This window comes from Metamycoplasma auris 15026, from assembly GCF_000367765.1.
GTDB classification, from domain to species: domain Bacteria; phylum Bacillota_I; class Bacilli_A; order Mycoplasmatales; family Metamycoplasmataceae; genus Metamycoplasma; species Metamycoplasma auris_A.
The window spans coordinates 1-57,671 of the sequence record NZ_AORI01000012.1 but is presented as its reverse complement, the minus strand read 5'-3'; the positions used below and the strand labels follow the sequence as shown (position 1 = coordinate 57,671).

Sequence of the window (57,671 nt, the reverse complement as noted above, 5' to 3'; positions counted from 1 at the left end):
AAGGATAATAATACAAATTATTTTGGAACTATCAAACTTATTTTTAGTCTAGAAGAAAATGCTAAACCATTTAATCCAAATGGTAACACTGAAGATAGAAATGAAAAAGATAAAAATAATGCTGATAAAAATAGGCCTAAAAATAAAAAAACATTAAGAATTATCTTAGGAATTTTTGGGTCTTTATTAGTAATAAGTCTCATTTTAGTTATTGTATTTCTAGTCTTAAAATTAAAGAAAAAAACTAAGCAGTAAAAATTCTAAAAATTCATTAGATTTGTTTTGTTGTCTTAAAACAAGCAATATTTAAGGAAAAAAACAAAAAAGTGCCTTGTTGCACTTCTTAAATTAAAAAAATCAGGAATTTTTATGCTTGCATTTCAGCTTCAGCTTTTCTTGCTGCTCTTCTTTGGTCTCTAGCTTTTTCTTTAGCTAATTTATGTGCTCTTTTTTCAGCTTTAACTTTGTTAGCTAGTCTGACATCTTTTCTCATAGCTTTCCTTTCAAAAATTGTTTTTCATAACTTAAAAAAGACAAAAAAGATAATTATTAATTATAACTATTTTTTTGTAATTTGCTTGACTTTTTCTTCTATAGAATCAAGATCTAAATCTTCCATTGCTCTTAGTTTATTTTCTAAATTGTGTTCCATTAAATCTATTTTATTTGCAAAATTTTCTTCATTTTTATCTAAATCAAAAATACTGATTTTTTCATTAGATTTGAGGTTGGAAATTGCTGAATTTGATTTTAATTCATAAACATTTTCATCAATAAAATAATATCTTTGTAACATTGTTTCTTTAATATCAGAAACAAGCATTTTATTATCTTCAATTTTTTTAAGATAATAATTTTTTAGTTCATTTCTTTCTTTATCATCAGGATCATTTAATTGCTCAATTTTTAAATGTTGAATTAGGTATCCTGAATTATTGCTTTCAATGTAATTATTGGATAATTTATCAATTCTTTTATTGCTATTTTCAATGTTATTAAGATTAAATTCAGTAACTTCATTATTTTTATTTGTATAAAGAAATTCAAGATTATTAGTAATTACTTCAAGATTTTTAGGAATGCAATTGACATTCTTTAAAACATTGAATAAGAAAGTTCCTCTGTTACTACGATTTGTATAAGCTAAATCAGATGCATTTCAAATTTTCGTAAGTCCATCTTGAGTTAGCATTAAAATCTTGTTAAATTTTGAAACTGTAGCAAAAGCGGCTACATATGTTTTATTTAGTTTTGGAAGTAATTTAATTCCTTGGGCTTTTAGTGTTAGAGTTGAAGAAAATTCATTTTCATTAATTAAGAAATAAAGGCCATTGTTTAAAAGAATAAAAATATCTTTTTCATCATTGCCAATTTTTATATCAACTAATTCATCATCTTCATTTTTAAAGGAAATGCAACTTCTTTTACGATTATAAATTTTTGATTCTAGATCAGAAAATTTAATTTTTTTAGCATATCCTAATTTAGTAATCATAATTAAATTAAGATAATTATCAAAAGAAGAAACTTCCATAATTCGAATAACTTTTTCATTTATATCTAAATTAATATAAGAAGAAATATGAATACCTAATTCTTTTCAGATATTATCTTTTAGAATGTGCGCTTCTAAAATAAAGAAATTTCCTTTGTTTGTAAAAAATAGAATTTTTGAAAAAGAATTAATTTTATTGTAATAGAAAATTGCATCATCATTTTTTAGTTTGTATGAACTTAGGTCATTAGAATTAAAGATTTTTGGTGTAATTTTTTTAATGTAACCATCTTGGGAAAAAAAGAAATAAAAGTCTTCATTTTTAGTTAAGGATTTATAATCAACTTCTTTGTTTGCAATTTCATTAAGAATTGCAGTTCTTCTTTCTCTTCCAAATTCTTTCTTAATGTTATTTAGTTGTTTAATTAAATATTTATTAAATTCATTTTCATTGTCTAAAAGAAGTTTGCAATTTGCAATTAATTTTTCAAGCGATATTTTTTCATTTTGAAATTCAATTTGGTCTATTTTAGATAGTTTATATAATCTAAGTTCCGCTATAGCAGTTGCTTGAATTTCTGAAAAATTAAATTCAACCATTAGGGCATTAATTACACCTTTTTTTGAATTATCACTTTCTTTAATAAGTTTAATAACTTGGTCTGAAATTTCAGCGACTTTTATAAATCCTTCAATAATTTCATGACGCAGTTTGTATTTTTTTAAGTCATATTTAATGGCTTTAGTATTAATTAAACTTAGATGTTCTAAAAATGCATAGATTGCTTTATCTAATGAAAGAAGTGTCGGCGCACTTTTGTAGATTGCCATCATATTGTAATCATAATTAATCCGTAATTTTGTTTTATTCATTAGATATGTAATGATAGCTTCAGCGCTGCTATCTTCTTCAAGTTCAATATAGATAGATAGCCCATCTCGATCAGATTGGTCTCTTATTTCTTTAATGCCTGATATTGTTTTTGCAGCAATGATTGAATCAATTTCAAAAACTAATTTTGATTTAATTACACCAAAAGGAATTTCAGTAATTTCAATGCCTATAATCTTATCTTTTTTATTTTTAATAAAATCATATTTGGCTGAAAGACTAATTTTTCCTTTTCCGCTATTAAATGCATCTTCAATGCCTGATATTCCATAAATGACGCCGCCAGTTGGAAAATCTGGACCTTTTATATATTCCATTAACTGTTGCACACTAATATTTTTATTTTTAATCATTGCAATAGTGGCATCAATTAATTCATTTAAATTATGTGGCGGAATTTGTGTTGCAAATCCAGAAGCAATTCCAATTGCACCATTTAGAAGTAAATTAGGAAATAAAGTAGGAAGGACAGTGGGTTCATATTCTGAATCATCAAAATTAGGTATCATTGGTACAACTTTTTTTTCTAAATCCATAAGCATATATTCACTTATTTTTTCAAGTCTTGATTCAGTATAACGCATAGCTGCAGCTGGATCATCATCAATTGAACCTTTGTTTCCATGCATTTGCACAAGTGGATAGTTACTTTTTCATTCTTGTGCCATTCTTACCATAGCTTCATAGACTGAACTATCGCCATGAGGATGATATTTCCCTAAAACATCCCCAACGATTCTTGCTGACTTTTTGAATTGATCTTTGTTTCTTAATTTCAAATTTCACATTGAATAAAGAATTCTTCTTTGCACTGGCTTAAGTCCGTCTCTTGCATCAGGAATTGCTCTTTGTTGAATAACATATTTTGAAAAACGTGAAAAACTTGTATTCATGATATCAATCATGTTTTTTTCAATAATGTTTTCAATTGTTTCTTCGAATTCATTTTTTTTATCTTTTGCCATAGATTTTTTATCCTATTTTTGAATTTCAAATTCATCAATACTTGAAAAGTCAATGTTTTCATTAATTCATGTTTTTCTAGCTTCTGAATTATCACTCATAAAAGTAGTGATATTTCTTTCAGTCAAAGCTTGGTTATCAATGTTTACTTTAAGAATATTTCTTGTTTTGGGATTCATTGTTGTATCTCAGAGTTGATCTGCATTCATTTCACCTAACCCTTTGTAACGCTGAATTTCGTAATTTTGGTATTGGGAAGTTATTTCTCTTAAACCATCTTCATCTCATGCATAAAAACTTTTATTATTTGCGTTTTTAATTGTTATCTTATAAAGAGGAGGAAGAGCTATATATATCATTCCAGCTTCAATTAATTTCTTCATATATCTTCAAAAGAAAGTTAACAGTAGCATTTGAATGTGAGCGCCGTCAACGTCGGCATCAGTCATGATGATAATTTTTCCATATTGGGAATTTTTTAAATCAAAATCCTCACCAATACCAGCGCCAATTGTATTAATTATTGTAGCTAACTCTTCATTTGCTAAAATATCAATCAATTTTGCCTTGTCAGTGTTCATTACAACTCCTCTTAGAGGCAAAATTGCCTGCGTTTTCCGATCACGCCCCATTTTAGCCGAACCCCCAGCGGAGTCACCTTCAACTAAAAATAATTCTTTTTCAGAAGCAATTTTGGATTGTGCGGGAGTTAGTTTACCTGATAAAATTTTTTTTGTATCAAGTTTATTTTTTACTTTTCTTGCTTCGTTTCTTGCATTTCTTGCAGCAATTCTTCCTTCATAAGTGTGTTTAATTTTTTCTAGAATTTTATTTGCTTCTTGTTTGTTTTCATTTAGATAAAAATTAAACTTTTGTGAAAAGAAATCTTCCACTGCTTCACGAGCTTCTGGGGATCCTAATTTATCTTTGGTTTGACCAACAAACTCAAGAATATTTTCCGGAACTTTTAAAGAAACAACAGCAATGATTCCTTCCCTTACATCAAGACCATCAAAGCTTATTTTAGATTTTGAATTGGAATTTTTTGCATATCATTCATTAATTGTTTTTGTTAGAGCAGCCTTAAAGGCAGTTTCATGAGTGCCACCATCTCTTGTTTTGACATTATTAACAAATGAATAAATAGTTTCGCTATAACTTTCAGTATAAGCTAAAGAAATTTCAATCTCAATGTTATTTTTAGTAACTCCTGAAGCATAAAAAATACTGCTTATAAATTTTTTTCCTTCGCCAACAAAATTTATATATTCTTTAATGCCTTCATTAGTTTGAAAAACAATATTTTCGTTTGTTATTTCATTAATGTAATTGATTTTTAAATTGGAAATTAAAAAACTAGCCTCTCTTAATTTTTCTTTAATGATTTCTGAAGAAAATTTGGCTTTCTTAAAAATATCATAATTAGGTCAAAATTGGACTCTAGTTCCTTTTTTTAAACTAGGTCCAATTAAGGTTGTTTTGGTTGTAATTTCTTCTTGTCTAAAGGCTGTAAAATATTCTTTTTTATCTCGAAATACACTAACTTCTAATTTGGCACTTAAAGCATTAACAACAGAAGCCCCAACTCCATGAAGACCACCGCTTGTTTTATATGCACCATTGCCAAATTTACCTCCGGCATGCAGCTCAGTAAAAACTAACTCAACACCACTTTTTCCAGATTCATGCTTGGTAATAGGAATGCCTCTGCCATTATCTTCAATGATGATTGAATTATCTTTTTTTAGTGTAACTTTTATACTATCAGCAAATCCAGCAAGTGCTTCATCAATAGAATTATCAAAAATTTCTCAAATAAGATGATGCAGTCCATTTGAATCAGTTGAACCAATATACATTCCAGGTCTTTTTATTACTGCATCTAAGCCTTTTAGAACTTTTAAATCATTTGCTTCATAATTAGACATACTCATATTTTTTAAATTATATATATTTTGATTTAAATTAAAATAAATTAGAATTCTTATAAATATTAGATGACTGCTACTCTTTATTTGCGTTTTGAAAAAGGCGATTTTTAAAAATAAAAAACACTCTTTTTTTGGCTTAAATTAAGAGTATTTTTTAGATTTTAAATTTAATAATTTCAATCTCATTTAAAATTTCATTTTCTAATTTAATTAGGTCACTTAGTTCATTTTCAAGTTCCCTTGCAGTTTCACGATTTGGTTTAGTAACTGGGAATTTTGGGGCAAATAATTCGCATGTTTCACAAGCTTTAATGATTGAAATATCCATTGTTTTAATTTTTTTAGCAATGGCAATTGTTTCATTTTTATCAAAGCTAAGAAGCGGGCGCAAAATTGGTAAGCTGCAAACTTCTTGGATTGTATAAATGGATTCAAGTGTTTGGGAGGCCACCTGGGCTAGATTTTCACCATTTGAGATTGCTTTTATGTTGTATTTTTGCGCAATTTTTTGTGCAATCCGATAAAAACTACGGCGCATTAGACAAATCTTATATTTTTGGTTGGACACTAGTCCTATGTAGTTCATTATTTTTGTATAGTTAATTTGAAATAAGGTAGCTTCTCCTTGATATTTGGTTAGAAGGGAAACAATATCATTAATTTTATCTGTAGTTTTTTTATCAGTGTGTGGTGGAGTGATGAAATTTAAAAATGTAATATGTAGCCCTCTTTTTTGGAGTAAATTAGCAGCAACAGGTGAATCAATACCGCCACTAATTAAATGTAAACTTCTTCCTGAACAAGAAGTAGGAAGACCTCCTAAACCTTCAATGTAACTTGTAAAAATATAGCTAAATTTGTCGCGAATTTCAATATAAAAAATTAAATCTGGATTGGATAAGTCAACTTTTTTATTAGCAAAATTACTTAAAATATAGTGTCCAAAATGCATATTAAGTTGGGATGAAGTCATATGATAATTTTTATTATGTCTTCTTGCGTTAATTGCAAATGAAGAAAAATTACTTTCATTTGCAATTTTTTTTATAAGAATTTCAATATCTTCTAAATTAATGGAAGTTTTATAAACAACTGAATAAGAAGAGATACCAAAAATGTATTTTAGAGCTTCTAAATTAGAAGGCGAATACTTACAAAAAGCTCTATCATATTCCATTTTAATTTCATCTTTTTTAATATAAAACTCAAGGTTTTTTCTTAATTGTTTAATGAAATCTTTTTTATTTTCACCCTTTAATGTTAATTCACCATATCTAATTAAAATTTCTTTTTCAACTTGGCTTTCCATTTTTTTATCTCTCCAATTATTTTTTATATTATTTGCTTAATTTGAATACTTTTTTAAATTTAAATAAGCTTAATAAACTTATTTTTGTTAAATATTATATTACATTTCAAAGTCATTAAAAAATGATTTTTTTCTTAGATTTTAAGGTTAAAAATAAGCAAAAAAATCAATTATTTCTTTATCAAATGAACCTTAAAAATCTAGTTTATTAATCTATAAATCATTAGTTAATAAATAATGAAATTTCTTAAGTTTTATAGTTTATATGATAATAATAAAAAAACTATATAATTTAGTACTATGAAAAAACAAAAAAAAGTATCATTAGCATGCCAAGTTTGTTTACATAAAAACTATTCAATCAATAAAAGCAATGAAAAGCGTCTAGAAATTAAAAAATTCTGTAAATTTTGCAATTCTCAAACCTTGCATAAAGAGGAAAAATAAGTATGAATGAAAATAATAAGTTAACTAAAGAAGAACTACAAGCAAAAAAAGAGTATGACAAAAAATTAAAAAAGAAATTGAGAATGCAAAAAAAAGAATTAGCAAAAGAATCAAGACTTTATACTTTTCGAAATTGAATTAAAGAAATTAAAAGAGTTGTTTGACCTAGAAGTTCAAAAAGCTGAAAATGATTCGGAATCACAATTGCTTTTTTAGTTGTTATGGCTTTATTTTGTTTTTTAGTCTCACTAGCATTTACTAGTTTATGAAATGTTGTTGGAATTAAGGTTTAATTTTTTAATTTAAAGGGAGATAATTATAAAAAATATGGATTTTAAATGATATATGGTTTCAACTGTATCTGGCAAAGAAGATAATGTTATTGAAGCCTTAAGAAATAAAATTTCTTCACAAAAAATGGATGATTTTTTTAAAGATATAAGAATTTTTAAAATGCCACATCTTTCAAACAAAGAACTTGAAAAGAAAACTAAGGGCGAAGAATTCAAAGTTACTTATGTAAATATCTATAAAGGTTATATTTTTATTAATATGATTATGACTGATGAATCTTGATATTTAGTGCGTAACACTCAATATGTAACTGGATTAATCGGATCATCTGGTAAGGGAGCAAAACCAACACCAATTAGCAAACGTACATTTGATAAAATGGTTGAAAAAGAAAGATTTTTGATTGAGAAATTTGAAGCAGGAGATATTGAAACTGCATTCAAAGAAGGCACAATTGTAAGAATTAAAAGTGGTATTTACAAAGATGAAATCGGCGAAATTATTAAAAATAATGACCGTGAAGAAAAAGCCTTTGTTAACATTGAACAATTTGGTAGAAAAGTTCCAACTGAATTTTCTTATAGTGATTTAGAAATATGCGGCTAAGCATATTTTTTATATAAGTTTTTTTAGCATTTTCTAAGTTTCAAAAGTTAGCAGATATGCATAATTATTGTATAATTATGAATTATTCATTTTATTGAAGATTAAGATTTAAAGAGGTTTTAAGCTATGAAAAAATCAGCAAAAATTTTATTAGGATTAGGAAGCATTTCAACAGCAATTTTACCACTTCTTGCAATTTCTTGTTCAAATCAAAAATCCACATTAGCAAACGAAATTAAAAATGCCCAAGAAAGATTAGTGACTCTTGAATTTGATGAATTTAAAAAGGATCTAAAAGAAATAATTGAAAAAGCAACCCAAGTTTTAAACGACCCTAAATCCTCAAATAAACAATTTAATCCAATGATTGCTCAGCTAAAAAAAGTTATTGATGAAGTTACAAAGAAAACTGAAGATAAAAAGTCTTTACATGAAAAAAACAAAAATAATGTTTTAAAAGAAATTGACAAACTTAAACAATATAGCCATGAAAAATTAAGTGGATTAACTAAAGATTATTATAGTTTAAAGGCTGAATTGGTTAAGCAATATCAAGAAAAAGAAGAGATGCACAGCAAAATTAAGTCTATTGAATACGATGACAAAAAAACTAAAGAATACATTGCTGGGCTACAAAAGATTCTTACTGAAATTGAAAAGAAAAAGACTGAACTTGATAAGAAATACTTGCCTGATTTAGTTAAGGAAACAGAGTCTAAATTAAAATCCCTTAAATATGATGACTATAAAAGAAAATTAACTCAAGAAGAATTTAACAAAATTAAAGCTGATTTACAAAAACAATTTGATGAATCTTCAAAAGTTTCTAAAGAAATAAATAAAGCAAAGTCTGAAATTTTAGATAAAGCAATCTATGATTTGAAAAAAATTCTTAATGATCTTGATGAGAAAAAATCTTAATAAAAAATAAAAAGAAGAAGCGATTTTTAATCTCTAAATTTCTTCTTTTTTATTTTATTTAAATAAGAAAAATAAATTGAATTTGATTACTGAAATAAGAGTTTGAAATACTATGAAAAATAAATTTTATTTTAAAGAAAATGAACCACTAGATACGCTAGTTAATTACTTAGTTTCTTTTAAAAATTTAGAAGCTATTTTGTTAGATGGAGAACTTGGGGCTGGAAAAACAACTCTAACAGCAGCAATTGCTAAAAAGCTTGGCGAAGAAAAAACAATTGTTTCTCCCACTTTTAATACGATGCTTTGTTATGATAAATTAGTGCATATTGATGCATATAAACTTAAGGGTGATTTGTTTGCTTATGAAGAATATTTTGAAAATAAATTAGTCGTTATAGAATGATCCAAAAATATCACTAATAATTTTAGAAATTTCATTGCTATCAATGTTACACTTGAAACTATTGACAATGAAATTTACCATGTTTTTGAAATAACAAAAAAAACAATCAATAAAAGTCTTTTTATTGAAACATCACTAGAAGATTTCTTTGTTGCCATTATTGAAAATAACGAAGTAACTGATTACATAATAAAAGAAAAACTTGTTAAAAAAACTGATTTATTTTTTAGTGTAATTAACGAAGTACTTGCAAAAAATAATTTATTAATTGAATATTTTGATTCTATTTATACAACAAAAGGGCCAGGGAGTTTTACAGGATCAAGATTAGGTTTTACTTTTGCTTCAACAAATTGAATGCTGCACAATCATATTTTAAATAATCACCTAAAAATATTCCTAACTCCAACATATGATTTGTATTTTTATCAATTAAAAACAAATAAAATTTATATCAAAGCAAACAAATATAAAGCCTATGAAGTAAGTAAGGAAAATGAAAAAATTTCAATCAATCTAACTGATGAAATTGAAAAAATCAATCATTTTGATTACCAATTGTTTATTCAAGATACAAAAGGATATCTATCTTTATTTAAAGAATCTAAAGATGCTTTAGAAGAAGAATTAATTTATGCATCTGATCCACAAATTGGAGGTTTGTAATGAAAATTTTTGCCATTGAATCATCACATGATGACACTTCGTTTGCAATTTTGCAAGATAATAAACCTCTTTGAATGAAAACAATTACCCAAACTGAAATTCATAAAAAATACGGCGGAACAATTCCCGAATTGGCTTCTAGAATGCATGTAAAAAATATTCTTATATTAATTAAAGAATTAATTGAAACTAAAATTGATAACAAAGAAATTTGCAAGAATTTTGATTATATTGCTTATACAAAAGAACCTGGACTTATTGGCTCTTTACAAATTGGATATATAGTTGCTCAAACTATGGCAATGATATATAAAAAACCAATTTTAGGGCTTAATCATTTGGAGGGACATTTTTATTCAGCCTTTATTGAAAAAGAATTGCAATTTCCTACTCTTTGTTTGCTTATTTCAGGAGGGCATTCACAGTTAATGCTTTATTCAAAAAAAGATTCATTTGAAATTATTGGTGAAACTCTTGATGATGCAGTCGGAGAAGTTTATGACAAAATTGCTAGAAAACTTAATCTAGGTTTTCCAGGAGGCCCTATAATTGATAAAATTTGGCAAGAAAATAAAGATTTATATCCTAACCATTTTTCCATTCCAAAAACAGAAAATGAATTTGATTTTTCATTCAGTGGTATAAAAACTGCCGTTATTAATAGAGTTAATAGCTTAAACCAAAAAAATGAAGAAATAAACATTAACCAAATTGCTACTGAATTTCAAAATACAGTTATTTTATATTTAAAAAATACCCTAAAAAAAGCAATTAACAAATTCAATCCTAATTTGATTGTTTTAGCTGGGGGAGTTAGTGCTAATGTGGGAATTAGAAATATGTTTTTAACATTGCATAAAAATGTGTATTTACCTGAGATGAAATATACAACTGATAATGCTATGATGATTGCTAGAATGGCATATGAAAAAGTAAGGAAATAAGACAATGTGAAAATTTATAAAAAGCTCAACTTCACAAGAAAATTGAATGCTTGAAAATAATGAAGAAATTATTTTTTGAGGGCGTTCAAATGTTGGTAAATCTTCATTAATTAATGCATTATCAAAAACTAAGATTGCAAAAACTTCTTCAACGCCAGGACGCACTAGATTAATTAATTACTTTGAAACAACAAACAAAAAAATCATTGTGGATCTGCCAGGTTATGGTTATGCTAAAATGTCAAAAAAAGACCAACAAAAAATTGCTGGTATCATTGATTTTTATTTTCGAAATGCCAAAAGTAAGAAATTAGTTTGCTTTTTAATTGATGCAAAAATTGGTTTTAGTGCCATCGATCTGGAAATGATTGAATATATACAAAGTCTAAATATTCCTTTTGATATCATTGTCACAAAATTAGATAAGGCAAACCAATCACAACGTCATTTAGTAAAAAAACAAGCTCTAAGTTTTCAAAAAGAAATTAATATCTTTTTAGTCTCATCTTCAAAATCTATTGGTCTAAATGATATTATTGAACATTATAATTTATAGTTTTTTTAGTTTCCTTTTTCAAAATAACGCCTCTTAAAAATCTTTTTGAGACGCGTTATTTTTTTAATTAAAATTAAGGGATTTCTTAGGTTTCTAGTATTCCTTTTTTTAATGTATTTTTTGTATAATTTAAACTATGAAAACAAAAGAAGATAAAAAAAGATTAGCTATATTTGTTATTAAAATATTGGCATTCTTTATTATTCCTACAATTATCTTTTTTGCAGGTATTTTTGTGCTTCCTAGCAAATGAAGAATTCCCATTGTTGCAATATATTCATTTTTAATTGTAGCCTTAGGAATTTATAGTGCTTTCATTATTAAAAAGTTTCTAAAAGAATCTTTATTTATTAATAGGACACTAAGTCAATATATTCAAAATGAAATTAGTGAATCAGGAACTGGAATTTTTATTTTTTTAAATAGTGGAGAAATTATTTGAGCGACAACTTTTATTTTAAGTCGCTTTGGAAGTTCAATTATTGGGAAAAATATTAATGAAATTTTTAGCGTCAAAGATTGAAATGAATCAAACTATGATTTTGCATTTAAAAAAGAAAATTATGAATACTCAATTCATGTAAATTTTGAAAAAAATATTGTGATTGTTAAGGATGTTACATTTCAAACTAATTTATTAAATGATTACAAAAAACAATCCATAGTTTTAGGGGAATTGCATATTGATAATATCAATCTATATCAAGTATCTTTACCTCAAGAAGATTTATATAAAATTTATAGTAACTTAGCGCTTTTATTTGATGAGATATCCAAAAAATATAACATTGTTTATCACCAATATGAAAATGGACAATTTTTTATCATTACAAATAAAGAAACACTAGACCAATTTGAAAAAGATAATTTTGATGTTTTTAGAGATTTAAATGTTAAAAATCTAAGCAAGCAAATTTCAATTACTCTTTCTGGTGGTTTTGCTTATGGTATTTATAAATTTAGTGTTTTAGATGAATTAGCAAAAGAAGCGATTTTGCAATCTAAAACTCGTGGTGGAGACCAAATTACTGTTTTAACAAAAAATGAAAGTCCACGTTTTTATGGTTCAATATCAGAAATTGATGTGGATATGTCAAGAACAAATGTCTCTTACATTGCAAAAATCTTAATTAGTAAATTAAAATCAAAAAACATTACTAAAGTAATAGTATATGGACACAAAAACGCAGATTTAGATGCACTTGGTTCATCATGAGCTATCTATAAACTAGCTAAAGAATTTGGTAAAGATGCTTTCATTCAAAACAAAACTTTTGATGAAACAACCCAAAAATCATATAATGCCCTAAGTCCTATTGATAAGCAAGCTTTTATTAGTCCTTCAGAAGCAACATCTATGAATGATGCCCAAACACTTGTTGTTATTTGTGATACTTCTGTAGAAAATCGGATTGAAAATAAAAACGCTTTTAAAAACATTGAAAAAGAAAATATTATTATTCTTGATCACCACCGTCTAAGTACAAATCCTGATTTTATTTATAAAGAAAATTTATACATTGATTCCCTAGCATCCTCAGCTTCTGAAATTGTCACTGAGATTATTGCAATTACTAATAACAATGATAAAATAGATAATGAAACAGCACAACGTTTATTGGATGGTATCTACCTTGATACAAATAACTTTCAAAAACAAACTTCCTCAAAAACATTTTCAGCAGCAGCCTTATTAGAAAAATGGGGAGCAAAAATTTCTATTTCTGTCAATAACTTAAAAATAAATGAAGAAGTATTTAGCCAAGTTTTTGAGTTACTAGAAAATTTAGAAGAAGTCAAACCAGGATATTTTTTAGCATATAAAGATATCAAAGTTTCTCCTGATGTAATTTCTATTGCTGCAGAAGAAATCTTAAGAGTTAATGGTAGAAAAGCAGCGTTTGTAATTGGTGGGCTAGTTGGACAAAAGAAATACAAATTGTCAGCAAGAGGAATTAATACAAATGTGCAACTTATTGCTGAGGCAGTTAATGGCGGTGGGCATTTTAGTAGTGCGGCCGCTGAAAGTGACGAAAAAATTGAAGTCTTTGTTGACAATTTAAGACAAGCAATTGTGAGTGTGGGAAAATGAAAGTAATAATAATTAAAAAATATGACAAATATGAATTAAATCAAATCATTGAAGTTAATGATGGTTTTGCAAAAAACTTTTTAATCAAAAACGGTTATGCACAACCTGTAAATAAACAAACTCTAGCGAATTTAGAAAGAGTAAAACATAATATTGCAGAAGACTATCAAAACGAAGTTGAAAAAGCAAAAAGTTTAAAAGAAAAAATTGAAATGTTAACTCTAAATTTCCATTTAAAATCAAATGGAAATATCGTTCATGGTTCAATTACTAACAAAGCAATTGAAAGAGAACTTTTAAAAAATAACATTAAAATTGGTGCACATGCACTTGAAAAAGATTCATATAATACTTTTGGAAGACATTATATTAATGTGAAATTACACCCAGAAGTAACAGCAATTTTATTAATTGAAATTTTCGAAGAAAAATAAAAAATAAGAAAAAGCAGGAAAGATGCAAAATAATTCATTAAGTTCAAGAGAGATAGCAATAGCCAATAATGAAGTTGCATTATTGGGTCTTCTTTTAGTCAATCCTGATACTTATGTAAAAATTGGCATAATCATTCGTCCTGAAATGTTTCATTTTCCTAGCCATCGAATTTTATATGAGGCAATTGCAGAAGTTATCAATAATTCAAAAAACTTCGATTTGCCAATTTTAATTTCTTATTTAGAACAAAAAAAGCAATTTGACCAAGTAGCTTCCTTTATGATGAGCTCTTCAGAATACATTGCTTATTTAATGGAAAATCCAGGTTTTGATTCAGAAATTGAAATCTATGCAAAAAATATCATTGACCAATATAAGGTTGATTGTCTTACTAATTTACTAAATGAAGTAAGCGATACAATAGCAAACAAAACATTTGATGTTTCAGATTTGCTTTCACACATTCAACTTTCCCTTATTAATATTGATATTTCTGAAATTAATTCCACATATGAAAAAATTGGTGATACTGCTGAAAGTATTTTGCAACAAATTCTAAGAAAACTAGATAGTGATATCGGAGTGGGCTTGCAACTTGGTTTCCCTGAGTTAGATGAAGTTTTATTGGGACTTAACAAAGGGGATTTGATGATTTTAGCAGCACGTCCTGCTATGGGAAAGACTGCTTTTGCATTAAATATTGCTAACAATGTCGCAAAAAAAGGGAAAACAGTTTTATTTTTTAGTTTAGAGATGTCAAATCCCCAATTAGTTCAAAGAATGATGGCAATTGATTCTACTGTTTCAATTGCAAAACTAAAAACAAAAGAACTTGATATCCAAGACCAAAGAAATTTAATGCACACAGTTGAAGAGATGTCAAATTGAAAAATCTATATCAATGACCGCGCTACTTTAAGCATCTCAGATATATCCACTCTTTCCAAACGTTTTGCAAGAAATGCAAAAGTTGACCTTGTTATTGTTGATTATTTGCAATTAATAGGAGATTCATCAAAACGCTCGCAAGAAAATAGACAACTTGAAGTAGCAAAAATTTCACGTTCTCTAAAACAATTAGGAAGAGAATTAGAATGTCCAGTAATTGCTTTAAGTCAACTAAGTCGAAGTGTTGAAAAAAGAGAAGATAAAACACCTTTAATTTCAGATTTAAGAGAATCTGGGGCAATTGAACAAGATGCTGACCGTGTGGTCTTTTTACATCGGGATGACTATTATAAAAATAAAAAAACAGGTGAGCAAGAAAAAGATATTGTTGCATATGGCACTAAAGATAAAGTGCATGCATCTTTAACAAATGTAATTGTAGCCAAAAACCGTCATGGGGCAACTAAGACAATACAGCTTCTTTTTGTACCTGAATATAACCGCTTTATTTATGACAAAGAACCAAAAGATAAAATAAAATCACAACTTGATGGCATAAGAAGAATGAAAGAAGATTAATTAATGGAGAAAAAAACAAAAATATTAGATAAAAAAATTGCAAAAAAGAAACTAAGTCTTGAAGAAAAAAAACGTCTTAAGGAAGAAAGAATTGCTGCCCTTAATCCACTACAAGTTAATATTCTTAATATTTGAAAAAAATATCCAAAGAAAATCTTTTGAATGTTTGTCAGTGCATTTTTATATAACATTGCTTTAACTGTCTTCTTAAAGAAAGCTGCCACAATTGCTTCAGGAACTTCTTCACTATCACAAATTATTACATTTACAGCACCAACTACTGCCCAATATTATGGTTTGTTTTATGTTTTAGTTAATTTACCTTTAATGTTTGCATTCTGAAGACTTAATCCGCGGATGTTTATGGTTGTGACATATTACTGAATGATTTTCCAAGTAATTGTCCAAATTGTTTTTGTTGAATATGCAGGAAGAGGTTCTAATCCAATTGTTAATTTCATTAACCAAAAAATTTCACTTTATAATCCAATTGGGCAAGCTAAATACTATTGAGATCCATTTGGCCTAGACACACGCATTGTTACAAAAATGTATGCTGAAAGTGATAACCTAAAAAATATAATTAATGTTATTAAATCTAATAGTAATGAAGGAATTAATAACTTAAGTCTAGCTGGAAAAGAAATTGTTACTTATTTTAAAAATCAATTTAATCAAACTGATTTAAAAGCAGTTATATCTAATTTAGAAAATATATTAGATAGTTTAAAAGAAGGCCAAACAATTCATAGTATTCAAATTAATCAATTAATTCCATTGCTACTAAACGGAGAAACAAAAACTAAGTTTTATGGTGTTTATAATGGACAAAATTGACCTGTAATTGTGTATGCATTTTTAGGGGGAATTGCTGAAGGATTTGCTTCTATTGTTGCTTGAAGACAAAGAGGATCTATAGGAGGAGCTTCAGTAATTTCTAACTATATTGCCTACAAAAACAAAAAGCCAGTTGGTAATGCTTTCTTATTAGTTTCCATTTGTTTCTCAGCATTTTCAACAATTGTTGTAGGTTCATTAGAATACACTAAAAATATTACAGGCCACGTTTGGGATTCATCTTTATTTTTAATGAGAATCTTAGGAACAATAGCTTACTTATTTATCTTTACATTTTTAGTTAATAAATTCTATCCAAAATACAAAAAAGTTAAGATTGAAATTTATTCTAAATATCCAGAATTAATTGCTGAACAATTTAAGAAAATTAATTATGTTCACCCATTTAATATCTTTAATGGTGTAGGTGGTTTTAGTCATAATGAATTTGGTAAGATCGAAACAGTAGCACTATTTTTCGAAAGAGATATTATCTTAGAACAAGTTAAAAAAGTTGACAAGAGCGCTTGAATTACAATTTCTAATATTCATAATATATCAGGGGAATTTGATACTTCCTTTGTTGATTAAGGACTCAATAATGAGTTCCTTTTTTAATTCTTTTTTAAAAAGCAAAAAAATGGTTTTTAGGTGCTAAAAAAACTTTATAATTTATATATTTTTATAGGATAAAATATGGCAAAAAAAGTAATTTTAGGAATGAGCGGTGGGGTTGACTCAAGTGTTTGTGCATATTTACTTCAAGAGCAAGGATATGATGTTGAAGGTCTTTTTATGCGTAATTGGGATTCCATGCTAAATAATGATTTTTTAGGGAATGAAGATATTAGTAATGATATATGTCCTCAAGAGCAAGATTATTTAGATGCACAAGCAGTTGCAAAACAACTTAATATTAAGTTACACCGGATTGACTTTGTAAAAGAATATTGGGATAATGTATTCCAATATTTGATTGACGAATACAAAAAAGGAAGAACACCTAATCCTGATATTTTTTGCAATAAATATATTAAATTTAAAGCTTTTGCTGATTATGCTTTTGAAAAATTAAATGCTGACTATATTGCTATGGGACATTATGCAAAAACTAAGGATGGTTTTTTGTATAAAGCAAAAGATAACTCCAAAGACCAATCTTATTTTTTAGCACAACTTTCAAATAGTCAACTAGAAAAAACTCTTTTTCCTTTAGCAGATTATGAAAAAACTGAAGTTAGAGAAATAGCTAAAAAATTAAATTTAGCAGTGGCCTCAAAAAAAGACTCTACAGGAATTTGTTTTATAGGAGAAAGAAGATTCACACAATTCCTAGAAAACTACATTCCAGCAAAGCCCGGTGAAATTATTGATATTCATACTAAAAAAGTTGTTGGTAAACATAGGGGAGCTATGTATTATACAATTGGTCAAAGAAAAGGGCTTAATCTAGGTGGCTATGAAAAACCATATTTTGTAGTTGGTCATAATCTTGAAAAAAAAGTTATTTATGTTACTAATGAAGACCACAAAGAATATCTATTGTCTAACAAACTAATTGGCATTAATTGAAATCCATTAGCAAATGAATATAACAAGGATAATCTAAGCGCAAAATTTCGCTACCGTCAAGCTGATATTAAATGTCAAATAAGATTATTAGAAAATAATCAAATTGAAGTTATATATCAAGATACAGAAGCTGTCACTCCAGGTCAAGAAGTTGTTATTTATGAAGATAACAAAGTAATAGGCGCTGCTATCATCGACCAAATCTTTTATAATGGAATTAAAAAAGATTATTTATAAAATTAAATTAAAAATAAATTCATTTAAATTTAAAAAACAAGCGAGGTAATTTATGCTATCTTCCAAAGAAATAAGAAAAATGTGGTTGGATTTTTTTGCTTCTAAAAATCATCTAGTAGTAGAATCGAAATCACTAATTCCCCAAAATGACCCTTCGCTACTTTGAATTAATTCCGGAGTAGCAACATTAAAGGATTATTTTAGTGGCAAAAAAATCCCACCTGCAAAAAGGCTAACAAATTCCCAAGCCTCTATTAGAACTAATGATATTGAAAATGTTGGTGTGACTTCGAGACATCATACTTTTTTTGAAATGCTTGGAAATTTTTCAATTGGTGATTATTTTAAAAAAGAGGCAATTACTTACGCTTATGAATTTATTTTTAGTATTTTAAAATTAGAAAAAGAAAGAATCTACATAACATATTTTGAAGAAGATAAGGAAACTTATGATTGCTGAGTTTCACTTGGCATCAAAGAAGATCATCTAATTAAGGGAACAAAAGAACAAAATTTCTGAGACGTTGGACAAGGTCCTTGTGGACCTGATACGGAAATTTTTTATGACCGTGGAGATAAATATGACAGTCGCGGCATTGAACTTTTAAAAAATGATATTGAAAATGACCGTTATATTGAAATTTGAAATATTGTTTTTTCCCAATTTAATAATGATGGAGAAAATAATTACACTGAATTAATTACTAAGAATATTGATACAGGAGCTGGACTTGAAAGAATTGTATCAATATTGCAAGATGCACCAACCAACTTTGATACTGACTTATTTTTACCAATAATCAAAGAAATTGAAGCATTAACAAAATTTCATTATGATATAAATAACTATTTTACAAAAGACATAAAACAAACAAAAATTAACACCCTTTTTAAAATTATTGCTGATCATATTAGAGCAAGTGTTAATGCAATCAATGATGGAGTAAAACCTTCTAATGTTGGAAGAGGCTATATCATTAGACGTTTAATTCGTAGATCATATCGTGCAGGGTTATCCCTTGGTATTGAGAAAAAATCTTTCTTATATAAATTAGTTAAAACTGTTAAAGATACTCTAATTTATGATATTGATATAAAAAATGTTGAAAACATTATCAAAGAAGAAGAAGAGTTATTTGCCAAAACTATCAAAGATGGTGAAAAATTGTTAGAAAATGAACTACAAAAAAACAAAAAAATTGATGCCAATATTGCTTTTAAAATGTTTGATACATATGGTTTTCCAATTGAATTAACCCAAGAAATTTTAAAAGAAAAAAATATTGAAATTAATCTTGATGAATTTAATGCCAAACTAAAAGAACACCAAGAAAAATCTAAGTCAGCAGCTGTTGCTGGTATGCAAAAAGTAATTAATTCCTTAGCTTTAATTCCAAATAAAGTATCTGACTTTATTGGTTACGATTTCTTAGAATCCAAATCCAAAATTCTATATTTATTAGATGAAGAAAATGAAATAAAAAACACAAAAAACGATGAAGAAATTTCTTATGTAATTTTAGATAAGACTCCTTTTTATGCAACAAGTGGTGGACAAAATCATGATTTTGGATATATTCTACAAGATAATAACAAAATCATTGTTCTTGATGTTTTTAAAGATAAATTCTGAAATCATGTGCACATGGTTAAAGGAAAAATAGATAAAAATAAGGAAGTTTCTTGTTATGTTGATGCTAAAAAAAGAATTAATTATGCAAGAAATCACAGTTCAACACATATTATGTTTCATGCTTTAAGACAAACATATAAAAATGATGTTATTGAACAACTTGGAAGTAATATTAGCTTTGACCATTTTACATTTGACTTTGGACTTGATCATCGTCCAACAAAAGCTGAGCTTCGTAATATTGAAAAGATTATGAATCAATATATAACAATGGATGCTAAAAGAAATTACATTATTACTTCTGTTAAAAAAGCTCAAGAGCTAGGCGCATATATGACAATCGAAGAATCTGAATATCATGATGCAAACCAAGTTAGAGTTGTGGAATTTGAAGGGATTACAAAAGATTTGTGTGGGGGAACTCACGTTGCAAGTAGTGGTGTGATTGAGAACTTCAAAATTGTTTCTGTGGATTCCAAAGGAAGTGGCATATACCGTCTAAGAGTAATTACTTCTAAAGAACTTGTTAATGAATATTTAACTAATGAAATTAAAGAAAAACAAAATCTTTTATTTACTTTAATAAAAAATAACCAAGACTTAAAAGAAGATTATAAATTCGAATTTGATTTAAATATTCCTAACTGTGTTTTTGATAAAGAGGCTCTTTTAGATAAATATGAAGAAATTGAATGAGAAATTCGCAATGATTACAAAAAATTCCTAAAGCAAAAAAATAGCGAAGCAGTTGATATTTCCCAATATCAATCACAATTAATTAATAACAAGGAATTTTTCTTTGTAAGTAATAATGATATTAACCAATTAAGAAAGATAACAATTGCATTAAGAGAAAATAACCAAGATGCAATTGTTATAGGATTTTTACAAACCAAAGAAACAAATTACTTTTTACTTGTGACATCCAAAACACATGATTCTTCAGTAATTTTTAACAAAATTACAAAGGAATTCAATGGCAAAGGTGGTGGAAATCCTTTAGTTTCCCAAGGTTCAATTACAACAAATTTAAATGAAGAAGACTTAATTGCAAAACTTAAGGAAATAAATAATGCGTAAAATTGCCCTTGATTTAGGAGTTAAAACTTGTGGCTTTGCAATTAGTGATAAAGAAGCTAAAATTGCCTTTTTTCTTGAGAATTTCTTTTTTGAGCAGTGGCATTTTGTTGAGGTAATTAAGCGTCTTAAGCACTACTTATATGAGAGTCAGTATCAAAATGAAATTGATTGTATTGTTTTAGGATATCCTTTAAGAATGGATTTATCAAAAAGCAGTCGCACAGTTATGGTTGAAAAATTTCATGCAAGATTGCAAAAAGAAATTGATATACCAATTGTTTTACAAGACGAAAGAGAAAGCACAATAGCTGCCCAAAATATTCTTTTTGATTTAGGATATAATACAAAAAAAATGAAACCTCTAAAAGATGGTATTGCTGCACAAGTGATTTTGGAAGATTATTTAAAAAGGATAAATTAGTAATGATAAAAGAAACTAAAAAAAATAAAATCAACATTTTTTCAGCTGAAAGAGAAATTATTCTTGAAGATGATGAAAAAATTTATAGTGTTTTTGAAATAGAAGAAAATGGTAATATTTTTGCAGTTTTTGCAACACATGAAGCTTTAATTTTTGCTCAAAGAAAAGAGGACGAAATCATTGAAATTGAAGATGAAGCAATCATTGACATTTTATTTGATGTTCTAGAAAAATTCTTTGAAGAAAATGACCTAGTTGACAAAGAAGGTAATATTATTACGCATAATTACTTTAATGACGAAGCATTTGAAGAAACCAAATAAGAAGGTAAATTAGGGATGTTCCAACTAACTTATCAATCAGCAATTTTTGCAACCAAAAGCTCAAAATTATCACCAAATGTAAGATTAGGTTTGTTAATTTCGCTTTTTGTTGGTTTAAGCATTGCTATTATTGTTTTAATTCTAAGTTTCATCTATAAAAAAAGAATGACAAAAAAATATATCCTTCCTAACCAAGAAGAAGAGATTGCTAAACTAAAAGAAAGAAATCCTAACTATGGCATTGTTTTAGATGGCATTAAAAAATTTTATACGCATTCTATAGATGATTTTTTTACTTGTTTTCTTATTAATACTATTTATTTAAATAACTACCAAAACATCTATTTAGAAGATAAAAATAATTATTTAGCTCTTTCTTTAGCTAATCTTACAAAAAAAGAAATTCATTGAAATGGTATTATTGATTTGGAATTAAATAAAAAAATCCAACTTGAATTTCAAGAATTAGATTTTTTAGCAATTAAAAACACTAAAAAACTGAATTTTATTGCGCAGTTAATTATTCTTTTAAATAATAATAACGACACTTTAAATGAAAAAATTAAAAAGCACATTGACTTTTTAGCTTCTGATGGAATTTTAATTATTGAAAATAATCAAAATCTAAAAATTAAAAAGATAAAAGAAGTTGCTTTATCCTTTAATTTAAGATATGAAACATTAAAATTCAAAAATAAAAATGTTATACTTTTAGCAAAAAATAATATAAAAGAAATGCTTGAAGAAAAAGAAGGCGAAGTTTATGGAAGATAATAAACACTATTTAACAAAAGAAGGTCTTGAACAATATAAGAAAAGACTAATTTATTTGCAAGAAGAAGCAAGACCTGCAGTTATTGAAGAAATTAAGGAAGCAAGAAATCAAGGGGACTTATCTGAAAATGCTGAATATGATGCAGCACGTGATAAGCAAGCTGCTATTGAAAATGAAATTTTGCAAATTCAAAACATTTTAGAAAATGTTATTATCATTGATGAAGATAACTTAGGGACACATATTGTTAAAATTGGTTCAACTGTTAAATTGCTAGATTTAAAAACTAATAAAGTAATTAGTGTGACAATCGTTGGTGCACTTGATGCTGATCCATTTAATAATAAAATTTCTAATTCTTCGCCATTAGCAAGAGCAATTTTAAGTCATAAAGTTGACGAAGTTCTCGAAGTTGATGCACCAAAAAAATACAAAGTAAAAATTGAATCAATTATGTAATTTCTTTTAGTATTTAACTAATAAAATCTCACTAAAAATTTCTAAATTAGATTAATTGGAAAAAATTTGAAACTAACTAAAAAAATAGTTAGTTTTTTTATTAAAAAAATTATTTTAGTGTATTATTTTTAAAGGTTGTCACCCCTTTTTAAATAAAAGGTTGCAATTAAAAGTATTTTGCAGAATTTAAAAGCAAAAAAAATATTTATTTTTTTAAAAGTTTTTTATTTTTGTATATACTTATATCTATGCTAATTTAAAATAAATAGCATAGATTAAATTTTGAAATAGTTCTTTGAAAACTGGATACAAATACCATAACGTCAATTTATTTTTACAAAAAATAATTCAAAAAAAAAAAAAAAACACTAACCAAATCAAATTTAAGAGTTTGATCCTGGCTCAGGATGAACGCTGGCTGTGTGCCTAATACATGCATGTCGAGCGAGGTTTTTTAAACCTAGCGGCGAATGGGTGAGTAACACGTGCTTAATCTACCCTTTAGATTGGAATACCTAATGGAAACATTGGCTAATGCCGGATACGCATGAAATCGCATGATTTCGTTGTGAAAGAGGCCTTTAAAGCCCCACTAAAGGATGAGAGTGCGGAACATTAGTTAGTTGGTAGGGTAATGGCCTACCAAGACTATGATGTTTAGCCGGGTCGAGAGACTGAACGGCCACATTGGGACTGAGATACGGCCCAAACTCCTACGGGAGGCAGCAGTAGGGAATATTCCACAATGAGCGAAAGCTTGATGGAGCGACACAGCGTGCATGATGAAGGTCTTCGGATTGTAAAGTGCTGTTATAGGGAAAGAATACTTGGTTGAGGAAATGCTTCCAAGCTGACGGTACCCTGTCAGAAAGCGATGGCTAACTATGTGCCAGCAGCCGCGGTAATACATAGGTCGCAAGCGTTATCCGGAATTATTGGGCGTAAAGCGTTTGTAGGCGGTTTATTAAGTCTGGAGTCAAATCCCAGGGCTCAACCCTGGCTCGCTTTGGATACTGGTAAACTAGAGTTGGATAGAGGTAAGCGGAATTCCATGTGAAGCGGTGAAATGCGTAGATATATGGAAGAACACCAAAGGCGAAGGCAGCTTACTGGGTCTATACTGACGCTGAGGGACGAAAGCGTGGGGAGCAAACAGGATTAGATACCCTGGTAGTCCACGCCGTAAACGATGATCATTAGTCGGTGGAAAATTCACTGACGCAGCTAACGCATTAAATGATCCGCCTGAGTAGTATGCTCGCAAGAGTGAAACTTAAAGGAATTGACGGGGACCCGCACAAGCGGTGGAGCATGTGGTTTAATTTGAAGATACGCGGAGAACCTTACCCACTCTTGACATCCTTCGCAAAGCTATAGAGATATAGTGGAGGTTAACGGAGTGACAGATGGTGCATGGTTGTCGTCAGCTCGTGTCGTGAGATGTTTGGTCAAGTCCTGCAACGAGCGCAACCCCTATCTTTAGTTACTAACGAGTTATGTCGAGAACTCTAGAGATACTGCCTGGGTAACTGGGAGGAAGGTGGGGATGACGTCAAATCATCATGCCTCTTACGAGTGGGGCAACACACGTGCTACAATGGTCGGTACAAAGAGAAGCAATATGGCGACATGGAGCAAATCTCAAAAAGCCGATCTCAGTTCGGATTGGAGTCTGCAATTCGACTCCATGAAGTCGGAATCGCTAGTAATCGCAGATCAGCTACGCTGCGGTGAATACGTTCTCGGGTCTTGTACACACCGCCCGTCACACCATGGGAGCTGGTAATACCCGAAGTCGGTTAGCTAACCTCGGAGGCGACCGCCTAAGGTAGGACTGGTGACTGGGGTGAAGTCGTAACAAGGTATCCCTACGAGAACGTGGGGATGGATCACCTCCTTTCATACGGAGTACATCTTTGTTATGGAAACATTATTTGTATCCAGTTTTGAGAGAATTATCTCTCTTTTTGTTCTTTGAAAACTGAATATCGACATTGAAAAATTAAATTATTAATATTTCAAAGTTTAGATCAACCTATAGAATATATCATACAAAAAAGACAAACAATAGGTCTTATACTACTATTAAACAAGATAAGAGTTTTTGGTGGATGCCTTGGGTCTGGAAGTCGATGAAGGACGTGATTACCTGCGATAAGCCTCGGTTAGCTGGAAATAAGCTGTTATCCGGGGATTTCCGAATGGGGAAACCTAATTGAGCTAAAACCTCAATTATCATATCGATGAATCAATAGTCGAATGAAGAGACACGCTGTGAATTGAAACATCTCAGTAGCAGCAGGAAAAGAAAATAAAGAATGATTCCCTAAGTAGTGGCGAGCGAAAGGGGAAAAGCCCAAACCAGCATTCGTTGTTGGGGTTGTAGGACTACATTTTAGAGTTTAAAAAAATTTACACATAGCAGAATAAGTTGGAATGCTTAAACAAAGAGGGTGAAATTCCCGTAAGCGAAATGTGTAAATCTCTTTGTAGTATCCTGAGTAGGGCGGGGCACGTGAAACCCTGTCTGAATTTGCCAGGACCACCTGGTAAGGCTAAATACTAACCAGACACCGATAGTGAACTAGTACCGTGAGGGAAAGGTGAAAAGAACCCCGAGAGGGGAGTGAAATAGATCCTGAAACCAATTACTTACAGTTAGTCAGAGCCCGTTAATGGGTGATGGCGTACATCTTGCAGAATGGACCGGCGAGTTATGTCAACATGCAAGGTTAAGTGGATTAAAGCGTAGCCGTAGAGAAATCGAGTCTGAATAGGGCGTTAATTATAAGTATGTTGATATAGACCCGAAACCAGGTGATCTACCCATGAGCAGGTTGAAACTTAGGTAACACTAAGTGGAGGACCGAACCGTAGTACGCTAAAAAGTGCCCGGATGACTTGTGGGTAGGGGTGAAATTCCAATCGAACTTGGAGATAGCTGGTTCTCTCCGAAATAGCTTTAGGGCTAGCGTGTAGTGTTAAGTGATGGGGGTAGAGCACTGAATATGGAATGGCGGCGCCTAGCTGTACTGACTATAATCAAACTCCGAATACTATCATGAATTACTATGCAGTCGGTACATCGGTGATAACGTCGATGCACGCGAGGGGAACAACCCAGATCGTCAGCTAAGGTCCCAAAATTGTGTTAAGTGAGAAAGGTTGTGGAGTTTCTTAAACAGCTAGGATGTTGGCTTAGAAGCAGCCATCGTTTAAAGAGTGCGTAATAGCTCACTAGTCGAGAGACTCTGTGCCGATAATTCAACGGGACTAAAACACAATACCGAAGCTACGGGCATGAAAATGCGTTAGGAGAGCGTTGTAAGGGCATTGAAGCCAGACCGTGAGGACTGGTGGAGCGCTTACAAGTGAGAATGCCGGTATGAGTAACGATTCAGAGTGAGAATCTCTGACGCCTATTGGGGAAGGTTTCCTGGGCAAGGTTCGTCCACCCAGGGTTAGTCGGGTCCTAAGACGAGGCCGAAAGGCGTAGCCGATGGACAACAGGTTAATATTCCTGTACTTTTTATAAATGTGATGGAGTGACGGGGGAGGATAGTTTTACCACTTATTGGATTGTGGGGTAAGCAGTGACTGGGTTATGTAGGCAAATCCGCATAACTTAACTGGGAGCTGTGATGCATAGTAAAAGGGCGACCAAGTAACGAATTAAATGATTCCATACCTCTTAAAAAAGCTTCTAACGTTTAAGTTTATAAAAACCCGTACCAAGAACGGACACACGTCCCCAAGATGAGTATTCTAAGGCGAGCGAGAAAACCAATGTCAAGGAACTCTGCAAATTCATCCCGTAAGTTCGCAAGAAGGGATGCCCATTGTAACAAATGGGCCGCAGTGAATAGTAAGGGGGAACTGTTTATCAAAAACACAGCTCTATGCTAAGTCGTAAGACGATGTATATGGGGTGACTCCTGCCCAGTGCCCGAAGGTTAAGCAAAGGTGTTAGCAATTGCGAAGCATTGATGTGAAGCCCGGGTGAACGGCGGCCGTAACTATAACGGTCCTAAGGTAGCGAAATTCCTTGTCGGCTAAATACTGACCTGCACGAAAGGAGTAATTATCTCTTAACTGTCTCGACATTGGACTCGGTGAAATTATGGTTCCGGCGAAGACGCCGGATACCCGCATCTAGACGAAAAGACCCCGTGGAGCTTTACTATAACTTCATATTGGAGTTTGATTTAACTTGTGTAGGATAGGTGGGAGACTATGATGCTTAAACGCTAGTTTAAGAGGAGTCAACGTTGAAATACCACCCTTGTTAAATTGAGCTTCTAACTTGTTACCATTATCTGGTAAGAGGACAGTGTGTGGTGGGTAGTTTGACTGGGGCGGTCGCCTCCTAAAGGGTAACGGAGGCGTTCAAAGTTACACTCAATACGGTCAGAAACCGTATCAAAGAGCATAAAGGTAGAAGTGTGATTGACTGTGAGACCTACAAGTCGAGCAGGTGCGAAAGCAGGACTTAGTGATCCGGCGGTTCTTCGTGGAAAGGCCGTCGCTCAACGGATAAAAGCTACCCCGGGGATAACAGGCTTATCTTTCCCAAGAGATCACATCGACGGGAAGGTTTGGCACCTCGATGTCGGCTCATCGCATCCTGGAGCTGGAGTCGGTTCCAAGGGTTGGGCTGTTCGCCCATTAAAGCGGTACGCGAGCTGGGTTCAAAACGTCGTGAGACAGTTTGGTTCCTATCTGATGTGGGCGTTGGAATATTGATGAGAGCTACTCTTAGTACGAGAGGACCGGAGTGGACGTACCGATGGTGTTCCAGTTGTTTTGCCAAAAGCATAGCTGGGTAGCCAAGTACGGCAGGGATAACCGCTGAAAGCATCTAAGCGGGAAGCCCCCTCAAAGATGAGTATTCCCTATTAAATTCCTTATAGACTATGAGGTTGATAGGCTGGAGGTGTAAGTATAGCAATATATTCAGCTGACCAGTACTAATAAATTGATTGGTTTAATAGTAATTCTATAGAAGAAATCTAAAAATAAAAAAATCGATATTCAGTTTTCAGAGAACAAAAAAATCACTTGTAATCCATTTGGTTGCAAGTGATTTTTATTTCTTTTAGAAACTACTTTCTAGAATAGTGAATAGCAAGAAAAATAATAAGTACAATAACTGCAATAGGAATAACAATTATTAATTTAATAAGGTCATTTTTTGTATTCTTGCTAAGCTTCTTTTTGCTTTTAATATTTATATGAGGATTTTTTGGACTAGTCTTTTTTTGTATTGGAAAATTAATTTTAGATGTATTAATATAATTATTTTCTTTTTGTTTTAAATTGGTATCATCTAGATATCTTTTATTATTTGATTCATCAGAAACATTACTATCTTTAGTATCTATATAACCATCTTTTAGTCTGTTATAAACTAGCAGGTTAGTTTCATTAGTATTTCTATTAGAATATTTAATATTATTTGAATTTTTATTTTTTATTTTATTTAATATAAGGTTGATACTAAAATTTGTTTCAATATATTTATCAATGTCTCCTCTTTTTTTCTTTAATCTTTTATTTTGTATGAATGATTCAATATCTAACTCTAAAGCATACATGATTATTAATTCATCAATCGCATCAATTAGACCATTATGAGTTTCAAAATACTCATCATTTTTTGTGACAAGACGATATATTGATTCTGCTCCATAACCTCTTTTTAGAGCACCATTTCTAAAAGTTTCAAAATAATCTGGAATAAAATCATTGAAATTTTTGTTTTTAGCAACGATTGAAATATCATGATATTGAAAGATATTGCTTAATTTTGGAAGATGTCTATAATCAAAGGATGTGTATGAAAATCAATGTTTTACATTGTACTTATTTAAAAAATCAATCAATTTTTCAATTGCTAAGTCATATGTTTCAATATCATAACCGGTATAATGGTCATATCTGCATAGCGGTCCCAGTAGGCTTTTGCTATATATTGCAGGAAATTTTGAATTTTCCTTGATTATTCAATAGTTAGTATCAACTACTTTAAAATCATTGCTTTTTGCTATTACTACTCCAATTGAAATAACCTTATCAAAAAAGTTAGTTTCGACGTCAATAACAGCAAAATTGAATTCGTTTTCAATATTGCTGTTTGAGGTATCAATATCATTGAACTTAGTATATAAAGTTACAGTCTTACTATTATCAATTAAATCATTTGAATTTGAAGAATTTGATAATTCATTTTTAGTATCAAGCATTGAATCATTATTGTTTTCTAATTCAATATTCTTATCAATAAGATATCTATGTTTGGTAATTGTATATGCAATGTATTTTTTAAATTCATCCTTATTTTTGATTCTAATTTCAAAAAGCTGATTATTGCGAACATTTCATAGCATTCCTTTTTGCAAACCTAGTGCAAGCATATAAGCTGCAGTTTGCAAGAAATGTGTATTCTTTAATTCATTTACAAATTTAAGTTCATAAACGACATTATCCATAAGCACATCAGCTAAACCGATTGCAAATATTTCTAGATTATTTTTATCTTTTTCAAAAGCAATATGGCAGCTAACTTGCACATTTTCATCTTTAGTAAACAAAGTTTTTAGACGATTATTAATTGCTAGTTTTTCAAATTCATTAACAAATTCAATATTTGTTTGTTTGATATATCTTTGTTGTTTAGTTTGCAAGGCAATAAAAAACAAAATAAGTTCATTGATTGAACGATTGTTATTTGCATTAAATTTCTTGTAATAATCAATCCAATATTTTTCATTTTCAACTTCAAGATACTTATTTATTTCATTCTCAATTTTATATTGATTAAAATACAAAGCTTCTTGATATACACCAATACAAGGAGACAAATCAATTAAATCATCATTTGTTTTGATATCAATAATTAAATTATTTGCCGTTTCAACCTCTTTTATTTCTAAATAACTATATAGTTTTGTTAAATCTTCTTCATATTTATGATCAAACATTTCTGATATTAAATATGTATTTTGAGATTTCTTATCTTTATTATTGTTAGAAATCCTTAAAATTTCTTCAGTTAATGGGTTTTCAAATTGAGAATGTACAAAAATAATATGATTTTTTCCACGGCTAGCAGCGACACAAAAAACATTTCTTAAAATTTCATATTTGCTATCAAGATGATTCAAACGCAAATTTCAATATTGTTCGCTAAAATCAAAAACTAAACAAATTGGTTTTTCAAGTCCCTTAGCACTATCATATGTTGTAAAAATTGCTGTATCACTATTGGGTTTGACATTTTGGTCAACATCTTTAATGCTAGCATACACAGTTTTTTTATTTCATTTATGCGTTGCTACTTCTTCAAGAATATTTAAAACTCTAGTCATAAGACCATTTCTTGAACCTAAACAAAGAATTTCAGACGGATTTTGTTCAATTAGGAATTTAAGAGCTTGTGACGCATCTTTATATTCAATCTTGCATTCATCATTGATGCCATTAATTTCTTTATTTCAAATCCGCCCCAACATAGCCGCATGATTGTTAGAAATTCGATATGAAAATGTAAAAGATAATTTAATATGTGAATCTAAAAAGGAAGTAATAAATTCTTTAATATCTAAAGTAGTTTTATCAAAAATCTTTTGGTCCATATCCCCAACAGCAATAATTTGAATATTTGGATTTTGCTTTTTAATGCTTAGAAGTAAATTAGACATTTCAGTATCAATATCTTGATATTCATCAATGATTAACACATCGTATTTTAAGGGAATAATTTGATTTGCTAAATAAAGCTTAATTGCATTGTCATTAGAACTATTAATGCCATTTTGTTTTAACATATAATAAGCAAAACCATGAAATGAAAAAACAGAAGTATTGCTTGATTTGATTTTTTGCTTTGCATCAAATTTTAATAATTTGCTATATGTAAGATACAAAATTCTTTTTTCTTTAGAATACTTATCGCACAACATCTGAATTGAAGTAGTCTTACCACTACCAATGCAAGCATCAACTAAAATATTATTTCCTTCTAGGGCTAGCTTAATAAATTCTTCTTGTTCAAAGCTAAGATTAATTTCCATAATAAAAATAAAGTCTTATTAAAACCTTTCTATATTAAATTTTAAACTTAAGAGAATAAAAAATAAGAAGTTTTTTGTAAGCTTTTTAAGCTTTTAAAAAGCCTTAATTTTCTTAGTTATTTTCTTGAAATTTCTTTGTTAGTTTTCTTAGATTAAAGAAGGAAATAAAAAAATTAATATAATTAAAAATATGACTGAAATAAAAGAACTTTTGGAATTAAATTATGAGCAGTGTATTAGCTATTTGCGACATAAATATGGCGGTGTTTCAAAACCTATTTTAAGTTTTGATAATGAAGGTAATTTTAGAATGAATGACTTTTCTTTTATAAGAAATGAAGGTCTTTTTATTCATAATAAAAAAGAAATGAACATTGATTGATTAACAAGGGCAGATGTAAGTAGAAAATATCCTGAATATGATGATGAAAGTAACTTAGTTTATTGCAATCTTTTAGAGCATCTTGTGCTTCATATTAAAATCTGACAGGCTACAAATCGTAGCGGTGGATATTTATTTAGTCAACTAATTCCTGAACTTAATGATATTTATTCAGGAATAGTTTATAAAGAAGAATGAAAAAACAAAGCAGCTAGTTTAGTTAGAAATTATAAGGATGATTATTTATTTTGTTTGTCTAAATTAAAAGTTGATCTAAAAAATGAAGTTGATGCTCTTTTATTATCTTCCAAAGAAAATGAAAAAATTGGTTGATCGAAGCAAAAAAATGAGGCTTTTTTTAATGAAATGAAAGAGTATTTTAAATATGATAAGTTAGCTAGATGAAAATCACCTTATGTAAATTCTTTTGTTGATTATGAAACTGGTAATCGAAAAGATGACACTTGAAAAACAAGAATAAGAACCAAACTTTTTCTTATTGTTTTTGGCACAATTATTCTTAATGCAATATTCTGAGCCTTAATTGTTACATTTTTAATTAAAAAATAAGTCTTTAGGTACTAAATTATGGAGAAAAAAACTGAAACCAAAATCAATCCAAATGTCATATATAACTTACTAAATATGTCTTATTTTATGTATGTAAGTTATTTAAGAAAAAAGTATGGAGGAATTAAGGAATCATATGCTAGCATTTCTAATTTTGGGGATATTATAATCAATGAAAATATAAACAAAGAAAATGAAGGACTCTATATTCACCATGTTCATGAATATTACATTCCAAATTTAAATTCAAAATCAAATATTAATTTGTATCCTCAATATCAAGAAGGAAAAAGTTTAGTCTATTGTAATTTATTGGAATATCTACTTTTATTTATCAAAATAAAAAATGAAACCTCTACAAAAGTTGATAAGATGTATAAAATTATAATTCCAAAACTTAATGACATTTATTCAGGTATTAACTATACTAATAATAAAGATAAAGAAATCGCTTTATTAGTAAAAGATAAAAAGGAATTATATTTATCTTGTTTACTATCTTTAAATATAAGAAAAAAAGGGGACTGCGATAAGATTCTAACATCATCGCGGTCCAATAGAAAATATGGTTGATCGATTAAAAATAACGAAGAGTTTTTTAATGAAATTAAACGATATTTAAAATATGACAAAATGAAAGGCTTTTCTAACCAAGAAAAAATGCCAGATGGGCCGCTTAATTTTCTAGAAAAAATAAAAAAAGCAAAAGAAAGCGAAGAAACACTAGAAAAAAACTTTAAATTTCTTGATGTTAGAAAATTAGTAGGCATTGCTTTAGGTATTTTTATTGCTATTCTAATCATCATTGTAATAGCAATCGTTGCCACTAAAAAAGTATAAGGTTTCTTTATTATTAAAAAATCAACAAAATATTTCTTACTTAATTAAATAAAAAAGAAAAAACTAGACTCCGCGGATTCTAGTTTTAATTATTCATGGGAAATAAGCATATAGCTTTGGATAAGATATTAACTTGCGTTAATCCAATCAACTTATGATTGAATTAATAAAATTTTACTATAAATTTTTTTTATTATTTAAAAAAATGCTAAAATAGTTTCTGTATAAAGGAAAATGATGAACACAAATTTAGTTAGAAACAATCTAAAGTCTAATATGTTCTCAGCAAATATTGCTGCATTTTTCGCTATGTGAATTATTAATTTCAACAAGAATATGAATATGAATATTAAGATTAATAAGATTCTTGATGGAATTATTAAGCACATTTGTATGAATTAACATATAAATTTTTATAAGAAATTTAGTTTTAATTCAAGGTTCCTAAAAATAATAAAAATTAATAGAATAAATAGGCAAAAAATCCTAAATAATAGCAGCTATTACAATAAAAAATTCTAGGTATTTTTGTTAAAAAAATAATTCAAAATAAGCAAAAAAAGCACAAAAAAAGAAGACTTTTTAGATAAAAAATAAAACATTTTGCAATGCTTAAAACCATATGCTAAGTGAGTCTCAAAACATCTAAAAAAGATGAAAATAATTTATAATTATTTTTATATTTCATAAGTCATTTTCTAATATACAAAAATCTAAATACTTATGAAAGCAAAAATGGAGATTCAAAATGAAAAAGAAAAGTAAAATAAGCTTATTATCTGCCCTCGCAATGTCGGCAGCTACAATACCTCTGTTTGTAATTTCATGTACTACTCCAAGATTAAGGAGATTTGTTTTTGAGTATAGCTCCCCATATAATGCTCAAGCTTTTTCGCAGGATGCTTCTAGATCATATGGTGCATTCCAAGATAGCTCAGTTAGTCAACACACTTCTGTAGGTTTGTTGCGCTTTGAGTCATTGAATGAACCAGAAGTAAAACATGTCGACTTAAAGGATAACGGAGGAAGAATTTATGATATTAAAACATATCTAACAAAACCTTCCTTTGTAGTTAAAAGATTAGGGCTAGCTTCTGCAGTGATTCTTACAGATTCGCAAAATAAAATTCATGTTTTTGATCAAGATGATTATGACATGGATGAAACAAAAAGTAAAGAAGAATCTTTACCTGATGGTAAAAAAATTAAAGTTTACCAAAATCCATCTGTTTATTTGAAATCTAAAAATAAAAGATCAATCAATAGTGATGAATTCCAAGAGCAATTAAAGAAAGCAACTAAGATTCAATTTACTGTAAGAAAAGATATTCCTTGAGTTGGTGAAGATGGTGAACCTATTCTTAATAAAGAAGGCAAACCTTATGTAGCACAAGCTAAAGATTTCTATTATTCATGATTAAAGACTTTATCTATTAAAACAGAGTTTAGAGCTGATAATGGTGGAAGCGAAGAACTAGACAAAGAAGCCCAAAAAGCTCTATCCGATCCATCCTCAGTAATTCTAACTGAAAGACAAGAATATAGCAACGAATACATTTTTACATTGTTTGGAATTGACTACACTAAGTTTAGTAAGGAAAATGAGTTTATCCAAAGAGTTGCTGATGGACAATTTAAAGGTCAAGAAGCAGTTACTTTTGAAAAACTTGCAAGCGTTAAACAAGAAGAAACTGATTTCAATAAATTCCTAGTTTCTGCCATAATGAAAGATTACACTTTCCTACCTGCTCCTTCACAATATATTGATGCAACAAATGAAGCTGCTCAAAAGGGAGAAAAACTACCAGTTTATAGCTACATTGGCAAACAAACTAATGAAACAGAAGCTTTTGAGAAAAAAATAAGAAATCTAGACAAAAAGTCATTGATGTACATATCTGGTTCTTATTGATATGGAGTTAGTTTAAAAAATACTTTTTATATTGGTCCATACTACATTCTTCCACAAACAGGTCAAGAGCTTAAATTAAGAAAAAACAAATACTACTATGACAAAGAATGAGTAAAAAGAGAAGATACTGTTGATGAAATTATTCAAAAATACTACACTGATTCTGATCCAGATACATTTGCAAGAACTGGTTTTAACAATTACAAACAAGGAAGCGTTTCCCAAATTAGTTTCAGTCAGTTAAAACCAGCACAGCAATCTGAAATCTTGCAACGTAGTTCTTACTATGGACTTCGTTTCAGCAGAAGATTAAACAAGACAGATCCATTCTACAGAGTCTTCTTACAACCATTTATTAAATCTCTTCCAAAAGGTAACAAAGAAGATTTCTATGGATTTAATGATGCCTATGCAAAATTAATGTTTGGGGGAACTAGATCTGAATTAGCAAAAGGAACTAATGATCCGCAATCATACATTGCAGGAGATGGACTAATTTTTAGAACTCTTCTTAATGCTGCAATTAACTGAAATGAATTAGCATCCCAAGCTACAGGTGGAAGTGGAAAAGCTTGACTTGCTAAGATTGCTGATGGTTCAAGCATTGGTGGAAAAGACCAAGATAGCGCTAAAGAAAAAACACCTGGAGATGTTGAAGAACAAATTAACTCACTATTTGCCATTTCATCAGATGGAAATTCTAAGCTGAAATTTGGTGATAGTGAACAACTTCTTCCTTCAGTAAACGATAATAATGTAAAAAATATATCAAATAAAAATGATCGTTTGAAATCAGCTGGATTTAAGCAAATTCAAGACGAAATTAAAAAATTGTTTGAGAAGTTCGACAAAGAAAATCCAAATTTAAAAGGCCAAGACTTTGTATACGAATATCTATTCCCTTATATTAATATTCCAGCAACCTACAAAGAAGCATTTAATAATATTGAAAAAACATTTTCTGACTTGAACCCAAGAATTAAATTTAAAGTTTTCCAAACAGTTAACAAAGATGATCCTAAATTTGATGCATTTAGAACTGGTGGAGCTAATGGAACTAATTTAGTTTCTTGAGGATATGACTATGATTCCATAGGTTCAGGTTATGATGGGCTTTCATGAAATGGTAACTTGGTACCAACATTAACTTGAATTGCAGCTCACGATAGTGATGGCAAAAATAAAACATTTAAGACTCATTTTCCCTCAATTCATAAGCTAGCAACTGAAATGGTAAAACGTTCAGAAAATGATGCACATAAATGAGTTGGTTCAGTTCCATTCAAAGAACTTCATTTAGTACATAATGATTTCATGGGACAACGTTTATCAACAACAACAGTGTTTGAATTCAAAAAAGATAGTTCAGGTCACTATGTACTTCAAAAAGATGACAAGGGAAATCCTAAAAAATGAAGTCCAAGTAATGGACAACATCCAACAGATATGTATGCCTGATCAGCACAATTCTGATTGAACTACATTTCATCCTTAACAAATGAAGAAGCTATTAAATTAATGACTGAATTTACAACATTCTTCAACGTTGATTTCAGCTATGGTCATTTCAAACAAAAAAATGAATTTGGTCGTTTCTTAGTTCAAAAACATTTTATTGTTCCTGATGATTCACCAACTGGGGCAACAATTTATGCTGATTGAAGAATAAAGACAAAGAGAGGAGGTTCAAATGTTTAGGTATATAAGACAAAGAGTGCTATTTGCAATTCTAACTTTGTTTATCATTACATTAGTAGTTTTTGTTTTAGTTAGTGCATTTGGACCAAGTCCAATTAAGTCATTAATTGAAAAAGCAATAGCAGATCCAAAAAACAGATTATCGCCAGCGGAGTTGACTATTAATTTAGAAAAGCAGTATGGTCTGCGAGATGCTAATGGAAATGCTATTCCAATTATTGCTAGATACTTCATTTATTTAGGCAATGTATTTAAAGGAAACTTTGGAACAATAATAAATGCAGCAAATAACCCAAGTCCATCTGAATATACAACCATCCAAAAATTATTTTTCATCCCTCTAAAATACTCAATAAGAATAACACTTCCTGCATTCTTAGTAAGTTCAGTCTTTGGAATTACATTAGGAGTATTTGCAGGATATAAAAGAGGAAAATTATTTGACTCAGCAGCTAACGTATTTGTATTGTTATTTATAGCAGTTCCTTCCTTTGTTTTAGCGCCAATTCTAATAACAATATCACTAAAAATAGGAATTCCTGTAACAGTACCAAGAGATGCTCTTGAACCTTCATTTGGAGAGTTATTTGTATCTTACTTACCACCTGTTTTAATAATAACTTTAGCATCTATGGCTGTGTATGTAAGTTACACAAGAAACCAAGTTATAACAGTTTTAACATCAAACTATGTTTTAATTGCCAAAACAAAAGGTTTAAGTGCAACACAAATATTCTTTAAATATGTATTAAGAAATATCTCGATTCCTTTATTTGGATTACTTTTAGGATCATTTTTAGGTCTTTTATCTGGATCAATTATTATTGAAAAATACTGAGATGTTCCAGGAACAAGTCAAGTTATTGCCAAAGCCTTCCCAACTGGGGAAATCAACATAATTATGTTTTCAACGCTATTTTTTACAGGTTTATCATTAGCAGCTGAAATACTAATTGATGTGATGTTTGCAGTACTAGATCCAAAAATTACATTTGCTTCAAGAAGCAAGAAAAACTACTGACTATTCTTCAAAGCTTATCTAGAAAGAAGAAGATTAGCAAAAGATTTACACAAAAAACAATTATTAGCAGCACAAACTAATGCTGAAAAAAGAGTTTAGAAAGGAGGATTAGAAATTTATGCAAAGTAGTACAGAAAGTCAGATAAAAGACTTTAACAAGCATTATAAAATCAATGCTGAGATGGCAACAAAATTTAATTTTGTCCAAAGTTCTGACAAAATTAAGACTTCTTCAATTGCCGGACGTCCTAAGAAAATGTGAATCGAAATTACCAAAAGATTTTTCTCTAATCCAATTGTTGTAATTTCTTTATTAATATTTACATTTATATTGCTAGCTTCATTGATTGTTCCATCAAGTCTAGCAACAAAATATAAACCTAATTCTCCAATCAATAACTATTCATTTATTGAATCTTTACCACCAATTTACAAACCAATAGTAACAAGAGCAGTATCCAACACAGATCCATACTATAAGTTTTACTTTAATATCGTTAATTCAATTGATGGCATTAAAGATGCTAGTCAGAAAGCTCAATTACAAAAAGCATTTGAATTCTTTCTTACTTCAGCAAAAACTTATTCAGTTGATGGACAAATATTTCTAACTTATAATGCATATGCATTGTATGAAGCTAGTGTGTTTAATGAATTGCTATCAAAAGCAACAAACAATTGAACAACATTTGAGAATGTAGACATTAGTGCAATAAGAGCACAAGTAGTGCCTCTAACAACTCTATTAGGAACTTCTTCTACTGGATATGATATCTGAGTGACAACTTGATATGCTGCATGAAGAGGAATTGAAATAGCAATTATAACAACCTTAATTCAAGCAATCTTTGGTGTTACTTTGGGAGCTATATTAGGATTCTATGCTGGAAAGTTATTTGATACTATTATGATGAGAATTATCAATATCTTTAACTCACCTCCAACAATTATATGAATTCTAATTCTAGTAGGTATCTTTGGAACAAACCAAGTTTCATTAATTCTTGCTTTATCATTAGCTGGATGACCTTTATTTGTTGGGCTAACAAGAATGTATGTAATCACAGTTAAAAACGAAGAATACATAAGTGCAGCTAGAGCAATTGGTGCTTCTACTCCAAGACAAATCTTTGTCCATGCTCTACCAGCAATAGTAGGAAAAATTGCTAACTCATTTGTTAAAAATGTTCCAGGTGTAATTCTATGAGTAGCATCATTAGCATTCTTAGGATTCTTTAGAGATGGAAAAGATACAAACTTAGGTCAAATATTAATCGAATCAGCTTCTGAAGCTGGACAAAATGTTTGAATTATATTACTTCCAACATTAATCTTATTATTCTTAACATTATCATTAAACTTCATGGCAATTGGAATTCATGATGCTTTGGATCCAAGAGTTATTAAAGGAAGAAAGAAATAACATATGGAAAAACAAATAGAAAAAAAGCAAAAGACAATGAAGTCAATTAAGAATAATAAGAAAGAAAAAATCTTAAGAAAAAGAGAGCTATTATTTGAAAAAATCCAAGCGCCTGAAAAATTAGATAAAAATAAGCTTCTAGAAGTTAAAAATTTACATGTAAGTTTTCCTGTGGGTCGTAAAAAAACAATACACATTGTTCGTGGTGTTGATTTAGTTGTTAAAAGAGGTGAAATTGTTGGATTAGTTGGCGAATCTGGTTCAGGGAAATCTGTAACTTCCAAAACACTTATCAATGTTAATGAAAATGGCATTGTTAGTGCAGATAAAATCCAAATTGATAATCTAGAATTAAGTTCAATCCTAAAAAAAGAAAAACATTGACAGTTAGTAAGAGGTCAAAAAATTGGATATATCCCCCAAGATCCTCTAACTTCTCTAAATCCAACAAGAACAATTGGTAAACAACTTCTTGATGCACTAAACAATAACCCAGATTGAATTGATAAAACTTATACTGAAAAGAAAGAATATCTATTAGGTTTATTAAAAACTTTTGGTCTAAGAGACGTTGAAAAAATCTTTGGTACATATCCACATACTCTATCTGGTGGGATGAAACAAAGAATTGTTATAACAATGGTAGTGGCCCTAAAACCTGATTTAATTATTGCTGACGAACCAACAACTGCACTAGATCCAACTGTGCAAGCTAGTGTGCTAGCGTTATTTGAAAATATCCGTCAAGAAATGGGAATTTCAATTATTTTAATTAGTCATAACATTTCAGTTATTGCTAAATTCTGTGACTATATTTATGTTATGTATGCTGGAAGAATAGTTGAAAGAGGTTTAAAAGAAGAAATCTTTACAGCACCAGCACATCCTTATACTTGAGCTTTAATTTCTGCAATTCCTGAATCCAAAGAAGAAAAGCTTTATAACATTAAAGGAACACCACCTGACATGGCTAACTTGCCAGTTGGTGATCCATTTGCCCCTCGGAATGATTATGCGCTTGAAATTGATTTCATCAAAGAGCCCCCTTTAATTCCAATTACTGAAACACATTATGCTGCAACATGACTTTTAAGTCCCAATGCACCTAAAATTGAGTTATCAAAAGATTTACAAAAGAGACTAGATTTATTTAAGAAGGCATTTAACAATGAGACAGACAAATAAAGATAAAAAAGTTATTTTATCAATTGACAATCTAAAAAAATATTTTATAAATAACGGTATTATCAACAAAGCAGTTGATGGTGTCTCTTTTGATGTGCATGAAGGTGAAATTGTTGGGCTAATTGGGGAATCAGGTTCAGGAAAAACAACAGTAGGGCGTACTCTTTTAAGACTTTATGATGAATATAATGGCTTTGTAATTTTGGATGACAAAATTATTTCAGGAAAAAGCATAAGTTACACATTAAAAAAATATTTACGTAAAAATGTGCAAATGATCTTCCAAGATCCACACGCTTCGCTAAATAGTCAACAAAACGTTTATAACATTCTAAAAGAGCCTCTTTTAGTTAATGGTATTATGAAAAATAAAATCAAAGATATTTTTTGTGATTGACTTGAAGTTAAAAAAACATTTAAATATACATTTCAAATTCAGGCAATGAAACTTGAGTTAGAAAACCTTAAAGAAATTAATAACTTAGCACGTCCTTTCTTTAGTTTCTGAGTAAAGAAATTTGAAAACTTTAAATTTGACAAAGAATTGAGCATTGAAGATAATTTCTCAAGTTTCTATGCATATTTAGAAGAAAAGCAAAAAATGGAAAGCTTGATTATTAATAATATGTATTCAAATGCTTCCACATTGATTAATTATTATTATGAAATGCAATCTAAATATCGTAACCAAGAATTAACTGTTGAAGAAACTAACTTTAATAAAGCAATTAGACGTTTTGAAGAAGTTAAAATATTAAGTAAGATATCAAAAAACCAATTTAAACTAAAAAAAGAATTAGCTAAATTACAGACTAAAAGAAAAGCTTTAATTGCAAATTACCACTCCCAAATTAAAGAATCTCAAAATGTTTTTTCTAACTATTGCATTGAAAATAAGAATGAAAAAAGTTTAACTAATATCACTAAATTAATGTCAACAAACCTAGAATTCTATTCATATAATCTAAAAAATGAATATCTATTCCAAAAACGTGTAGCAGTGCTAAAAAGTCTAAAAAGCACCCTTAAACACTTAGAGTTTGAAGACATTAAAGATTTAGTTAAAAAACTTGAAGCATATGTAAAAAACTTCTATGAAAAAGAACTTTCAGCTATTCAATTTTCAAAAACAATCAAGCAAGAAATTAAAGACACAATTAATACAAAATTCAACTTTGATTTTTCTAAATACCAAACTATTTCATTAAAAAATGCCAAACAGTTTGAAGATAAACTAAAAAAACTTGACGAAGAAATTTCAAACCTTAAAAATGAACTACAAATTAAAGAAGCTCCTGAAGTTTCGTTTGATGAGCTACAAAAAGCTAAAGAAGATCTAAATAAATCAAAAGAAAAATATCTTTTAGGAAGAGCTAATTTCTTAGTTGATTACAAACAAAAAATCAATGATTTATACGAACAAATTAAAAAAGAAAAAGATGAGTATTTATTTTTAGTTTCCTCCCAAACAATGTGTGATGAAGCATATAAAAAATTTAAAAACGAATTCTTTTTACACCTAAGAAATTCCTTTGATGAAAAAATTACAGCATTGCAAAAAACAAAAGAAGATTTATTAGCTAAATTAATGGATGAATCTGCTGATAAAGAAAAACTAAAAAAAGGAATTAAACAAATTACTCTTAAAACTAAGCAACTTGAAAAAGATCATGATGTTGCATTTAAGATGTACAACTCAGATATCACTCTAAAAGAAGATACGCTAAAATCATTTAAGATTGAAAGAGATTATTTAAATAAAGATATAAAAAATATTTATGTTTTACTTGGCATTGATTACAAATGAGTTGAGCTAAATATTAGAAACAATATCTTAAATGAAAATCAAACCAAAGATGGTAAACAATTCCATACAAAATGAACAAAAAGATTTAATTTCTTTGATTATAAAATTTCACTTCCAATTGCTAAATATCTAATCTCAGAGCTACTTTACAAGATGACTATTTATCGTTCACTAGAAGACGTTGGGCTTCTAAAGCAATTTGCTTATAGATATCCACATGAATTTAGTGGCGGACAGCTACAACGGATTGTTATAGCAAGAGCTTTAATAACCGAACCTAAAGTTATAGTTGCCGATGAACCAATTGCTTCACTTGATATTTCAATTCAAGCCCAAGTTGTTAACTTACTTAAAGATTTATGTATTCAAAAGAATATCGGATTAATCTTTATTGCACATGATTTAAGTATGATTGAATATGTTGCTGATAATGTCCAAATTATGCACCTTGGAAAAATTGTAGAAAGTGGTCAAACTGAAGCTATCTATAACAACCCTCTTCATCCATATACAATTAGTTTATTTAAAGCAATTCCTAAGATATCAAATGCTAACGAAAAATTCCACAAAGTTTCATTTGAATTAGATTACATTCAAGAACAACAATTCCCAAATATTCCTGAAGTTTATAAAGCAGAAGATAACCACTATATATACGGAACAAAAGACCAAATTAAAAAATGAACTTCTGTTTTATCCAATAAAAAAGAAGATTAGGCTTCGGCCTAATTTTTTTAATTTTAGAATTTAGTCTATATAATTTATTTCATTAATTATGCAAAAAACAAAAAGCACTTTTAATGCAAAAAATTATTGAAAAAGAAGTTGAAATCTGGGCAATATTCTTTATTTTTTTATTAGCCTTTTTCTTTTATTATTAATCATTCTTTTAGTTGGTTTTCTTAAAAAAGGAAATGAAAAAAGAATTACTTGGTCAAATGCCATTACAGTAGGTTGTGTGCTTATAATTGCCACTGCTTTTTTTGTTATTATTGCAAAAAGTGGCTTTGGTAAAAAAATCTTTAGTCCCCTAGTTTCAGCTTATCATAATAACAAAATTTCTGCGTCAGCAAAAACTAGATATAAAGATGGCATGAATCAATTTGAAAAAGATAAGATTCTTAACCAAGAACGCACTAAGTATAACAATGAACTAAACAAAAAAAACTTAGAAAAACAAAAAAATGAATCAACCAATTTAGCTTCATATTTATTGATTACAATTAGTGTTTTAATTTTAATTATTGGTGTTGTTTGTTTGAAATTTGCATAAAAAAAATAACAAAAAAATAACTTATTTCAATTAATTAAAAAGGAGTTAGATGATGAAATATTTGATTGGTAATTTTAAGATGAACAAAACTTTTTTTGAAGTTGAATCATACATTGAAGCTTTAAGTTATTTAATTGAAAAAAATGCAGATAAACTAAAAAATATAAAAATAGGCATTGCTCCTTCTTTTGATAGTACACATTTATCTTATATGCATCCAAATCGCAACTTTTTATTTGGATTACAAAATATCTATCATGAACTAAATGGCGCTTATACAGGCGAAGTTTCGCTAAATGTTGCTATTGCTGCGGATATTGATTTCATTCTAATCGGACACAGCGAACGTCGCAGTCTATTTAATGAAACAAACGAATTAATTAATAAAAAAATTGCGCATTTAGAAAAAACAAAAATCACTCCGATTTTATGTGTTGGTGAATCCCTTGAAGAATTTAATAATAGAGAAACTTTTTTAGTATTAGAAAAACAAATAAAAAGTGCTCTTGCTAATATTGAAGATAATAAAAATCTCATTATTTCATATGAACCTGTATATTGCATTGGGAATGGAATTATTCCAGAAGCTTCTCATATAAAAAAAGTTGTTGATTTTATCCACTGTCTTTTAGATAATGAAATTCCAGTGCTTTATGGTGGATCTGTTTCTTTAAATAATATTGAGATTCTAGAGCAAGTTAAAAATTTAAGTGGCTATTTAGTAGGAGGAGCTAGTCTAAATGCTGCTAAGTTTGTTGATTTAGCTTTAAAAATAAAATAAGAATCAGGGACTTTCCTGATTCTTTTATTTTAAAAACCACTTTTTTGTAACTTCAATATCAAACTCAGTAATCATATTTTCATGATTGAAATTAATAAATCTAATTGCTTCTTCTAATTCAATGAAAACTTCTTCATATTTACTTGGAATTAATTGCAAATCAAATAAATAAATTTCATTATCCATTTCATCTTCTAAATTATTACCAATTTTTATAAGACCATGATATTCAATGTCAGCAATAACACAATTAACGATGTAAATGCCACTTTTTAGTTTAAGAAGATTGTTAGGAAATTTAAATTTAAATTTCTCAAGATTCGTAATGAAGGCATATTTTTCAATCATTAAATTATTAATGGCATTAATTTTGCCTTCCATAATTAATTCCCTAATTAAAGAAGTTGAAATTTTTTGCTTTTGAATTTTTCTTTCATTTGCTACATAAACATTAAAATATTTTTTTAAATAATCAATATCTCCAAGTTTCCGAAAACCAAATTTAAAATCAGGTCCACATACAACATTTTTAATGCCATTAAGCTTTAAATTTTGCACAAAATCAGCATGGGAAGTAGCAAGTTTGTCTTTATTAATATCTACCAAAAAAACATAGTCAAATGAAAGATTAAATAAAGTAAAGAGTCTTATTTTTGTTTGTAAAGCCTTTTTTTCATTATTAAATAAATTTTTATATGAATTACTAAAAAGCATAATTGCTAGTTTTTGCTGCGGGTAAGTATTTTTTAAATCTTGGGCAATTTTAATTAGTTCATAATGGCCTAAATGCAGAGTTTCAAAAGTTCCTAGGACAATAGTAATTTCTTCATTAAGTTCAAAATTTTCGCTAAAACTTCATTCAAAAATTTTCATAACAATAATTTTATTTAAAAATAAAAATGGAATTTATTTTTAATCATAAAATCCCATTTCTTTTAATTTAAAATAAGGCCCATCTTCAGTTACTGGCAAACAAATTAAATCAGCTGCATCTTTCGTAATATCTTCACCATTTCCCAATGCTACTCCTAAACCGACATGTTTAAGCATCTCAATATCATTTTCTGAATCTCCAAAGGCAACCATTTCTTTTAATTTGATATCCAAAATATCGCCAAGCATATTTAAACCTACTGCTTTAGTTATGCCTCTAGCTGATAAAAATATTCCAGAATTTCAAGTGGCAAGAACTCACATATTCATATTGTTCTTAGTAAAAAATTCATTAAGTTTTTTAGCTCATTCTTCTGGTTTATTTGTACTTATTGTAATTAAGTAGTTTTTGTCATCTTGGGCTTCAAATTCTTTTTCTGATATGAATTTATCTTTGTATGGATAATAGAATCAAGTATTGATATCAAATAATTCATTATAGTATCCTCATTTATTTCCTACAAATGAAAATGCTAATTGGTGATCTTGGGCATATTTACGAAACTTAAGGAAATCTTCATAGTTAATAACTTCTTCAAAAATATATTCATTTGTTTTTAAATCTAAAATGAAGGTACCATTTGCACCAACAAAGTAATCAACATATGGGTTATGAATTTGATTGCCAACAGTAAAAATATCTCTACCAGAACATAGGACATTAATATATCCAGCTTCTTTTAGCTTTCTAAACATTTCCTTTGTTCTTTGACTTAATTCTGTGACACCAAAAGGTAGCAAAGTACCATCGATGTCAAAAACAACCATTTTATATTTTGAATTCATGATCTTTCTCCTCAAGTGGTGACAAAAAGAGACGGTTGAATAAGATTTTTTCAAAACTTATTAAACCGTTTGCTATTTTGCCTATTGCAATTATTTGATTATTGTAAAGAAATATTCCGTCACTTGTAATGTTTTTAAACCTATCTAAATATAAACTTTTAGATTTAATTTGGCTTAATTCATTAGCTTCAAGTGTATATAATTGTATATTAAAAAGACTTTTTATCTCATTTATTGGTTTATATTCTTGGACATTTCCAAGGCTAATATTGCCAATTGCTTCACGTTTTAATACATTTACAACTGCATCTGTATTTAAAAGTAAACCGATATCATGCACAAGGGAACGAATATATGTTCCTTTGGATACTTTTACATAAAATGAAAAGGATTGCCTCTCATAATCAAAAGAATCAAGTCGTATAGAAAAAATTTCAATATCACATTCTTTTAATGAAAATTCAACATTTTTTCTAGCTAGTTCATAGCTTCTTATTCCATTAATTTTTTTAGCTGAAAAAATAGGAGGAATTTGTTTTTTTTGTTTTTTAATTTCTTGCAAGGCTTCAATTAGTTTTTCTTTTGTAATTAATTTTTTATTTTCTAAATAAAAAACTTCTTCACCCTCATCATAGCTTTTTGAATAACAATGAAAGGTAGCTTTTACAAAATATTCTTTTGTATCATTAGCAAGTTTAAATAAAAGTTTTGTATCTTCATCAGTAGCGACAATTAAAAGTCCTTCTGCTAAAGGATCAAGTGTACCGCTGTGACCAATTTTTTTAATGTTATTTTGCTTGGCAAATTTTTTTATTGCATAAAAACTAGATTCGCCTCTTTTTTTATTAATCTTAAAAAACATAAAAAAACTCCTACCTTAACTGACTTTGATTTTGTTAAGGAAATTATACTTATTTCAGCGATTTTTATTTATTTTATGAAACTAATGAGTTATTTTGTTTCAGTTTTTCAGTTTAAAGCAGAAGTGATGCTTTGGTTAGAAAGCCCTTCTTTTTTTGCTATATTTAAAAAAATTTCTTTGATTTTATCCATATATGATTTAGCTTTAGTTTGAAATTCTTGTTTGGTCAAATTATTTTTATCTTCAAATTCTAAATTGCTTTCAAAAACTTTAATAATATAAGTAAAATCATCTTCATAATTTAAATGGTCAATGTTAATGCGTACATTGTCTTTAAATTCCTCATAGTCTTTTTTTAGTTCGATGATATTTTGATTTTTAGAACCAACATTTTCTTTTAAAAATTGGTGTCATAGTCCCATTTCATTAACTAAATTGACAATGGCATGGGAGTGGGTGTGGGAATTTTTATCAGCATCAAGATTGATTTTTTCAATATTTTCTTTTTTTGTTATGTTATCTAGATTAAATAAATTACTTTTTAGGAAGTTTCAAGAAGAAATAATATTTTCTTCTAACTGTCCTAAATTAATATCTTTTCCAGTTAAACGATTATCAATTACTTTAATTCTTTTAAGAAATTGTTGGCTATCAATATTTAAATTTAAATCACCAATAACGGCATCAACGTCATTAAAAATAAGTTGATATTTTTCTAATAAGCCTGCTAATCTAGTCTTATTTTTAGAGCTATTATTAAATCATTTGTTATAAAATTCTTCAAGTTTTTTAGCATGCTCTTCTTCTTGAATTGGAATTAAATTATTTACCTTATTTTCAAGGGATCTTATTTTTCTTATTAATCTAAAATATTTCAGTTTATAGTTACGAAATGCACTTTTAACTTCTTCAATTAAATTTAGAATTTCTTTTGAATAAAGGTTTTTAATGTCATTTAATTCATGATTTTTTAAAGTAATTTCAATATTCTTAGATTCATTAGAAAAAGGTGCATCAAAAACTAAATTTTCATCATCATTTGGATATTGAATGCACGAGACACTAACTAAGGGTAAACTAATTACACTTAGAAATATGAAGTTTTTTAAAATACTAAATTTTTTCATTTTTATCTATCCAAATAATTTTTTTCTTATCATCAAAGAAACTAAAGTTTTCTTGTTCTAATTTAGAATCATAACCTTTAAAATAATTTCAGTATAACTGCACTTCAGCTATTAGTTTTTCGTCTTTACTTTCATATTTATAATCATGCGGATTACCAAAACCAATAAATTTAAGTTTGAAATATAAACTACCTAATTTATTTTTTTCAGCATCAAGTTCAATATCTATTTTTTTAATGCCACTTAGAGGAATTTTTTCTTTAACTTCCAAAGCATAAGCTAACAAATAATTATTTAAATATGAATTAAAAACTTTGATTTGGAAAGAATTTTTGTTTAATAAATTCGCATCAAAGTTTTGGCGACTGTCATTATTTCAATAATTAAACAAATCTAATTTTTTTGATGCATTATTAAGGGCATTCATGAATGCTGAAGAGGGGTTTTTTGAAATAAATTCATCTAATTTAATGCCTTTAGGATTTCCTTTATTTCCTGGGTTAAAAGAATAGATATCATTTGGAACTGGAGTTTTTGTATTTTTATGTATCATGCCTTTTAGTCTATGTCCATGGTCATCAAAATTAGAGCTAATTCAAACATATTTTTTCTTTGTGTTATCCTTTTTTGTAACTTCTACAATTGCCTTAAAAAGCTGATTTGTTCCTAAATAATCACTGAATTCAAAATCAATGATTTTGTATGACAAGTCATCTTTTTGACGGTATTTAGGAACTAAAATTGTAAAGATTTCATCCTTAAATTGGTTAAATAAATGCATCAATCCTTTGGAATTTCAATATTCTGGCGAAGTTGGAGCTTTAATAAAATGATTAATGTTATCTATGATTGTTAAATATTCTTTTCCATCCATATATAAAAGTGGATTTTCTACATAGTCATTAAATAGAGGAAGTTCTTCTTTTAAACCTTGCAGTCCAACCCCAAATTTACCATTAGAAGCATAACTACGAAATCCATTTAGATAGAAGTTTGTGTTTTTATCTTCTTCACTTAAAAGTTCTTTGCCATTTCAATCTTTAATGCTTTTAAAATTAAAAACAATATAGTCTTGAGAAGAAGTAATTGATTTTTTTATTTTTACTTTATTTTTATCTCAATTAATTTCTATACTTGCAACATTAAGATTAAATTGGTTTAAATAAAGTTTTAGGATTTTTTCAAAAGTTTTTCTTTGCTTTGTATGTTCATCATCTAAAAAAGCTTTAGCTTGGATATAATGTGGTTGCATTCAATCTAAAAACAAAATTTGTTCATTTTTTGCATTTTTAATGTAGTTTCGATTCATAATGAAGAAATTATTTGTTATATCATTATTTAAACGAAAAATAATGCTTTGTAAATCTTCAGGATACTCATATTGTTGAGGCTTAAAATCGCTATTTTTTTTGGCAAATAAATTTATAAGTCACTCTTCATAATCATTTGATAAATCATCGATTTCATTGAAATCATATTCGGTTAAAAAATCTTTGATATTGGAATTTTTTGTTGAATGCAGAACACGAATGTTATTGTTAGTCGTTACTTCTTGTTTTCAGTTTTTTTTATAAATAAAATCAGGAATATATTGAAGTCATTCATTGCCTTTTTTTAAAAACATTTTAGGTTCTTCATTGTCATTTTTTTCTATTTTTACATCATCAAAATATTTGATATGGTCTTTTTTATCTTTTTTATCAAAATAGAAAAATAAACCGTTTCCATTGCCAAATTCATTCTTAAAATCTTTTTCAATTGAGGCAATTTGATTAAGTGTCAGACGATTTAAAAAAAGACGTGAAGCCTTATTGATATCTAGATAGATATCTTTTGTTTTTATGCAACTTATAGCAAAAAGCGAACTAGGAATAATTGCTGTTGCAGATAGAAATAAAAGCTTTGAAATTCTTCTCATAGAACTAAATTTTATCATTTTTTTTATAATTATAGTTATAAAATTATTGTATAATAAATGCGTTTTAGAGCATGAAAAGTGGACTCTTAAATTTATTAAATTTAATTAAAGTTAGTTTATTTTAAAAAAAGGAGGTAATAAATTAGTTTATGTTTTTTGCATCTATTAAAAATGGCAATCTTAGTTTATTTTTAAACTTAGTAGTATATATTTCTATTATAGTTGCACTTCCTTTAGTAATGCTTGGCATTTTTGCATTGTTTAAAAATAAGCCAAATCAAAGCAAAAATGGCAACGGTTTAGTTTATATGTATTCATTCTCAACTGGAATGTTTCTTATGATTGGAACTTTTGGATTTATGCGCGAAGGTTATGAAATTGCAAAAGTATTTACCCATTCTTATTTAAATTTCTCAGAAATTGGCAGAACAGCAGTTTTATCAGCAATTATGGGAGTTAGTTGTTTGATAGGATTAGCAATTGCTATTGGCGGAAGATACATTTTTATTAAAGCAAGTAAGACTGACCCACATAAAGAACATATAGAACACAGCCACTCAGATCACTTAATTTCATTTAAAGATATTGATAATCCAAAAGCTGCTTGACTTGCTATTATTATGCTTTTAAGTCATCGAATTGTAGACGGATTTTTTATTGGATATGCAGTATTTCGAATTTGATATGCAAACAATACTTTTTCAAGTTCAATTGTGCTACTAATTACTTTTACAATTCATATATTAATTGAAATGGCAATTGTTTATTTTCGCCAAATTCAATACGGTGAAAAAAAATCAAAGGCAATTCTATATAACTTCTTAACATTCTTATTGATTATTCCATTTATTTTTATTGGGGCATATAGTGGCATTGTAATAAGCACAAATTTATCTTGAATTCAATCAGCTCTTTTAACAATGGGAGGTGCAATCATTGTTTTTACTTCCGTTTTTGAATTAGTACCGGAATTTATTCATATAAGAAATAAAGATCTTAAAACTCTTTATATAACTCTAAGTGTTTTTGCTTTATCAATTGCTTTTACAATCATTCTTTTAAGCTTCCACACCCATCAATATTAAAAATTAAAAAAAAGAAAGGAAAAACTATGCATAAAAAATTAACTAAATTACTTATTTCTTTATCTAGTCTAAGTGCAATTTTTCCTGTCTTTTTAATTTCATGCCAAAAAAATAACTTCAATCCAAACAAATTTCATTACATTGAAAAAAATAACTTTGCAAATGATTACAAAGATTTTTCATATCTTGAAGATAACTTTGTTTCAAAGAATATTCAAAATATTAATCTAGCAACATCTTCAAAACTAATAAGAATTAAATCTGAAAAAAACCCTTCTATTGATTTTAGAGATAACATTGTTTTATTTCCTTCGGAATTATCATACAAATTCGAATTTGCTAATACCATTGTAATTGATGGCAAAGAATTTAGCAGTGATAAAACTGATATAGTTTCATATGAAACACAAAACTCTAAAGAAAAAAAAGGTATTTTTAGACCAAAAAAAGATAAAGGAAATGGTTTTAATAGTCCTTTTTTATTCATTCCGTCCTCTGAACCTAATTCAATTAATAGTCTTACATTTAAAGAAGCTTTAGGCAGTGCTAAAAGTATAAAAATAAAAGTAGCATCTATAAAAGATATTTGAGTTGATTATCAAGGGAAAAAAATAAAAAATAACAACATTCTTAATGCAAATTCCTTTAAATTGAATTTACTAGCTAAGATGCTAAAAAATAAAGATTATCGTAACTTAATTATTAATAAAAATAATAGTAAATTAAGTGATGCATTCAAAAATCAAAATGAAAATTTAGATGGCTTTAATCTTTTTAAATATTTAGAAGACAATAATATAAACTTAGAAAAACTTTTTGATTTTAGTAATGAAAATGAAATAGTTTTGGAATCTAAAAATAATAAAAAAATTGATTTTATTTCCTTATTTGAAAATGTTTTTATTTTGCAAAACTACTTTGATGGAATGCCTTATGAATGATTAAAAAATCAATATCAGCTTAATGATTTTAAAGACTTTAAAAGCAACTTAGATTGGTTCTTTACATATGGAAAAACATATCTAAATAGATTTTATGCTGCACCATATTTTATAAATAAAATGGATAATAATGAAACAATTTTAAAATTGAATGAAGACTATTATAAAGATTTTTCTTCTTCAATTTTAAAACAAATTTCTATTCAATATAATCCACTTCCTCTTGCAAATACAACTTTTTCTTTACAATCAACAAATGCATTTAAACAAAATATCATTTCCAAATTAGAATATGAAAATCTAAATCTAAATGAAAAACAAGAGATTCTAAAAAACTTTAATAATTACAATTTCTCATACCAAAAAAACAATAACCGTTTTAAGTTAAATAATACAATTATAATAAACCACAAACCAAACTCAAATAGTAGATATTTCAATAAGAATTTTTTAGCTTTATATTATGGCTGAAATGAAAATGAAAAGAAATATAGCTTAAAAAAAGACAACCTGATTTTCCAATCTTTATTTAATAACTTAATTAACCCATATGGCATTGTTGATGGCAATAATGATGCTTGATTATCACAAGCACCAGAAAATTTATATATTGATGCTAAAAACAAATCTTTAAATGTTGTGGAATTAAAAGATATATATAACCAAATTTTAAAACCGATAATAATCGATAGTAAAACTAAGAAATTCAATGAAACTTTTCAATTTCAAAATAAAGAAAAAATAAGAGATCCTAAAAATATTACAAATAAAAATAAGCTTCAATCTGTTTGATTTGATGATATTAAAAAGGAACTTTCTGCAATGATTGAAAATTTCTATAAAACAAATAAGAATGAAGAAAACATTTATGTAAATATTCCAATTTTAATTCATAATGAAAACGAAATTACATTACAAAAAATATCTAATATTAAAGATATTTTAAAATCAATTCATGCGAAATTAAAAGTTGATATTACTTTAATAAATGATTTTGAAAAATACAATGAATTTTTCAAATCTAACAATTCAATATATAAAGAATTTAGTTTTAGGATTTTTGAAGGTAATGTTTCTGAATATCTATCCAATCAATTAACTAATGAAAAAAGTAATTTAAAATCACTAATCTTTCTAATAGAAAAAAACAAAGATCTGCAACAAATTTATAAAGAACTAGCAAAATTAAATAATTCTTTATTAAAAGACGCAAGAGAATTAAGAATTTATTTAAAAAATTTAAATGTTGAAAGTCAATTAAATTTGATTAATGAAATTAATAACCTTTTAAGTTACACAATTAATTTTCAATCCCAAATTAATGTTGATAATTTCTCAAAAGTAATTTATCAAAAACATTTAATAAAACCAATTGGTTGAAATGACTTAAATTATTTCCAAGATATAAAAATTAAGGAGGATATATAATGAAAAAAACTAAATTAGTAGCCCTACCTCTTCTTGCAATTCCTCTAACCTTACCGCTTATTTCAATATCATGCATAGATGTTTCTTCATTAAGACAAAGACAAAATGTAAGACTTTTAGATAATAGCCAAAAAAAGACAATCACAGATGCTTTCAGATTTGAATTAACAGACCAAGCTAAGCATATGGATAAACAAGAATGAATTTCATATTGAAATAAAATAAGAAGGGAATTTGGAAATAATGCATTTATACTTGAAGGAATCATCGAAGGGGAAAAAAATCTCAAATTCAATGAGTATTTCAAAGTGCAATATCATAAATTAAACGGTTTTGGTTCATCGCATAAATATAAATTTCAATTAGATATGAAAAATGACATTCCTATCATTAAATATAATGTTTTATGTATGGATTTAAACAATAAGCCTGAATTTAGCAAAGATGTTGAAGTTCAGTTGTCAAGTCAATGATAATTCAATCTTTTTCAACCACCGAGTAATAAAATTAAACTTTAAATGAATTAAAGTATTACAATTTTAAATCATGAAGAAAACAAGATCTTGAGTAATATTGGGATTGTTACTTCCAGTAATGCCACTGATTACTGTATCTTGTTTTAATACTGCTTCAATTGATACAAGTTCATTCATAAATCGTGCCTTTAAATCTAACAAATTATTAAGTACCTCACAATTAGAACAAATCAAAGATTTTCATTTCTTTAGATTATCAGAAGAAGGAAAGAAAAAAACACCTGAAGAAATCAATAAAATATTTGATGAAATTATGGCTAATGCAAGAAATAACTTCAATGAAGTAGAAACAAATCCTAACTTTAAAAAATACTTTTTGTTTAAAAGAGTATATATAAATGCCAATCATACTATTGAATACAAAATCACAAGGAAAAATGGTAAACCAGCTATTGAATATACAATTTGGTGTCTAGATAGAATTCAAAATGGTAAAAGACTAACTGAAGCACGAGAATATATATTCCTTGATTTGTATTAAGAAAACTAATAAAAAAATGAAGTTTTACTAAAGAAAGTTAACTTCATTTTTTATTTTAGAAAAAGACTTTTTTGTATTTCTTAAATACTTTTTTAGTTATTTCACAAGCTTCGCCTTGCTTACTTTTATGATGCATTGCATCGCATTCATTTAAGCAATTAATAGCATCTTCGATGCCTTCATATTTGAAGGCTAATTCATTTTTTGTTTCGAAGTATTTTTTTATATAAATTAAATTAATTTCTTCTTCATTTTTTTGTGTAAAAAAGCAGTGTGTTAATTCATGAAGAATGCAATTAAAAATAAAAGCTTCGCAATTATAAATATCAGAAACAAAAATAAGTCTCTGTGCGCCTTTTTGGAATGTAATTGCTCCTATATCACTATGTTCTATAAAAGGCATTGTAATAAGAATAATTCCTTTAGTTAAAAGATATGTTTTTAAAGAAGCAATTTTGTTTTCAAAACTATTTTCTGCTGCACATATAATTTTTAAAACTTTTTTAAAAATACTATCAAATGTGTTTTTTCTAAAAACACCTATTTTTTTATTCTTAAGCGTTTTTAAGGATGAAATTTCACAAAATCTAATTCAAACACGACTATTTGGAGATGCATAAATATCTTCATCTGCTAAAGCATTTTCTTTTAAATATGAATAATAATTCTTTAAATCAGAAACACCATAAAAGCGATTCATTATCAGCAATTTCTTACTAATTGGCATATCATTTGATAGTTTAATGTTGCTTATTAATGGCAAACTTGGATTTTCAATAATAAAATCATGCCCATAGTCTAAAAGAAGTTTTTCAATATCCTCATTTTCAGCGCGGTCTTTGCTGCTATAAATTGAATAAACTTCTGAAAGAGTACCTAATTCAAGATTAAAAATATTTTCAAGCCCTTCAAGAATTCCAATACTTAGATTAAGATTTTGTTTGCTATTTATAATGATATAAATATATTGCGTACTTAGTCCTAAGCGCTGAGCTAGTTCTTTTTGGGACATAGAAAATTTATTCAAATAATAAAGAATTTCTTCGCCAAAAGTTAGACCATGTAGATGAATATGAGTTAAATCGCAAATATGCTTAAGTTCCATTTAATCTCCTTTTTTTAAGCAGACTTGATATCACTATCTTTGACACCACCAGGAAGAAGTTCATCCATTATAAAAATTCTTTCTTCTTGCAAATTAGTTGAATGTAGCACTACTTTGGCATCATTTTTTAGAAATTGTAACATCACTTGTCTACAAGCACCACATGGATATAGAATTTTATTTAAATTACTAATGATATGTAATTCCTTAAAGCTTCCAATTGCTGCCCCATGTACTACTGAGCCAAATAAAGCAGCTCTTTCAGCACAAAGTCCGCTAGGATAAGCTGCATTTTCAACATTTACTCCGTAGTAATGATTTCCCTTATCATCAATTGCTAATGCAGCCACATGCACGCCTGAATATGGTGCAAAAGCAAATTTTAATTTTTCTTTTAAAACTTCTTTATCTTTTAGTTCCATAATATAAATATTTTACCATTTTTAACAATACACAAATAAAGCATCAACTACTTTAGAAAACCCCTTGAATTAAAAAGAAATTTTTAAAAAAATTAAAAATCAAATGCCTTTTTTAAGAAATAGGCATTTGAATGAAATTAAATTCATTACAAATAAATTTTGTTGTAGTTTTTCTTTTTTATTTAGTGAAAATTTCTTCAAAAACTGCATCATTATAAAAGTTTTTATAGTCTAAATAAATATCGGGTTCAATACCGCTTTCAATTTCATTGTTATTTGCATTTCTTACTTGGTTAGGAGAACTAATTGTAATAGTGGTTCCATCTTCTAAAACAACAGGCATAATAGAAGCCATACCACCACCACTTTTTTGGCCGATTATTTTAGCTATGCCCATCTCTTTTGTAATATTTGCAGCTTGGTTAGCTGCACTAAATGTATTTATTCCAATCAGAAGATTTCAATTGTACTGTTCGTAATTATGCTTTTGAAATGCATAATTGCCATACACATCAACCTTGTAATTAGAATTAATACTGATTTTATCTAAAGCAAAATAATCATGGGAAACAATGTGCTTATTTGTTAAGAAACCTAGTGTTTTTATCATTGCAAAAACACTACCACCGCCATTTAAAGATAAATCAAGAATAATGTTTTTAATTTGCTTTTGATTGTTACTTAATGCTTGCATATTTCTTTTTTTAATTAAATGCATTAATTCTTGCATTAAGAAATATGTATCATATTTTCATGTGTCATCTTTATTTATTTGCTCATTAGTTGCATCAAGGAAATTAAAGATACTAATAATTGCTGTTTCATTATGAAATCTAATATGGTCATCTAATTCAAAATCAGATATTTCTTTCTTTACTTTAGTTTTAAAATCTTTTACTAGATTGTTTTTAGTTTCAATAAATTTGTTATAAAAATCACCATAATATTCTTTAGGTTTTTTAGCAAAAATCTCATATGCTATGGGTTTAAGTCTAAAAGTATCATAATAGGATAATGTATCAATTCTTGTATGTAAATCATTAAGTTTTTTGTGAAAGATATCAATATAAGCACTATGAAATTCTTCTTTATTAGTTGAAAGAAGTTTTTGCTTATATTGAGGTGTAATTCAGTCTTCAAAAGACTTAATTTTTTTATATTCTTTTAGTCCATAAAAATAATCCATAACAAAAGCCAAGTGATTAAAATTAGATTCTCTTTCTTTTTTTGTTGGTGGATTTTGCCTTTTCTTTCTTATACGCTTCTTTGCTTCTAAGGGTAATTTATGTGCTGAGTAGGAATCAAGTCCACTTGGGATTAGACTAAACGTTTCATTATTAAAATAAATGTTATTAAAAGTTTGACTAACAAATAAAGTATTGAACACAAAAAAAGGAATTAAAATCTTTTTTTGATAATAAAGAATATCCATTTTATACTTGCTTAAATCAAATATGACATAAGGCTCTTCATTTAATTTTCTATAACTAGTTGGATAAGAATTATAAATACTTAAAAATCTTGCTGCATTTGATTGTAAAGGGGCTTCTAATAAAGATTGGAAAAAGAAGGAAGAATTAGTTTTTATTTGATTGTTTTTTCAATCAATGATTAAATGCAAACCATTGTATGAACTATAGATTTTTTTGCCTTCTTTTTCATCTAAGGTTTTACTATCAATTGCACCTGGATTAAAAAAACCGCTTAAAACATCAAAAAAAGCATCTAAATCAATATATGCATTTTCCTCTTCATTTTCTATTCTATAAACTAATATATCCTCTTTATTGGTTACTAAATAGTCAGGATTGAAATTCTTAAATGAATGTTTTGTTGTATGAATACTTAATTTTTCATCATTTAAGTTATTTGCAATTGGATGCAAAGAGTTATTATAGTTATCTTCATTAGATTGGTTTTGATTAATGGAAGGATTAGTAGTATTTGGAAGAATTGGTTTTCTTTCTTCTCTATCATTTAGATTATTTCTAGTACAACTAACTAAAATACCACTTAGTGGTATTAAACTAAGAGATGGTATATAAGAAAAAAACTTCAATGATTTATGTTTCATAAGTTATTTAATATTTTATATAGTTTATAAATTGAAAAAAACAAATTTAATAAATTATGCATTTTTTAAGTAATTTGTAAGAATAAATAACTAACCTTAAACTAGAAAAGTTTATTTTCTACTTCAGATTGATCAAACTTATAAAACGATTATGTAGTTATCAATTTGATACCCAAATAGTCTTTTTATTTCAAATTCATTTAAAAAGATTGAATCTTGAATCTTTTTTCAATGAATTTTTAGTTTTT

The 57,671-nt window shown here is 28.1% G+C and carries 45 protein-coding genes and 2 rRNA genes (1 of these 47 running past the window's edge); 34 read left to right on the top strand and 13 right to left on the bottom strand.

Annotated elements, in window-relative coordinates:
- A protein-coding gene (locus MAU_RS02990) for a S41 family peptidase (RefSeq protein WP_004425298.1) crosses the window boundary here: on the top strand, positions 1 to 255 show its end. Its footprint begins 1,941 nt before the window's first position; the window shows 255 of its 2,196 coding nt (coding positions 1,942–2,196); its start codon lies beyond the left edge, outside the window; its stop codon occupies positions 253 to 255.
- Positions 256 to 367: 112 nt separating this feature from the next.
- Here the strand turns inward: MAU_RS02990 and MAU_RS03745 are convergent, their stop codons facing one another.
- The 4 genes from MAU_RS03745 to thiI form a co-directional block, all read right to left on the bottom strand.
- A complete protein-coding gene (locus MAU_RS03745) occupies positions 368 to 493 on the bottom strand; it encodes a hypothetical protein (RefSeq protein WP_004425294.1) in 126 nt (41 codons plus the stop codon).
- A 66-nt stretch (positions 494 to 559) separates the two neighbouring features.
- Positions 560 to 3,352 carry a DNA topoisomerase (ATP-hydrolyzing) gene (locus tag MAU_RS02985; protein WP_004425291.1) on the bottom strand — a complete coding sequence of 931 codons (2,793 nt, stop codon included), beginning with the start codon at positions 3,350 to 3,352 and terminating at the stop codon, positions 560 to 562.
- Between the two features lie 12 nt (positions 3,353 to 3,364).
- A complete protein-coding gene (locus MAU_RS02980) occupies positions 3,365 to 5,284 on the bottom strand; it encodes a DNA gyrase/topoisomerase IV subunit B (protein ID WP_004425288.1) in 1,920 nt (639 codons plus the stop codon).
- Between the two features lie 151 nt (positions 5,285 to 5,435).
- Positions 5,436 to 6,590, bottom strand: a complete 1,155-nt coding sequence (gene thiI, locus MAU_RS02975; protein WP_004425285.1) for a tRNA uracil 4-sulfurtransferase ThiI — start codon at positions 6,588 to 6,590, stop codon at positions 5,436 to 5,438.
- 300 nt (positions 6,591 to 6,890) lie between these two features.
- Here thiI and rpmG point away from each other — a divergent pair, with 300 nt between their 5' ends.
- From rpmG to MAU_RS02880, 19 genes are all read left to right on the top strand, one after another.
- Positions 6,891 to 7,037 (top strand): 50S ribosomal protein L33, encoded by a 147-nt coding sequence (gene rpmG, locus MAU_RS02970; RefSeq protein ID WP_004425280.1) that lies wholly within the window; start codon positions 6,891 to 6,893, stop codon positions 7,035 to 7,037.
- Positions 7,038 to 7,039: 2 nt separating this feature from the next.
- Positions 7,040 to 7,330 (top strand): preprotein translocase subunit SecE, encoded by a 291-nt coding sequence (secE, locus tag MAU_RS02965; protein WP_004425277.1) that lies wholly within the window; start codon positions 7,040 to 7,042, stop codon positions 7,328 to 7,330.
- Between the two features lie 34 nt (positions 7,331 to 7,364).
- A complete protein-coding gene (gene nusG / locus MAU_RS02960; RefSeq protein WP_004425275.1) occupies positions 7,365 to 7,937 on the top strand; it encodes a transcription termination/antitermination protein NusG in 573 nt (190 codons plus the stop codon).
- Between the two features lie 126 nt (positions 7,938 to 8,063).
- Positions 8,064 to 8,858, top strand: a complete 795-nt coding sequence (locus MAU_RS02955; RefSeq protein ID WP_004425272.1) for a variable surface lipoprotein — start codon at positions 8,064 to 8,066, stop codon at positions 8,856 to 8,858.
- A gap of 112 nt (positions 8,859 to 8,970) precedes the next feature.
- The gene (gene tsaE, locus MAU_RS02950) at positions 8,971 to 9,930 is read left to right on the top strand and encodes a tRNA (adenosine(37)-N6)-threonylcarbamoyltransferase complex ATPase subunit type 1 TsaE (RefSeq protein WP_004425270.1); all 960 of its coding nucleotides are present in this window, start codon (positions 8,971 to 8,973) and stop codon (positions 9,928 to 9,930) included.
- Entirely contained in the window at positions 9,930 to 10,874 is a 945-nt protein-coding gene (gene tsaD, locus MAU_RS02945) for a tRNA (adenosine(37)-N6)-threonylcarbamoyltransferase complex transferase subunit TsaD (RefSeq protein ID WP_004425269.1), read from the top strand. Before tsaE ends, tsaD begins: the two co-directional genes overlap by 1 nt.
- A 4-nt stretch (positions 10,875 to 10,878) precedes the next feature.
- The gene (gene yihA / locus MAU_RS02940; RefSeq protein WP_004425267.1) at positions 10,879 to 11,430 is read left to right on the top strand and encodes a ribosome biogenesis GTP-binding protein YihA/YsxC; all 552 of its coding nucleotides are present in this window, start codon (positions 10,879 to 10,881) and stop codon (positions 11,428 to 11,430) included.
- 136 nt (positions 11,431 to 11,566) lie between these two features.
- Complete coding sequence (locus MAU_RS02935; RefSeq protein WP_004425265.1) at positions 11,567 to 13,528, top strand: DHH family phosphoesterase; 1,962 nt, start codon at positions 11,567 to 11,569, stop codon at positions 13,526 to 13,528.
- Complete coding sequence (gene rplI, locus MAU_RS02930; RefSeq protein ID WP_004425263.1) at positions 13,519 to 13,956, top strand: 50S ribosomal protein L9; 438 nt, start codon at positions 13,519 to 13,521, stop codon at positions 13,954 to 13,956. The genes MAU_RS02935 and rplI overlap by 10 nt, the downstream gene beginning before the upstream one ends.
- 22 nt (positions 13,957 to 13,978) lie before the next feature.
- Positions 13,979 to 15,424, top strand: coding sequence for a replicative DNA helicase (gene dnaB / locus MAU_RS02925; RefSeq protein WP_004425261.1), 1,446 nt, complete (start codon positions 13,979 to 13,981; stop codon positions 15,422 to 15,424).
- Positions 15,425 to 15,427: 3 nt separating this feature from the next.
- A complete protein-coding gene (locus MAU_RS02920; protein ID WP_004425259.1) occupies positions 15,428 to 16,852 on the top strand; it encodes a YitT family protein in 1,425 nt (474 codons plus the stop codon).
- A 105-nt stretch (positions 16,853 to 16,957) separates the two neighbouring features.
- The gene (gene mnmA / locus MAU_RS02915; RefSeq protein ID WP_004425257.1) at positions 16,958 to 18,070 is read left to right on the top strand and encodes a tRNA 2-thiouridine(34) synthase MnmA; all 1,113 of its coding nucleotides are present in this window, start codon (positions 16,958 to 16,960) and stop codon (positions 18,068 to 18,070) included.
- A 52-nt stretch (positions 18,071 to 18,122) separates the two neighbouring features.
- Positions 18,123 to 20,783 (top strand): alanine--tRNA ligase, encoded by a 2,661-nt coding sequence (alaS, locus tag MAU_RS02910; RefSeq protein ID WP_004425255.1) that lies wholly within the window; start codon positions 18,123 to 18,125, stop codon positions 20,781 to 20,783.
- Positions 20,776 to 21,204 carry a Holliday junction resolvase RuvX gene (gene ruvX / locus MAU_RS02905; protein ID WP_004425253.1) on the top strand — a complete coding sequence of 143 codons (429 nt, stop codon included), beginning with the start codon at positions 20,776 to 20,778 and terminating at the stop codon, positions 21,202 to 21,204. The genes alaS and ruvX overlap by 8 nt, the downstream gene beginning before the upstream one ends.
- A gap of 2 nt (positions 21,205 to 21,206) precedes the next feature.
- Complete coding sequence (locus MAU_RS02900) at positions 21,207 to 21,527, top strand: hypothetical protein (protein WP_004425251.1); 321 nt, start codon at positions 21,207 to 21,209, stop codon at positions 21,525 to 21,527.
- Positions 21,528 to 21,542: 15 nt separating this feature from the next.
- Positions 21,543 to 22,301 (top strand): BC85_0335 family putative methyltransferase, encoded by a 759-nt coding sequence (locus tag MAU_RS02895; RefSeq protein ID WP_004425249.1) that lies wholly within the window; start codon positions 21,543 to 21,545, stop codon positions 22,299 to 22,301.
- A complete protein-coding gene (gene greA / locus MAU_RS02890) occupies positions 22,291 to 22,761 on the top strand; it encodes a transcription elongation factor GreA (protein WP_004425247.1) in 471 nt (156 codons plus the stop codon). The genes MAU_RS02895 and greA overlap by 11 nt, the downstream gene beginning before the upstream one ends.
- Before the next feature lie 379 nt (positions 22,762 to 23,140).
- Positions 23,141 to 24,661 (top strand): 16S ribosomal RNA (locus MAU_RS02885).
- Between the two features lie 183 nt (positions 24,662 to 24,844).
- A 23S ribosomal RNA gene (locus MAU_RS02880) occupies positions 24,845 to 27,753 on the top strand.
- Together the 16S and 23S rRNA genes form the textbook arrangement of a ribosomal RNA operon.
- Positions 27,754 to 27,863: 110 nt before the next feature.
- Here the strand turns inward: MAU_RS02880 and MAU_RS03570 are convergent.
- Entirely contained in the window at positions 27,864 to 30,833 is a 2,970-nt protein-coding gene (locus MAU_RS03570) for an AAA family ATPase (protein ID WP_004425244.1), read from the bottom strand.
- 190 nt (positions 30,834 to 31,023) lie between these two features.
- On the opposite strand from MAU_RS03570, the gene MAU_RS02870 reads away from it, so the two are divergent.
- From MAU_RS02870 to MAU_RS02830, 10 genes are all read left to right on the top strand, one after another.
- On the top strand, positions 31,024 to 31,785 hold the full coding sequence (locus tag MAU_RS02870) for a hypothetical protein (RefSeq protein ID WP_004425242.1): 762 nt from the start codon (positions 31,024 to 31,026) through the stop codon (positions 31,783 to 31,785).
- A gap of 18 nt (positions 31,786 to 31,803) precedes the next feature.
- Positions 31,804 to 32,625: a hypothetical protein gene (locus MAU_RS03455; RefSeq protein ID WP_004425239.1), complete on the top strand. Its 822-nt coding sequence runs from the start codon at positions 31,804 to 31,806 to the stop codon at positions 32,623 to 32,625.
- Positions 32,626 to 32,862: 237 nt separating this feature from the next.
- A complete protein-coding gene (locus tag MAU_RS03630) occupies positions 32,863 to 33,027 on the top strand; it encodes a hypothetical protein (protein ID WP_193741210.1) in 165 nt (54 codons plus the stop codon).
- A gap of 346 nt (positions 33,028 to 33,373) precedes the next feature.
- Positions 33,374 to 36,235: an OppA family ABC transporter substrate-binding lipoprotein gene (locus tag MAU_RS02860; protein ID WP_004425237.1), complete on the top strand. Its 2,862-nt coding sequence runs from the start codon at positions 33,374 to 33,376 to the stop codon at positions 36,233 to 36,235.
- Positions 36,228 to 37,355 carry an ABC transporter permease gene (locus MAU_RS02855; RefSeq protein WP_004425235.1) on the top strand — a complete coding sequence of 376 codons (1,128 nt, stop codon included), beginning with the start codon at positions 36,228 to 36,230 and terminating at the stop codon, positions 37,353 to 37,355. The genes MAU_RS02860 and MAU_RS02855 overlap by 8 nt, the downstream gene beginning before the upstream one ends.
- Positions 37,356 to 37,374: 19 nt before the next feature.
- Positions 37,375 to 38,679 carry an ABC transporter permease gene (locus MAU_RS02850; protein ID WP_004425233.1) on the top strand — a complete coding sequence of 435 codons (1,305 nt, stop codon included), beginning with the start codon at positions 37,375 to 37,377 and terminating at the stop codon, positions 38,677 to 38,679.
- Positions 38,680 to 38,682: 3 nt separating this feature from the next.
- Complete coding sequence (locus MAU_RS02845) at positions 38,683 to 39,864, top strand: ABC transporter ATP-binding protein (protein WP_004425231.1); 1,182 nt, start codon at positions 38,683 to 38,685, stop codon at positions 39,862 to 39,864.
- A complete protein-coding gene (locus MAU_RS03740) occupies positions 39,848 to 42,388 on the top strand; it encodes an ATP-binding cassette domain-containing protein (protein ID WP_004425229.1) in 2,541 nt (846 codons plus the stop codon). Before MAU_RS02845 ends, MAU_RS03740 begins: the two co-directional genes overlap by 17 nt.
- Before the next feature lie 58 nt (positions 42,389 to 42,446).
- Positions 42,447 to 42,944, top strand: coding sequence for a hypothetical protein (locus tag MAU_RS02835; protein WP_004425227.1), 498 nt, complete (start codon positions 42,447 to 42,449; stop codon positions 42,942 to 42,944).
- Positions 42,945 to 42,993: 49 nt separating this feature from the next.
- Entirely contained in the window at positions 42,994 to 43,725 is a 732-nt protein-coding gene (locus tag MAU_RS02830) for a triose-phosphate isomerase (RefSeq protein WP_238543398.1), read from the top strand.
- Between the two features lie 24 nt (positions 43,726 to 43,749).
- Here the strand turns inward: MAU_RS02830 and MAU_RS02825 are convergent, their stop codons facing one another.
- From MAU_RS02825 to MAU_RS02805, 5 genes are all read right to left on the bottom strand, one after another.
- Entirely contained in the window at positions 43,750 to 44,598 is an 849-nt protein-coding gene (locus MAU_RS02825) for an FAD synthase (RefSeq protein ID WP_004425223.1), read from the bottom strand.
- 39 nt (positions 44,599 to 44,637) lie between these two features.
- Positions 44,638 to 45,444: a YcsE-related riboflavin metabolism phosphatase gene (locus MAU_RS02820; RefSeq protein WP_004425220.1), complete on the bottom strand. Its 807-nt coding sequence runs from the start codon at positions 45,442 to 45,444 to the stop codon at positions 44,638 to 44,640.
- Entirely contained in the window at positions 45,428 to 46,306 is an 879-nt protein-coding gene (gene truB / locus MAU_RS02815) for a tRNA pseudouridine(55) synthase TruB (RefSeq protein WP_004425219.1), read from the bottom strand. Before truB ends, MAU_RS02820 begins: the two co-directional genes overlap by 17 nt.
- An 89-nt stretch (positions 46,307 to 46,395) precedes the next feature.
- Entirely contained in the window at positions 46,396 to 47,433 is a 1,038-nt protein-coding gene (locus MAU_RS02810) for an HxHSH motif-containing lipoprotein (RefSeq protein ID WP_004425217.1), read from the bottom strand.
- Positions 47,420 to 49,351 (bottom strand): MAG3240 family lipoprotein, encoded by a 1,932-nt coding sequence (locus MAU_RS02805; RefSeq protein ID WP_004425215.1) that lies wholly within the window; start codon positions 49,349 to 49,351, stop codon positions 47,420 to 47,422. The genes MAU_RS02810 and MAU_RS02805 overlap by 14 nt, the downstream gene beginning before the upstream one ends.
- 149 nt (positions 49,352 to 49,500) lie before the next feature.
- Between MAU_RS02805 and MAU_RS02800 the strand changes: the two genes are divergently transcribed.
- From MAU_RS02800 to MAU_RS02785, 4 genes are all read left to right on the top strand, one after another.
- Positions 49,501 to 50,436, top strand: coding sequence for a ZIP family metal transporter (locus MAU_RS02800; protein ID WP_004425213.1), 936 nt, complete (start codon positions 49,501 to 49,503; stop codon positions 50,434 to 50,436).
- Positions 50,437 to 50,462: 26 nt separating this feature from the next.
- Positions 50,463 to 52,805, top strand: coding sequence for an OppA family ABC transporter substrate-binding lipoprotein (locus MAU_RS02795; RefSeq protein ID WP_004425211.1), 2,343 nt, complete (start codon positions 50,463 to 50,465; stop codon positions 52,803 to 52,805).
- Complete coding sequence (locus MAU_RS02790; protein ID WP_004425210.1) at positions 52,805 to 53,281, top strand: hypothetical protein; 477 nt, start codon at positions 52,805 to 52,807, stop codon at positions 53,279 to 53,281. Before MAU_RS02795 ends, MAU_RS02790 begins: the two co-directional genes overlap by 1 nt.
- Positions 53,282 to 53,351: 70 nt before the next feature.
- Entirely contained in the window at positions 53,352 to 53,822 is a 471-nt protein-coding gene (locus MAU_RS02785; RefSeq protein WP_004425208.1) for a hypothetical protein, read from the top strand.
- A 55-nt stretch (positions 53,823 to 53,877) separates the two neighbouring features.
- Here the strand turns inward: MAU_RS02785 and MAU_RS02780 are convergent, their stop codons facing one another.
- From MAU_RS02780 to MAU_RS02770, 3 genes are all read right to left on the bottom strand, one after another.
- Complete coding sequence (locus MAU_RS02780) at positions 53,878 to 54,927, bottom strand: helix-turn-helix domain-containing protein (RefSeq protein ID WP_004425206.1); 1,050 nt, start codon at positions 54,925 to 54,927, stop codon at positions 53,878 to 53,880.
- Positions 54,928 to 54,941: 14 nt separating this feature from the next.
- Positions 54,942 to 55,349 (bottom strand): cytidine deaminase, encoded by a 408-nt coding sequence (locus tag MAU_RS02775; RefSeq protein ID WP_004425203.1) that lies wholly within the window; start codon positions 55,347 to 55,349, stop codon positions 54,942 to 54,944.
- A gap of 178 nt (positions 55,350 to 55,527) precedes the next feature.
- Positions 55,528 to 57,423 (bottom strand): S41 family peptidase, encoded by a 1,896-nt coding sequence (locus MAU_RS02770; protein ID WP_004425199.1) that lies wholly within the window; start codon positions 57,421 to 57,423, stop codon positions 55,528 to 55,530.
- Positions 57,424 to 57,671: the final 248 nt, after the last annotated feature.